We start from the raw sequence: 57,154 nt of genomic DNA, 5'->3' as shown, positions 1-57,154 counted from the left end.
AAGCGTTCGGCGACGCCGTGCGGTGCGACGACACCGGATACCGCGTGACGGCTGGGACCGGGCACGACACGGTCCGCCTCACGCTGCCGTTCCGCTCACGCGGCACCAGCATCGCCGCGATTCTCCGCGCGGTCGCTGGGGGCAGCCGCCTGGAGCTGGGCAACCCGAACCTCGCTCCGGAGACCATTGCCGTGCTCGCCGCACTGCGCGCCGCCGGGTGGGATGCCCACGCGAGCGAGGAGAAGATTGCGCTGACGCCGCCGCCCGGCATCCCCGCGGGCACCGTCTCCTTCAGGGTGCCCGGCGACAAGATCGAGGCGGGCACCCTGGCCTGCGCGATCGCGGCGACCGGCGGCGAGGGCCGCATCGAGGGCGTCCATGGACCCGACCTGAAGCCCTTCGTTGAACTGCTGGACTGGCTCGGCATCCCCGCCACCCTCACCCCCGACGCCCTCACCGTCCACCGGCCCGGCGAGACCAGCGGCCGGCCGCTGCGGGCGATCGCCTCCCTGGAGCCGGACGGCCTGGACGCCGACTTCGAGCCGCCGCTGATGGCCCTGGCCCTCACGCTGCCCGGCCTGCACCTGTTCGGCGACGACATCAACCCCGGCCGCCACGGCAACCTGCTGCCTCAACTCGCCCGCCTCGGCGCCGAGATCGAGGAGATCACCAGCACGCTGTGCCGCCTCAAGGGAGCACAGCGGCTCACCGGCGCCCCGGCGACGGCGACCGACATCCGTACCGGATCGGCCCTGCTGATCGCCGCGCTGAACGCCCGCGGCACCACCACCGTGTCCGGCCTGGACCAGCTGCGACGCGGACATGCCGACCTGCCCGCCAAGCTCCGCCACCTCGGCGCCGACATCACCGAGGCACCGTGATGGCCACCCGGACACTGCAGCGGATCATCGCGACGACCGACGTCCACTCCGCCCTCGACACCGCCACCACCGGCATGCTCGCCCACCTGCACTCCCTCAAGGCCACCTCGCTCATCGCGGACTGCGGCGACTTCTTCGAGGGCACCGGCTACTACCACCTCGGCAAGGGCCAGCTGGAGCGCGAGGTCCTGCGCGACCTGTACGACGTCCTCGCCCCGGACAACCACGGCTGGCTCCACTACTTCGAGCCCGCGCTGCACGCGATGACCGTGTGCGCGAACACCGTGCACGAAGCCGACGGCAGCCCGCTGTTCAACAGGCTCCGCATCGTGCGCATCAAGGGTCGCCGGGTCGCCGTCACCGCCGTTATCGGCCCCCAGGCGTTCAACAGCATCCCCGCCCACCAGCGGGCCGGCCACCGGGTCACCGACCCGGCCCGCGCGCTGCGCGAGCTGATGCTCGAACACCACCACCGCACAGACGCCTGGATCGTGCTCTCACACTCCGGGTTCACCGAGGACCTGAAACTGGCCGCCGCCTGCCCGTTCACTGACGTCATCTTCGCCGGGCACTGCCACAGCGACATCTACGGCCCCATCAACGTCGGCGACACCCTCGTCCTCAAGGGCGCCGAGCTGGGCGCCGGATACGCGACGGCCGAGGCGATCCCCGGCGGCTGGGGCGCCCGCACCACGCGCTTCCCCCGCACCAACCACATGCCCGAGCACCTCGCCGTCCTGGCGGAGAAGATCGCCTTCACCGGCCGGACCCTCTCGGCGGTCCTCGGCACGGTCAACGAGCCCTACCGGGGCACCCTCCTGGACCGGGGCCTCCTCCTACGTGAGATCACCCAGCGGCTGAACACCGGACTCGGCGCGGATGCCGTCCTGCTCAACGAGACGGTCCTTCGCCCCATCCAGCTCGGCGACCGCCTCACCCTCGCCGACCTGCTGGCCATCGAGCCCTTCGACAACCAGCTCGTCCACGCCCACCTGCCCGACCGGCACCGCGGCCACCTCGACGGGCTGCTGGCTAAACTCACCGAACAAGCCGGGCCTTTGGTGCTCGCCCCAAGGCCGTTGCCGGACAGTACCAAGACGGTGCTGACCACCGACTACCTCGCCAACACCTTCTTGGGCGGCCGAACCCACCAGGCCGGGCTCCGTCTCGGCCAGGCCGTCCGCCGCGTCATCGCCACTCCACTGCCCCAGACCCCGCAGGAGGCTGAACGATGATCCTCACCGGTCCCGAAATCAGCACGGCCGCCCACGACGGGCGCTTACGGATCACGCCCTTCTCGCTGGACCAGGTCAACCCCAACAGCTACAACGTCCGCCTCGGGCCCACCCCTCCGACACCTTCGTCCCGCTGCTGTTCGGACGCTCCTCGGTCGGTCGGCTCGGCCTGTTCGTCGAGATCACCGCCCCGATCGGCGACATCGGATTCCACGGCCAGTGGACCCTGATGCTCTCGCCGATCCGCCCCTTGCGGGTGTACGCCGGAATGAAGATCGGGCAGATCATGTTCTTCGTCTCCAGCGGAGACATTGACCTCTACGCGGGCAAATACCAGGCAGCGCGTGGCCCGCAGCCCTCCGCCTACTGGCGCGACGCCGCCCGGATCCGGGCAGTGGCCTCGTGATCCTCACCGGCCCCGCGATCGCCGCGGCCGTCGCCGCGGGCGACATCACGATAGACCCCTTCGACCCGGACCGTCTCTCCCCGAACGCCTACGACTGGCGGCTCGGCCACACCCTGCGCATCTGCGGCGGCGACCTGGACGCCGCCACCCCCACCGACTTCACCGAACGCGCCCTGACCGCCGACGGGTTCGTGCTGATACCCGGTGTCCTGTATCTCGGCGTCACCCTGGAGAGGACCGGCTCGGAACGGTTCGCACAAATGCTAAACGGCGACCGCACCACCGGCTCGATGGGCATCTGGGTGCACGTATCGGCGCCACTCGGCCACCAGGGCCACGCGATTCGCTGGACCCTGGAGATCCGCGCCGCCCGGCCAGTGCGGATCTATCCCGGCATGACCTTCGGAAAGCTCGTCTTCCTCACCGCCTTCGGCGCCGCCGACAGCTACCAGCACCAGAGGGCGAAGTACGCGGCCACGGACGGCATCGACATCTCCCGCCTCTACGAGGAGATCCGCGGAGGCAGTCTGTGAGCCCCCTCGCGAGCCCCCCGCCCGGGCTGCTCACTGCCACGGTTCTCGACCTGCCCGCCGGCAGCCCCGGCGGCAGCGTCGAACTCTTCCTCGACCTCTACACCAGCGAGGCACCCCTCATCCCCGCGCGGGCCTTCATGCTCACCCCCACCGCAGCGCCGCCCCGGCTGCCTACCGGGCTGGAGCTGCTGCCCGTCGCCGGGAAGTGCCTCGAGGGACCCGGCTTCGGCCGGTACGTTGCCGCCCTGCGCCAGGCCCTCGTTGCCGCGATCGACGCCTCCCGCATCGACGTCCTGCACCTGCAGCACCTCGCCTTCGGCGCCACCCCCGCCCTGATCAGAGCCCTGCCCCATCACCCTCGCATCGCCCTGGTCCACGGCACCGACCTCCTGTTCGCCGAGGCCCACCGCGACCAGCTCCAGATCCTGCGCGAGAGCGCGCGGGCCGCCGACACGATCGTCGTCCCCACCGGCGCGATGGCCGACCACCTCTTGCGCCTCGCCCCGCAGCTGGACCGCCGAAAGATCACCCACATCCCCTGGGGCATCCCCGACCAGCTGCTCGCCACCCCGCCCCCGCGGCCACCGCGCACGTCGGCGAGCCATCTGCGACTGCTGTACGCAGGCCGCCTCACCGCCGAGAAGGGCGCCGAGACCCTGATCAAGGCCCTTGCCCCCATCCAGGGCGTGGAACTGTCCATCGCCGCTCCCCGAGCCCAGTTCCACGCCCTCGCGCCCCTGCTGCAGCGAGCCGGGGTACGCGCCCGCTACCTCGGCTGGCTCCGCCGCCCCCAGCTGTGGAAGACGTTCACCGAGCACGACGTCCTCGTCATGCCCTCCACCACCCTGGAGGCCATGGGCCTGGTCGCCCTCGAAGCCCAAGCCTGCGGCCTCCCGGTCCTCTACCAGCCGGTTCCCGGCCTGAACGAAGCCCTCGCCGCATCGGGCCTGGCCACCGACTTCACCCACCCCGCGGCCCTGGCCCGCGACCTCGACCGGCTGCGGACCACCCCCGGCCTGCTGTCGAGCCTGCGGCAGGCGGGGTACGCGAACGCCGCCAGATACCCCCTCTCAGTGACTGCGGCGGACCTCGCCGAACTCGGCCGCCAGCTCACCTTGAACCCGCCCTCACCGGCCCCACAAGGACACCGCTAGACCGCTAGATGCCTGGTCACAGCGTTGGACCTAGCGACGCCCAGGGCCGCTAGGTCCAGCACCTCCGCCAGCGGCCGTGCCGCGGCACGAACGCCGTCGTACGACGCGCCACTGCACGGACCGCACCTCCCGTGTCACTACGCTGACCGGCGGGAGCTGGACGGCGAACAGGTATGGAGACCATGACGTACGCGATCGACCGCATCGAAGCCCTGCTCGACGAAGGGGTCCGCAACAAGGTCTACCCCGGCACTGTGTGGGCCGTCGGCGACAGCGCCGCCGTCGCGCCTCGGGCACCACCGGAGTCCTCGATCCCGACGAGCCAGGCGTGAAGATGCGGCCGGCCACCATCGTCGACGCCGCCAGCCTCACCAAGATCCTCGCTGTCTGGTCGTCCATCGGCGCGCTCTGGGAGGACAGCGTCCTCGACCTCGACGCGCCACTCGGCACCTTCTGGGACGAGGTCGCAGGCCGGCCGCTCGGCGCGGTGACCGCCCGCCAGCTGCTCACCCACACCGCCGGCGTCCCGCTGCGCGCCCAGCTGAAGAACCTGTACGGCACGAGCGAGGATGCTATCCGCCGCGGCGTCCTGCACGAAACCCTGCACCGCCCGCCCGCCCGGCGAGGCCGTGGAGTACACCGACCGGGCCGCCCTGATCCTCGGTTTCCTCGCCGAATTCCTCTCGGGCCAGCCCCTGGACCAGCTGGCCGGTGCCCGCACCTGGAATCCGCTGGGCATGAGTTCCACCCAGTTCGGACCGCTGTCGACTGACCTCGCGGCCCGATGCGCACCGACCGAGCTCGACCAGGACACCGACACCCACCTCAAAGGCATCGCCCACGACTTCTCCGCCCGTCTGCTCGGCGGGGTGTGCGGCATCGCCGGCGTCTTCACCGTCCTCGACGACCTCACCGCGTTCCTGCGCTACATGCTCGACCCCGCCACGGCCGCAGCCCCAGCTGGCTTCGGTGCCGACTGGACCGCCACCTCGCTGACGATCCAGACCGGCGAACTCCAGCCGGAGCGCGGCCTGTTCTGGCACCCGGCCCCCGGCACCACCGACGAGCAGGATGTGTGGGTGCACTACGGGTTCACCGGCACCGGCATGTGGATCTCCCCCGACCAAGGGCGGTGGGCGGTACTGCTGACCAACAAGCTCTACTACACGCGCGACCGCCAGCCCCTCACCGACGTCCGCAACGCCTTCCGCCAACTCGCCTTTTCGTAGCAACGGTCAGGGATCCACGCGGGACACGGGTGGCGGTTCATCCGCCACCTCTTTGATCGAGCCCGGACGCTGGGGTCTTCGGCTTGTGCCGCGGCCCGTGGAGATCACCGAGCTGGTCGGCGTACGGCTGCGCGGCGGCCACGACCTTCTTGCCCAGGTCGGTGAGTTGCATCGCATATTTGACTCCGCCGCGGACCAGGAGCTGGCCGTCCAGGTCCCGTTCCAGCTTGCGGATCTGCAGGGTCACCGTGCCCGGATCAAGGTCCGCGTCGCGGGCGAACCCCGTCAGTGTGGGGTAGCGGGCGGCTTCGAGGAGGCGGCGCAGACGCCGCTGTCCGCCCTTGGTTCCTGCCGCCGGCCGCAGCAAAGCAGGGAGGCCAGCCAGCTCGCCGCCGCAGCGGGGGTTGTCCGGGGCCTTCGCCGGCGATTCGTCTGCACGGGAGGTTGCGCAGCTTGAGCCGTAATGGCGGGCAGTCCGAGTTGTCAGGGCCAGGGGCAGGGCGGCGGCAAGGACCTTGTGGCCGAGCTCGGTGGGCTCCATCGGCCGGTTCTTCGTGGGCCGCACCAGTAGCGGGCCGCCGATCTCCTCCTCCAGACGCAGCAGATGGTTGGTGACGCTCTGCGTGGGAAGACCGCGTGCCGCGCACGCCTCGGACTGGGAGCCGAATCCGGCGACCTGGAGGAACGTATGGAGCCGGCGCAGCTGGTAGTTGTTGCCGAGCACCGGGCGCAAGAGCGCAGGGATCGTCTCGACGTCGAGGTCGGGGCGGCTGAGGTGCCGGTTGTTCTGCCGGGGGATGTTGTGGTGCTTGGCCCAGCGCGACACGGTGGCCGCCGTGACGCCCGGCTCTTTGCCGATGTCCTTGAAGGACCGGTTCTGCTCGACGTACTGCTCGTGAAGCCAGGTGCGGTCGAGCAGTTCTGCAGGTGAAGGCGGCGAAGCCCTCGGTTCGCCCCGTGGGTAAGAGGGTTCAGCCAAAGCGGAAGCCAAAGCGGAAGCGCTGATCAGGTCGGGGCAGGCGGGTGCGGGCAGGTTGCGCGACCGGTGGGTCCGTGTCGACGTGGCCGTCCTGCACAGGGCCCGCCGCCGCCGCCGACGCGGTCGCGGCGGCGCTGACCGGCCAGGTAGAAGTGGACGGTGAGGTGATCGCGGTAGAGCCAGCTGGGCGGCTGTCCACGCTGCGCACCGTGCTCACCAGCCCGGTCCCCGATACGGCACGCTCCAGGGGGCTGGCCGGTGGATCGGAAGTTGGCGGCGGATTCTGGCACACCGCAGCGAGGCAGCGTGGGAGCGGCCCCTTCCCGAAATCCTGTCCCGGCTTCCCGCAGCGGAGCGGGAGCTGATCATCGCGACGGAGTACTTCACCTTCCTTGGCGTGAGGCCGACGGCGGGCGGGGCGGTCCTCCGGCTATCGCGGTGAGCTGCTGCCGAGGAGCTTAGTCATGGCCCGGTTGACTCGGGGGTCGCGTCCGGCAACGTAGGAGGCGCAGGGCAGGTAGCCGGTGCGGTGGTAGAGGGCCAGGGCGGCGGTGTTGCGCCGTCCGGTCTCCAGCATGATCCGCGTCGCACCGCGGCTGGCAGCATGCCGTTCGAGACGTAGGAGGAGGTACCGGCCGATTCCGTGGCCGCGAGCTTCACCGGAGACGTACATGCGTTTGATCTCTGCGGTGTGCTCGTCGAGGAGGCGTACGCCTCCGCACCCGACCGCCTCGTCGCCGACGTGGGTGATGAGGAACAGGCCGGCGGGCGGGTCGAAGTCCGTCTCGGGGGTGGTGTCCGGGTCATCGGCGAAGCCGTACAGGCCGAGCTGTTCGGCGCGGAGGGCTTGGGTCAGGCGGCGGGCGTCCGGGTGGTCGTAGGGCGCGGCGGTCACGGTGGGCGTCAGGCGTATCGCGGCCGGGGCGTCGGAGGCGGTGGGCACGGAGGTCATGTAGCCGATAGTGCCCTGTCGACGGCGGTGAGCGCACGGGCGCCGTCCGGTGCGCGCATGCGGGCGCCTGCGGAGCGGCGGATCCGGCGCAGGAGGTTGCGGCAGCGGATGGACTGCACGTCGGGTACCCGGTCGGCGAGTTGCAGGAGGGTGGCTGCGGTGGCGTCGGGGTCGCGGGCGAGGAGGTGGGCGTGCGCGAGGTGGATGCCGTGCAGGAGGGCGGAGCGGGGGAATCCGCTGGTGGGGCCGTGGTCGGTGAGGGGGGACAGGAGCGTGGTCGCCTCGGCGAGCAGGCGCCTGGTGTGGGCGGGGTTGGTGGCGGCGAGTTCGACGAGGGCGTGGCCGGCCTCGGCGGAGACCTGTTCGGGGGTGAAGTAGTACAGGGAGGGAGGGTCGTCATCGCGGCGGTGTTCCAGGAGGGTCCGGCAGCGGTCGGTGGCGTCCCGGAAGGCACTGATGTCGCCGGCCGCGGCGTGGGCGGTGGCCATACGGCCCCAGGCGCGGGCGCGGACGACGGGGCTGCTGCGGGCGGTGTGGTCGACGGCGGCTTCGGCGTAGCGCAGGGCGGCGGCGGGCTTGCCGGTCGCGGCGTGCTGGTAGGCCAGCATGCCTAAGACGTTGGCGACCGTGGTGGTGTCGCCGGCGGCTCGGGCGAGGCGGATCGCGAGGAGCTGGTAGCGCTGGGCGGCGGCGTGAAGGTAGGCGTCGAAGGCGATCCATCCGCTGAGCTGGGCCATGCCGCTGGCGGTGGCTTGGGTCAGCCGAACGGCAGCTGCTCGTCCACGATGCTGGCGGTGTGCACGAGGTCCGGAGCCGCGGCCTGAGCCTGCAGCGCCAGACTCTGTAACGAGATCATGGGAGACATGGGAAAGATTCCTGTTGGTGGGTGCGCCTGCTAGGGCGCGCAGGTTCCAGGAATCCTGGCCGCGTAAGAGCGCGAACCCGTACGTAGTTCCTGAGCTATCCGTCCAGGGTGTGCAGGTTCACTGGTCCTCAGTCTGCACTTTGGGCAGCCCGTCGGCGGCAACTGAAGGCGTTGGGTCGACAGAGGGTCGCCCATGATGCCGTCGCAGACCTCTCGAGTCGTGCCGAAGCAAGGCCGAGCTCATCAGCTTGGGGCGTCGGCAGCTCGCTGCCGACGCCCCATTGATATCAGAGTTGTTGCCCCAGCAGGACCCTTGCCACTGCTTCGGCATATGGGCTGATCACGCCCTCGTCGTCTCCTTCCGCGGCGTCCTCAAGCCACTCCGCCAGAGGCCCCCGAAGGGCGATGTCCACCATGCGGTTCCTCTGACGTAGCGACTCAATTGCCAGGTCCAGCGTCTCGGAACCTTCAGAACCGCCCGTCATGTCGTTCCCCGATCAAGAAGCGGACCAGGCGTCGATGCCCATGTCTCGCGGATTTCGATGACTTCCAGTTGCTTGTCACCGGGAAGCTCATTGAAGAACCTGGCATCCCCATAGGCGCACTGCTTGGCGATCAATGCCTGATCTTCGGAGGCTGCTGTGAAGGGCACCCAAGCGGCCGTACACCACGGGTCGTCCTGAGCGAGAAAGCGGTGAAGCGTCCCGTGGTCGAAACACCAGGCGTACATCATGCGTCCTCCAGCCGGACAGCAGTCAGGATCTTGTCAGCGATCTCATCGGCCATTGCGAAGCCTGTGGCTCCCGGCATGAGGCCGGCGAGGAGCTTGCGTGCGGTTTCCCTCGCCAGTACGACAGCCTCTTCACTCCAGACGTCAAGCGTCTCCACCGACACGTGCGGTAGCGAGACGAGCGTAGGCAGCAGGTACCTCATTCTAGATGACCTCCACAAGGCGCTCGCGAAGCGCACCCGAGGGTTCCGGGCACGTAGGCGTCAGTCCGTCGTCGGATCTCGGCTGCCCGCGCGGCATGCTGATCCCGGATACCGAGTTTGGCCGAGTCCGTAGGCGTCGGCAGATCCTGCCGTTCCAGCTCGACTACCGAGCTCCAGACTCGCCAGAGCTCGAACATCCTCTCCTGCGCGACGCAGGCTTGTAGGTGCTCGTATCGGCGAACCGAGCCACAACTGCGTTCCGTACCGGGTGATGTCCCCTGGGCCGTGGATGGCTCTGGGTCGTTGAGTCACGGACCCTTGAGCCGGGGCACCTTCCCCGGCTTGCCCCATCGCGTGCAGCCGATGACTGCAGACGGCGGGACGAGTGGTGGAGAGCAGGCACACCCCCCGTCTGACGCTGTCGCCCCTTGTCATGCTCGCGCGACGTGACCTCTTGTCCCCCGAGAACCCGAAGAAGTGATCTCTGTCAAAGACACCCCCGAGTCGCCTCTGCCGACTCGGGCTTTTATCCGCAGTGCGACGTGAACAGCTTCGAGGATGCTGTTCCCCTTCAGCTGCAAGCCAGCTCTGTGGCCCTGGACCAACTGCCCAGCCGAAAGCGGATGGTGTTGGCCGGCGGGGCATCGGACTTCAGATCAGCCGGTTCCGTGCGCCAGGCCTCGTAGGCCGCCAGCGTCGTGGATCCCGTCGCCTGCAGGCACCGCTGTATTGCGTCGATGAGCTGCCCCTGGGTCCACTTCGTCGTCGCATCCTGCAGCTGTTCGGGCTGCGCGACCGCGTCAAGGCCCGCGAGTTCCAGCGCGCTGTTCCAGCTGCCGAAGCGGCGTTCGTAGAGCGGAGCCGACGGGTCGGTGTTCCTGCGGCGCCGCTTGAACGTGCGACGTCCGAGGGTGCTCTCCCCCTGCGCCAGGCGGATGAGCACGCTTAGGAGTTGCCGGTCGGTGTAGACGACCGGACCTGGCTTCAGGGGCGCGGGAACGTGCGTCGTGAGCGTAGCCATGACCACTCCTCTCGTTCTGGTCGTGGGGGCTCAGGTCCAGGCGTAGGCGCCGTAGCCACGGTTGGCGGCTGGCATTGCGTTGAAGGTCCTGCGGAACTGGCCGTAACAGGTCAAGTCGTTGATCTCGACGGCGAGGTACGGCCGCCCCTTGAGCCAGGCTGAACCTTCTTTGTCGACGTAAGCCGGGCTCACGCCCTTGAAGCCGACCGGGGACCAGGTCTTCTGGTCATCGCTCACGTGCATCGTGGAAATGGCCAGATCGGCGTCGGTAGCGGCCGGGCAGAAGCCAGAGCAGTCATGGCGAGCAGTCCTTCATGGAATGGGATGAAAACCACGAGCAGCCGCCCACAGGGGTGGCACCCGCAGTCGACACGCGCGTGACGTGTCACAGAGCACCCCGGATCAACTCCGTTGATCCCCGAGCGCAAGACAGACCCGTAGGCACTCTGCGCGCCCGGGCCCCGTTCGGCAGCTCTCTGGAACATCTATCAGCGGCATCCTGACTCATCACAGACAACTATTCAATAGGCATTCAGATAGGATGCCGTCGAAGATCAGTCGATCCAATCGAACTGGACGGCGACAGGAGAGGCGAGGTGAGAAGCGATGAAGACCTGGAGACCGAGGAGGATTGGGCCATCCGCCGTGACGCTGGCCGTGGCCGCAGGTGCTGTGCTCGCTGGATGCTCCAACGGCAGCGGAGGTACAACCCTTGAGACGCCATCTGCGCCAAGTCCGACCGCGAGCATCGCCAAGGTCACCGACAAGGCTCTCGGCGAGGTGCTGGACAAGCTCGCCTTCCAGGGCACCGGGAGTTTCAGTAAGGACGGTGGGGCTTGCCTGGCCGCGGCCGTACGGAAGACCGGCATGTCAGAGGCGGCACTGGCCTACATCATCAAGGCCGACGACGACGACACGGGTGCAGCCATCCTCGGGCTGAGCAAGGTGAGTAAGAACGACGCTGCACTCCTGGCCTCACGCTCGCTGCGTGAAGACTTCGACGCGTGTATCGATAAGGCTGTGTTGCCCACTGGTGCCAGCCCCAAGGCTCAGAACTACGCGCCGCCAAAGGTGGTGTCGAAGCCCGTGACTCGCAAGCCGAACTTGAAGCCGATCCATCCGGCCCGTGCGGATCAACCGGTTAACTCGTCTATCGAGCTCACCATGGGCCTGGTCTCGATGCTCTCCTCCTATGCCCAGGACAAGGGCCAGAGAAAAACCTACACAGCGGCCGGCCAGTGCTTGTCGACTCTGGTGTACAACGCTGGTTTCAGCCAGACGGCGCTGCACTTCTTCGCTGGCGGTGCACCCCTCGGTACTGGGTCGATCGCTGAGCATCTGCCCAGCGCCAAGGACAAGGCGACCTGGCAGTCACCGAGGTTCACCCAGGGGCTTATCGACTGCACGACGAACGTGGTACCGACGCCTACTCCCACCCCTTGAACGGAAGCTCGCCACGATCACGGTGGGTGAGGAGTGAGCCAGATACCGGTGGCTCCCGGGAGTTGCAGGGCCTTTTCGTTGCGTTGGGTTTACATCACCCAAACTCGGCCGCTAAGTTTAAGATACCTAAACCTGGAGTCAAGAATGATGTCGTACATCCCATACGAAGGTGAGCACCCTAAGTCTGGCGGTGTGTTCGACCCCGATACGGCAACTCGGTTCCGTGGCAACCTGCCCGGAGATGACCACGCATGGGAAGACGTGTACCGGACCGAGGATGGCTCCTGGGTCAAGAACCGGGCCGTCTTCACGAACAAGATTGCCATCAAGGGACGGATCCTCCTGGGCAAACCAGACGTCAGCATCTACACAGCCATGACAGAAGAAGACGCCCGCACCTGGCTGACAGATAACGATTACGCGGAGGCAGTGAAGCGGCACTTCGAGCGACCCAAAGGTGGACGACCCAGCATCGGGGAAAAGTTGATCACCAGAGTTCCTGCGCGCATGCACAACGAGATCTGCGACCTAGCGGAGATGTACGCCGAGGACATGCCCGAGACCGTCCGCCGCCTGCTGAGTGAAGCTCTCGAACACCGGCGGACCATCGGCGCCCCCAGCAGCCGCCAGGAGGGCTGACAACGACCGCCGACGAGGTTGTCGGCGCTCTGCTACTGCTGACCGGCTACCAGACGTCGGCCGCGATCCGCCGGCGAGGGCGGGTCCGGCTTACGGCCTGGCTGTGCGACTGGAGCATGCGCGGCCCCGACGACGTTCCGCAGCCACCCGCAGGCCGAGATCATCGAGTCTCTGCCCGGCATGGGTCCGATACTCGACGCCGAGTTCGTCGACGCGGGTGACCTGGCCGGCTACGCGGACGCCGACAATCTGGCCTCGGCGGCGGCGCTGGTGCCCGTCCCGCGTGACTTCGGACGCCGCACCGGCAACCTGCACCGTCCCAAGCGCTACAGCCGCCGTCTGCGCGGGTGTTCTACATGTCCGCGCAGACCAGCATCATCCGCGAAGGACCGAACCGGAACTTCTACCTCAAGAAGCGCGGCGAGGGCTGCAAGCATGCCCAAGTCGTCATCACCCTGGCCCGCCGACGAGCCGGCGTTCTGTGGGCACTGCTGCGTGACGGACGAGCCTTCCCCGCTCCGCCGGTCACGCAAGCGGCTTGACGTCATTAAGACTCCTTTGGGCGGGGTCATCCAGTTGGCGGGTCAGCTCCGTTACGTGCCCAGCACGGGCGGACAACGGCAGAGAGCCTGACGCAATGCCGCACCAGGCTCTCTCTGCTCGCCACCCCGCGAAGATTGATGTAACCCGCGGCAGGTAGCCCGTTCGAGGGGAAGGGAACCGAGCAGGGTCGCCCACTGCGGCCATGCGCGGCCAGAGGACCGACTGGGCGCAGCTGCGACTCCATTGACATTCGAGCAAAACCACAAAGAGCGAAGATGACTTGTCTAGCATCATTGGTAAGATGACCCCATAGATCAATCGAATAAGGCAAGGGGTAGCCGCGCATGACCGTCATACATGTGTTGGAGAAGACCAAACAGTCTGCGCGCGGCACGAAGGAGGGTTCAGGCGCGACGCAGAGCAACAGCCGCAGTAGCGGTGGCCGCCAGGGCATGTTCGTCCGGCTGAGCTCGGACGACAAGCAGCGCGCGAAGTACTGGGCTGACAAGCGCGGGTTTTCTTCGGTGACCGAATACGTGGCCGAGGCTGTAGTCGAGAAGATTCGGCGCGAGAACCTCGACTACGATCTGCCAACCCTGGAGATTGCGCGACTCAACGAGCTCGTCGACCAGGTCGCAGCATTGGCGAAGAACTCGGCGAACCTCGAACGTGTCGTCACCACGGGCTTCGACTCGCTGATCGGGCTCACCCGTGGCGACAGTAACTATCTGCGCGACGAGGATGGTGAGCTGTCGTGAGCAGGGAGTTCGCAGAGATGCTGGAAGCGACCGCGTCTACTGACGAGGCGATGGAGGTGGACACGTCCTTCCTGGATGCCTACCGGCGCGGCGGGAGCGAGGAGCTGAACCGTGTTCAGGCTCAAGCTGCTCCGCCTGAGCCTGAGGTGGCAGCACCCGAACAGGAGGCGCAGCTCAACGAGGCTGGCGGCGTCGAGTCCCAAGCTGAGGCTAAAGGCCTTCAGGCCCAGCACGACGCGGACACCGAAGCAAAAGCAGACAGCCTGGACCTGGAGCCGGATCACGAGCCCGGCGCTGGCGATGCTGAGCGTGCTGGCCGGCACCACCACCGCGGTGGTGGTGCCGGCGGACAGGAAGGAACTGCCGGAATACTCCCGGGCAGTGCGGCTGGTGCCGTTCCGGCTCCCGGGTCGCAGCCAGATGTCGAGGACGCTGCCACGGCTCATGACGCCGTCGCCGCACCGGATGAACCCGAGCACCTAACACCCGGCTCGCTCCAGCTCACTGACCATCAAGACTCCGTGCAGAGTGCGACCTCGAAGGGAGGTTCGGGTAGCGAGACTGACGGAACTGCCACGCTCCCCCAGTCGGGCTTCCGGCTCGTCAGCGTGCAGAGTCAGCCGCACATCAAAGCACTGCCCGAGAGCATCATGAACGCACTGCGGGAGCAGATGCGTGCAGCCGCTGTTCGCGAGCTAGGCGTCAGTGACAGCGCTGCTCGGGAATTCAGCCAGCGGCTGAGCCAAGGCGCGCTGGTGACGGCCTTCCTGCTGGCGCAGCTCGATCTGTATCTTGACGCAGATTCTGCTACCGAGCGCGCCGTCAAGTTGTTCCGCTCCGGCGATCCGCTGCTGGGCAGCGTGATGGCCAGGCTGATGAGTATTGACGCCGCCGAGCGTGAGCGGGATGGGCTGTTGCGCAAGCTGCGTGACGAGCTAGGCGAGGTGCGCCAGACCAGCGCGGTGATCGAGCAGGCGCTGGCATATTCCATTGCCGACCGCACAGAGAACTTCTTGCGTGGCTCGCACAACCTCCACGACGCACCGATCGTGCACAAGGAAGCGGTCTGCTTCCGGGACATGGCCCGGGAGGCGACCAAGAAGCAGCAGAAGCTCGACCGTGAGCGGGAAGGACGGCCGATCCGATGATCACGGTGAGCAAGGAGAAGCACTCGTCGCTGTTCTCGTCGCATGGTGCAGCACACCGTCGCTCTTGAACATCGGGCTCAGAGAAATCTTCTTCATCGGACTGCTGGCAACTTATGGCCGCTCCACCTATCGCCCCCTATTAGGTACCGGAATGGAAATAGGGCATTTCTCCATAACTAGCAGGGGGAGGTAAGGGGTGTCAGGGGCAGGTACATCGATTCCCGCCCCCTGACACCTCTCTGCTGCCGTTAAGGGGACCATGATCTACGGCGGTTGCGCGACGTGCCGGCGTTGGTGCTCTTGGTGCGGCCCTCGCGCCAATCGAATTCCTTTCATGCGCCTATCGACTCCCGTTTGACTGATCTCACAGAGTAGACTCGCACTCGTTTATAGATGAATCACGAGAAGGAGTCGACATGGTCGCGATCGTGGTCGCAGAGAAGCCGAGCGCAGCGAGGAACATGGCGAGCGCCCTCGGCGGGACCAAGGGCAGCCACAAGGGAACGGCCTACGAGGTGGCGAGTCTGCGAGGCCATCTCTATGAGTTCGCCCAGCCGCACGCGATGGTGGACCCTTCGCTCGCGGACGCCTATCAGAAGTGGGATCTGGGGAACCTGCCGTGGAGTCCGGAGGACCTGACGTGGAAGCGCGAACCGCAGAAGAACGTCGCGGACGTCATCAAGACTCTGCGCAGCGCGCTGAGCCGCGGCGACGAAATCGTCATCGCCACGGATCTGGACCCGTCCGGCGAGGGCGACCTGCTTTTCTGGGAGGCGATCGATGAACTCGGCTTCCATAACAAGAAGTTCAGCCGCATGGAGTTCACCGATGAGTCGAAGGCCTCGATCCTGAAGGCGTTTGAGCACCGTCGGCCGGTGAAGTCCATGCAGGCCGAGGGCGACTACCGCAAGGCGATGTACCGCTCCCAGTGGGACTTCCTTTCAATGCAGTTCACGCGAATCGCCACGGCGATGGGTCGCCAGTCCGGACAAGATCTCGTGCTGCGCCAGGGCCGGCTGAAGTCGGCGATGATCTCTCTTGTCGGGGACCAGCAGAAGGCCTATGACAAGTACGTCAAGAAGCCCTTCTTCCAGAACCGTTTCCACGATGAGAACGACGTGATGTACACGAACCCGGACGAGTCGCGGTTCGACCAGAAGGGTCAGGTGCCACAGCAGTACGGCCACTCCCCCGTCGTCCTGGACGGCAAGACGGACAAGAAGACTGCGCCGCCGAAGCTCCTGGATCTGGCGTCGCTGTCCTCGCTGCTCGTGGGTAAGGGCGTGAAGGCGAACCTCACGCTCTCGACGTATCAGAAGATGTACGAGGACCAGGTCGTCTCGTACCCGCGTACCGAAGACAAGACGATCACGCCCGAGCAGTTCAAGGACCTTGCGCCGCTGGTCGACAAGATCGCTGGCGTGGTCGGCGTCAACACTGCGCTTCTGACGCATCGTTCGCCTCGCCCCACGCACGTGAAGCCCCAGGGCGCTCACGGCGCGAACCGTCCGGGCCCGAAGGTGCCCTCCTCGCTGGAAGAGGTCGAGCACAAGTACGGCAAGGCCGGACGGCTCATCTACGAGATGCTCGCGACGAACTACCTGGCCATGCTCGCCGAGGACTATCTCTATGAGCAGCAGAAGGGCCACGTCGAGAAGTACCCGGACTTCGTCGGCATCACAAACGTGCCCAAGAACCCCGGCTGGCGGGCCGTGTTCGATCCGGACGCTGGCGACGACACGGCCGAGGGCGACGAGAACGAGTCCGGCAAGGGCCTGGGGCGAAACGCTGAGCCGTTCATCTTCGAGGGCGCGAACAAGCGCCCCGAGCATCCGACGATGAAGTGGCTCATGAAACAGCTGGATAAACGCGACGTGGGCACTGGCGCGACCCGCACTTCGACGTACTCGGAGGTCATCAATGACCGGGCGAAGTATCCGCTGCTGACGGAGAAAGGACGCAAGCTCAGGCTTGCCCGTGCCGGCGAGATGAGCTGGAGGCTCCTGCCAGGCACGCACATCGGCGACCTTGGGCTCACCGAGAAGGTCTACGTCGACATGCGGGACATCGCCGCCGGGACGGCGACTGCAGAAGAGCGTCTGGCCGTCGTTGCCGACTGGGTGCGCGAGGACATCGCAACCATGACAAAGAACGCCACTTCTATGCGCGCCGAGCTGGGTCTGAAGGAGCAGGTGCTCTCTGCGCGCGCCGAGGGTGTGTGGCAGGCCGCTCCAGGTGGGCCGAAGAAGGTTGCATTCAAGACCGTCTGGTCGGGCTACGAGTTCAGTGATGATGAGGTGGCCAAGCTGCTCGCGGGCGAGACGATCTCGTTCGAGGCGAGGTCGAAGGCGGACAAGCCCTACACGGCCACCGGCGGTCTCGGCGTCGGCGACTACAGGGGCCGCAAGTTCGTCGGGTTCCAGCTGCAGGTTCCGGACAAGCCGACGAAGTGGTCCGGCCGGACGTTTACGCCGGCGGAGGTCGCTGGGCTTTTGACGGGCCAGGCACTGGAGATCGACGACTTCGTCAGCGCGAGGACCGGCAAGACCTTCGGCTGTTCGGTCACCTGGGACGCGAAGGCGAAGAAGATCGTCCCGAACTTCGGATCCGGCGACGAGCCGCCGCGGTCCTGGTGCCAGGTGACCTTCACTGACGCACAGCGCAAGGATCTGGCAGCCGGCAAGACCGTTCAGGGCAGGGGCTTCGTCTCCGCCCAGGGCAAAACCTTCGATGCGAATGTCACCTGGAAGGAAGAGGGCGGCAAGAAGAAGATCGTGCCGTCGTTCAGCTGACACCCGAACAGGCGCTGCAGAGCAGTAGCGGGTCCCGGACCTCGGGGCCCGCTGCTGTCTTTTCACGACAGCGACAACAGAAGGGTGTGATGGAGACAATGAACGACATCGTGCAGCTGGACGATCGGCCGGGCCTGATCTGCGACGCCCATGGCGACGCCAGGTTCCTGCGTGACACGGTGGTGATGCTGGCGTCGCGAGGCCGCACGTCGTTGGTGCAGCTACGCGACTTCGGGATGAACTGGCACGGCACGCGCAACGAGATCCAAGTCGTGGAAGCTTTGAACGAGCAGCTTTCTCTTCTAGGCGTGCTGTCGCATGAGTTTGGTGCCAGAACCGCCATCACTGCCCTGCAGAACTCGCAGGCAGAACCACCACGCAGATGAAGGAGCACCATGACCATCTATATTGCCCAACGCGAGGGCACCGGCGGCCCTATCGCGGATGCCGCCGCCACCTACACGTCCACCAGTACCGGCCGGACCGCCGCCGCCCTTGTCGACGGCATGGGGCACGACGCGGACATCGTCCGCCTGGCGCCGATGCTCGCGGAGACGGCTGCCCGGGTCGGCGCGGTGCGTGGGGCCCTCGCCGGACTGTTATCGGCCGGACTAGTGGTGACCGACCCGGGCCCCGACGCGGTCGGGGTCCTCGCGGTGACGCGGGAGGACGGCCGCGCCGAGCTGGTATGGGCGGGTGACTGCCGGGCCTACCGCTGGGACGGCACCGCGTTGGAGGTGCTGACGACTGACCACACCCTCGCGGCGTACCTGTCGAGGGCCGCGAAGGATGCGGGGGACGTACCGGTGACAGCTCTGGCTGACTTTGTCGGCGTCACGCTCGGCCTGGCGGTGCCGGCGACCGTGCCCTACGTCTCGGTGCCAGCCGGAGGGGTGCTGATCCTCACCACCGACGGTGTCCACGACCAGGAGTCTCGCGACGTGATCGAGGCCCTCGTGCACAAACACGACAGCGATCCGCAGGCCCTGGCCAACGCGCTCGTCGCTGCCGCTGCGCCGAACGCCGAGGGCTACCGCGACGATGCGACGGCCGTAGTGATCAGCTGACGTTCAAGAGCCCCGTGGGACCAACCTCCTGGGACAGCACAGACGTGGTGTCTCAGGAGGTTGGTCCCATCAGCTGAGCGCTGCCGAGCCAGCGACTTGAGCCCCGGCGGGCGCCGCGCCGACCGCCACCTACTCCAGCGCCTCGTAGAACGCGTGGGCCCGATGGCTGGAGCGGGCCGCCCAAAACCTCCCGGTCCGTGGTGAGCAGCAGGATCCAGTGTGCGCCGGTCATCTGCATCCGGCCGGCCGCCCGTACCGCGGCCAGCAGGCGCCGGTTCCCCTTCTCCTTCAGCCGCCCCTGCACGGGCGTCACCAGCTGGTGCGCCAGCCCCTGCAGCCGCTGGCGCAGATGAAGCGGCACCGCCTCCCACATCGGGTCGTCCGCTGCCGGCAGCCGTCGGCACCGGGCGGGCCCTGTCCGACAGCCAACTAGCTAGGTGTGCATCAGCACGTCGTACTGCGCAATCACGAGAACTACGACGTGATCGACAGGCTGTCGCGCAACGGCTCAGGGATCTCCTGGGTGGGATCGCACCTGGCGCGTGCTCTCGATGCTCGACCCGGACAAGGAGATGCTTTGCGTGGCCGAGCACTATCGCTTCCGCTACTCGGAGCAGGAGTTGCTCGATGGGATGCCGGTGCGTCACGAAACCCTCGACCGCGACAGCTCGGCTGGCGTGTTGGCGGTGTTCGGCCTGAGCGACAGCGCCCCGTGCTTCGAGGCGGTAGCGATGGGTTGACCAGCTCTGCTTCCTCGGTATGGCAGATCTGTCAGCCGCTGATGACGTCGCTCGATCACTCGGACTGGTGAGTCCGAGTGATCGAGCGACGTCATCTAATCCCCTTTCGATACTGATTTGAATAGCCTATCTACGATAGGATGCAATACGCACTCCTCATACATGAGGACTTTTCGATAGGCGAGGCAATGACCTCTGGGGTTGCAGGGGGGATGAGGGATTCATGGCGAAACTGTCGTACAAGGTGCCTTCAGCGCTGAACAGGAGCTTTCTCGATCACGAGATCACGCTGAGCAAGGGTGGTTGGGCGGCCAAGCCCTCGCCGATCAAGCAGTTGCTTTTCTTCGGCGGCGGCCTCCTGGCTGTGCTGTGGTTCAGCACGTCGACGTTCGTCGCGAGCTCGGGACCGGTGGCCATCACGTTCTTCGTTCTCTGGAGCCTGGCGGCGATCACCTACTTCGGCGGGCTGATGAAAACGAAGGAGCTGCGCATCCAGCGCGTGCCGGCCTTCCTGGCCTATCTGCCGGCGAAGGCCCGCCACGTCTTCACGCGCCGCAGCTCGAATCCCACGGCCTTCTACTCGATCGTTGGTATCGACGACATCGACGAAGACGGATTGATCCACTTCTCCGACGGCGGCAAAGGCCAGGCCTACCTGGTCGTCGGCTCGGCGAGCTACCTGCTCTTCGACAAGGATCGGATCGGGATCCTCGACCGGGTCGACTCCTTCTGGCGCAAGGTCGAGACGACCTGCGAGCACACCATCATCACCACGAAGGAGCCGCAGCGGATCTACCACCAGGTGGCGAACCTGGAGCGGCGCAACCGGACCCTGCAGGTTCGCGATCCCGATCTGATCGAGCTGCAGAACGAGCAGTACGACATCCTCACCAAGCACGTGGGCGCAAAGTTCACCTCGATCCACCAGTACCTGTTGCTCAAGGGCAAGAACGCCGGCGCCCTGCGCAAGGGGCACCAGATCCTTCAGGCCGAGGTCGGCGGCTCAACTCTGATGATCAAGGAAGCCACGATGCTCGATTGCGAGGAGGTCCAGCCGATGCTGCGGGTCTTCTACCAGGGCATCGACGACGACCTGCGCAACCTCAAGGCGTCGCTGAACTGACCAGCGCCAGGCCGACCACCATGACGAAGAACGGATGAAGGACACCATGGCGCTGATGACGAAAGTCCGGACACAGCTTGGTATCCCGGGAAAGAAGCCTGACGAGGCGAATGAGACCCCGGAGCTTGTGGTCAATGATCCGCGCGTGGACGGTGTTGTTCAGGTTGAGGGGGTGCAGGACAGTGTCCCGGCGAACAGTGCAGCAGATGAGGCTGCCGAACCGGAGAAGAACTGGTGGCGGCGCCGCCAGGAGGTGAAGCACCTCCAGGGCACGTTCGACGCCTATCCTCACCTGCTGGCGCTGAAGCCGAAGGAGAAGTACCTCTTCCGCAGCGACTACTTCGAGGTCGACGGCTCGGTCGCCTGCATCCTGGCGTACTTCCACGACGACGTCGCGCACGACAACTTCGCCGCCTTCTGGGGCATCGACCGGATCCCGGACGGCTTGGACGAGGGGGTCACCGCAGTGGTCCTGGAGCAGGTCAAGCGGATGGACGAGAAGTGGATCGACTCGTACACCAAGCAGTCGGAAAAGCTGGAACGGCTCGACGCGAACGAGCAGGAGGAGACGGGCACGGCCTCCTCCAAGCGCAAGGCCGCGAAGATCTCCGGTGACCTCGGGGTCACGATCGGGGAGATTCAGGACGGCGCGAGCTACCTCTCGGTGCACAATCGGCTCTTCCTCAAGGCGATCGATCTGGCGACCCTGGACGACACGATCGACCGGGTCACACGCCTGTACATCGACCGATTCGGCACGCTGAAGGCTGCGCCCTACGGTGGCGAGCAGCGCCAGGAGCTCTCGGGCCTGTGGAAGAACAACGAGAAGAAGAAGGGCAGGGGCTTCCACTTCACCTCGACCGAGTTGGCCGGCTCGTACTCACTGGTGACCAATGGCCTCAACGACAAGGGCGGCGAGTACGTCGGCTACATGGTCGGCGACGTAAACAACAGTGCCGTACTCATGGACGTCAACACCTACGATCACCACGCGATCGTTGCCGATGCCACGCTCAGCGAGTACCTCGACCGCCAGCGGGTGGCCAACATGTGGTGCTCGAAGATCTCGCAGGCGGCGCTGCTGAACAACGGACAGGTCATCCACCTTGTCCTCGACGGAGCAGACCTCGACAAGCTCGGCCCGAAGTTTGAACGGCTCACCTCGCGCGTGGACCTGAACCAGGGCGACGTGAACATGTTCGAGATGTTCGGCGAGGAGGAGGCCGAGCTGACGGTCTTCTCCGCCCAGATGGAGAAGCTCAAGCTGATGTTCGAGCAGCTCTACGAGACCAGCGACGGAGCGATCGGCTCGATCATCCGCAGCGCCCTCGAAGACACTGCCACGGACTTCTACATCGAGCAGGGCATGTGGCGGCACAACGCCAAGGAGCAGAGGCACCGCCTGCGCGTGGTGAACATCCCGCATACCCAGGTGCCTCGTTTGCAGATGTTCGTCTCCTACCTGGCCACGGCCCACAAGGCGCTTCTGCACTCCAACAAGACCGACCCGGACCAGCTACGCGCGTACAACGTGCTCAGGGGCATCGCCAACGCGATGCTGAGCACCAACGGCGACCTGTTCAACAACCACACCGCGTCGACCGTGGACGGTGTCCGGGACGCCAAACGCGTGATCTACGACTTCTCGCAGCTCATGCGCCGCGGCAAGGGCGTGGCGATGGCGCAACTGGTGAACATCGTTGGCTTCGCCGTCGGCAAGCTGGGGCTCGGTGACACGGTGATCATCCATGGCACCGAACACATCGACGACCGGGTGAAAAACTACATCACGGACCAGTTTGACCAGATGCACGAGCGCGGTGGCCGGGTCATCTACAGCTACAACGACGTCGACAGGATGCTGGCCGACAGCGACTTCAACAAGTTCGACGCCGCGGACTACACGCTCTTCGGCCCGATGCGCGACGGCACGGTGGCGGAGTACCAGAAGCAACTGCACCAGCGGATTCCGCCGGATCTCGCTCAGCTCATCACGACCAAGGGCGAGAACCTCACGTACCTGCGCCGGGGCGTTTCCAATGTGGTCTTCCACCTGGACCTGGCACTGGGGATCAATCCCTATCGCGAGGCCCAGCGCAGGCAGGTCCGCCTGGAGGCGGCCCGGGCCGAAGAGGCGGCGCGGATGGACGCGATCATGCACGACAATCCGGCGCCGGGTGCGAACCTCACCAGCGTCCGGAAACACAGCGAAGGGGGCGACGGCGAGACCGGTTCTCACGCGGACCAGAACAGCGCTGACGGCAGAGAGAGCGTGCAGCAGCCCGAGAACGGTACGAAGCGACCGGCGCGGAAGCCCCGGCCCAAGAAGCTGGTCAAGGCATGAGCGAGGTCAGCACTGACACGAGGGCGAGGAGCAGAGGAGAGACGATGAACGGGACGATCACTGCGGCGGTGCGGCTGCGCGCCTGGGCCAGCCACGGCGCCGGCGGCGGAGCCCGCCACGGCAGGATCGCACGAGGGCTCGCCCTCGTACTCCTGGCTGTTTTGCTCGTGCCGGTCTTCATGATGGCGACCTCTTCGCCGGCGTCCGCGGACGACAAGAAGGAGCGCGACAACTACAGCCTCTACCAGCTGGCCTCGAATGCGAGCTCGTACTTCAGCGAAAAGAACTCGCCGAGCAGCGACAAGGGTATGCATCAGAACTGGAAGCCGGTCGTGGGCAGCCCTGCCTCGGGCGGCTCCATGCTGGGTTACGCCGATCCGGAGTTCAGCCTGGGCAATATCGTGGGCTGGTTCTTCGCTGAAGTCTCCGGATCCTCGCAGACGGTCACCTACGAGACCCTGGCGGCGAAGGACGACAAGGGCAACGCGAAGTACTCGGGCATGCTCGACTACGCGCATTTCGGAGCAGCGAACAACGACCTGGGCCTGGACACGATGTCCTCGGGCATCGGTGGTCAGATTGTGAACGTGATCGGCGGCTCCATCATCTGGGTCCTCTACGCTCTGGCACTGGCGGTCGGCACACTGTTCTACGTCGTCCTTCAGTTCTTGAAGCTCATCAACCCCTTCTTGTGGTTCTACCAGGCGGTCAAGGCGGTCAACCCGAGCTTCGCCGATGGGATGACAGGAGGTGACACCGGAGGCGGCGCACTCGCGGGGCTCCAACAATGGATCAGCGGCTGGTACGGCCTGCTCGTCGATATCTCATGGCAGGCGCTCGTGCCCCTCTTCGTCGGTATCCTGCTCATCGGCCTGGTCATGTTCAAGAAGATGGACCGGGGCTCGGCGATCAAGAAGCTCATCGTGCGCGTCGTCTTCATCGGCGTCGGCCTGCCGCTCATCGGCTCGATGTACACCAGTGTGCTCGACAAGTTCGACAGCTCGGTCCTCGGTCAGCACGCGGGTCCGACGCGTGTCGTGCTGAGCACCTACGTCGACTTCGAGGCGTGGATGATGAACGACCGTCTCGGGATTCCGGACCAGGCCACGGTCTCCTGGAACAAGGACCAGGCTAGTTCCGAGGCGATGATGTCGGTGCGCACGAGCGCGCTGGCGATCAACAAGCAGTCCCACGGGGCGGCGTTCAACGGCATCAGCATCGGGACGAAGGTCAACGACGCCGAGTCAGCTTGGAAGGACGGCACGGTCTCCGTCGGCACCGGGGCGTCGGATGACCTCAAGGCGGTCTTCTCGACCTTCGGGATCATCGGCAAGTACATCGGCAGCAGCGAGATCGCAGCCTCCGATTTCGAGTCGGGGATCAAGAGCTCGACCACGCAGCTGGACGAGAGCGCGGACGTGAAGAAGAGCTGGTTCGTCGACAAGAACAGCTACGGCGATGTGGAAGGGTTCGGCGAGGAGAAGGGGCCCAAGCCGGTGGATCACCCGGTGATCTCGACCGACGGCACGGGTCTGCGCTCTTCCAGCCCTGGCAAGGACTCGACGGTCTTTACCACGACCGGGACCAGGAGCGGCTGTGGCTTCACGGTGGACAAGACGCCTTCATCGTGCAATCTGTCCCCGCTTGCGGCATACAACTACCTCAATACAGGATTTAGCCCCAGCTCGCTGGCCATGTACAGCTCGAACAACGCCACGTCCGGCTTCACCCGTGAGAATCACATGGCGGTCTCGCAGGTGGGCACCGGTCCGGCGAAGTTCATGTACTGGAGCAATGCAGCCACGGTCCTGGGCTCCATCGTCCTGCTCGGCTTCTGGTACGCCATCGGCATGCTGGCCGGCGCGATCAAGCGGACCTTCGGCCTCGTGGCGGCTGTTCCGTTCGCGACGCTGGGGGCGATGGCCGCAATCGCCAAGGTGATCATCTACTCCATGGCGCTGATCCTCGAGGTCCTTGTCACGCTGTTCATCTACCAGTTCGTCTCGGAGTTCCTGATCTCGGTCCCGGACATCATGGCTGGACCCGTGTCGAGCTTCATGAGCCCGGACGGCCTGTGGGGCAACGCTGCGCTCGGCGGCACCATCGTGGTGATCCTGACGCTCATTTCGTCGCTGCTGATTATCGGTATCACCTTCGCTCTGCTGCGGATCCGCAAGACGGTGCTGCAGGCATTGGACGAAGTGGTCACCAAGCTCGTGGACAAATTCCTGGAGACGAACACGGCGCCCAAGCCGGACAAGGGCGGGCTGATACCCGCTCTGGCCACTGGTGCAGGCGCCGGTGCGGGCATGGCCATGGGCAACAAGCTCGCCAACGGGTTCAACAACAAGACCCGCGGCCCGGCGTCTCCGAGCACAGGCAAGCCCTCGGCCAAAACGGCGTCGACGAACGCAGGCGGCACAAACGGCAACGCCACGGCTCTGTCCTCTGGCAAACAGGCGCTGGCCCTGGAGAGCGGCGACGAAGGCGGTCCGAACAGCCCGGAACTGGACAGTGGTCCTGGTGACGGTGGGTCCGGTGGTGGCGGGCCTGCTGGCGCTCTGAGTGCCGGCCAGGGCGCCGGACCCTACGACAAGGGCGGTCCGCTGCAGTCGACCAGCGGCGGAGCGGGCGGACTGCACTCGGACAAGCAGACAGCGCAGAACCTGAGCAACCAGGGCGGCCTGTCCAACCTCGGGTACACCTCTGGCGACGGCAGCAAGGTCATCCCCGGTGAGGTCCTGGCCTCATCCACGGAGCCGTCGGGCTCTCGCGGTGGCGCTCTGGGTCAGGGCGGCCCAGGCAGCCCCGGCTCCGTTCCGACCAGGGGAAGCCGAAAGGCCTCCGGTCAGACGGCTCCGACGCAGTTCGGCAGCACGGGAGCCCCGAGTCAGCAGAACAGCAGCCAGCAGGCTGCACCGCAGCGCTTCAGCGGCGACGCTGCCGCTGGTTCCGCGCCTGCCCCGGCTTCGGGGCAGCCGGTCGCCCCGAGAACCCGTCCGACAAGTTCGGCTCAGGGCACCCCAACCCCGAGGCAGCTCAGCGCTGGCGCTTCGGCCCCTGGCCCCGTGGCCGCTCCGACTCGGGAACAGACTCCGGCTCGGACGCAGGTAGCACGTCAGCCGGATTCGATCCAGGCGTCGGCGGCCCCCGCACCAGCTCCTTCACCGCGGCAGGTTCCAGCCCCCCGTCCCCGCCACCGCACGACTGCCGATCCAGCCCCTCAGAGCGTCGAGACCCCCGAGCCGCAGCACCGGCCGGCCGGTGGCCTTCGCCGAGGCCGGCGCGGGAAGCCGCAGGACTGATCGGGCGAGCGCAGAAGACGAAAGGAGAGGAGGAAGAGTATGAGGCCCGGATCGAGGCTTCGCGGCGAGTTCCCGCGCGGGTGGTGGCGCTCGGCGCGATGGTGGATCGCCGGGCTCCGCGAGTTGGCTCTGAGCACCGTGACGGCCGTGGTCAACGTGTTGTTCGTCGGTGAGATGGTGCACGCAGCGCAGCACCGCGACGAGCCACGGGCTCTGGCGCACCTGTCCGGCACCTTCGAAGGGTATGTGGGCAGTCTCCTGATCAACGGCGCAGGTTTGGTCGTTCTGGCCGTCATGGCGATCAAGGACAGACTGCCCGTCGTGCTGACGGCTCTACTGGCAGGGTGGTGCCCGCTCAACTTCGGGGTCAGTGCCGTGGTGTTCGTCATGGTGGCCCGGTCGAGGATCCGGCAGTCGGCGACGTGGGCCAAGCTGGATTTCATCGAGGAGCACGCGCCGAAATACGGCCGTCCGCCGGAAACGATCGAGGAGTACCGGGCGCAGCAGCTCCAGGAGTAAGCGTCATAGAGAAAGCAGAACCCCGTGGACGTGATGACGTCCACGGGGTTCCGTGCTGCCTCGGTGGTGCGGCGTTCAGCTGTGCTGACCGCAGTCCTTGGCGACGAGAGCCTTTGCTTGGTCGCTGGCGGCGGGGATGAGCTGGACCTGGTCGATCGAGTAGGCGAAGGTGTACCCGAGCGTGATCGAGCCGCTCGACATCGAGATCGAGCCGGATCCGGGCTCGGTGCCAGTCTGATCAGAGCCGTTGAGGTCGCCCCAGAGCACGCTGCTCCAGCTGTCGTTGATCGTGCCGGTCGAGAGGACCTGGTACTGACTCTTGCCGGTCTTGCCATCCTTGACGATCGAGCCGTGTTTGATGTCCTCGAGGGCCTTCGTGGTCAGTTGGCACTGCTGGTTGCCGGCCGTGACGCTGATGTACGTGATCTTGTGACCGTCGATGGCGGCGACGCCGCCGCGTGCCCCGTCGGTGATGGAGATGTAGGCACCGTCGAAGCTGGAGGCCTGGCTGCTGCTGGGATTTTGCGAAGAAGTGGTATCGCTGCTCCCGCCGCAGGCGGTGAGCATGAGCGCGCCCGCGGCCAGGACCGCGGCGGACACGGCGATCCTGGTCCGCCTCGCACGTGCGGTCCTAGTCGAGTTCATGGTGTTCCTCCTTCATTCGTTACATCAGCACCTGCGAACGCATTCACAAGCACACTATTGGTGTCACAGATCGCTGTACCGGATGTACCACTTAATAACAGAAGGCCGGTCAAGGCGCCTACAGATAGGTGACTTTGGACTTTTGGCTGGCTCTGATTCGACCGTCAGATGCCTTCTCAGAGGTTCCCAAGCCGATGCTCCGTCAGCGCCAGCGCAACCTCGGACTGGTTGAGCGCGTGCTCGCCGTCCTGGATGCGCCACTGCAGGCGCTGCACGGGCGGAGCGTCTGCTTCCTGGTGCGCCAAGTCGCCGAGTTCACACAGTTCTGCGTACGCACCCTGCAGCTGTTCTTCGTGATGCGCCGCCCGGACACGAAGACGGGCGACCCGTTCCTTCCACCAGCTGACCCGTGACTGGCGATCGAACGTGGTCCGTCCCTCGAGCCAGGCACGGAGCTCGGTCTGGTCGACATCGCTCGGCAGCCCGGTGGCGAGGGGCCCCTCGGGTTCATGCATGTCAATGGGGATGTGCGACAGCAGTACCGCGGGAGTCGTTTCGAGCACATAGGCGATCGCGACGAGGTCGTCGACCGTCACGAGCCGAGTGCATCGCTCCATCTCCGCAAGGGCGTCGACCGAGATCGGGTGATCGACCATCAGGAGCGCATAGGCCAGCTCGTCGATGGTCAACTCGCACAGTTGACGATAGTGAGTGATCGCGTCGGACACCGCGAGCGAGGTAGGAAGGGGCGACGGCATGCACCGATCGTAAACGAGCGCGAAACGGCTCCTCCCACAAAGTGCCGATCTGGCATCTCGACCGTGCCGCTGCAGCCGCGATGAACCGGGCCAGGCGATGGGGTGACCTCTCCTGCGAGTCAAAACACGCTCGGGTTGGGCGCGCCGTGACCGCGAAGTGCAAGAAGATCGGCTCCAGCACTGCCAGACCTCTGGCGGTGCCCCCTCCGCTCCGGCGGAGGGGGCACGCTTTCGCGTATCTGGACACGACCGGTGCGTCCGATGTATCGACGACCTGGTCCAGGTTTCCTCTTCGAACGTGCTCCTCAGCCGTACGGCTGCCATCCCTGCGGGGGTGCGAGTAACGAGACCCTGGGCCTGTAGGCGGCGCAGCTGGTGGTTCACGGATGAGGTGCTGGACAGGCCAACGGCGTCGCCCATCTCGCGCATGGCCGGGCAGCACCCGTGCTCTGCTACCGAGTCCCGCAGGGCCCGGAGAATCCTGGCCCTGCCGGTCGGTGATGTCCATCATGAATTGCTGGACTATCCCCGGAGGCCGTGAGGTCTCCTGAGACAAGGGATCGCTGTCCGCCCGCTCCGGTGATGCAGGAGCGGGCGGAGCTGCGCTGGTGTGCGAACGCTACGCTCTGGCCATGACTGACTTCGTGCAAGTTTCCACCGCGACGGAAACGCGGGACCAGGCGCTCGCCCTGGCGCAGTCCGTGGTGAAGGAGCGACTGGCGGCAGGCGCACAGATCATCGGCCCGGTGACCTCTGTGTTCTGGCACCTCGGGGAGTTCGGAACCGGTGAGGAGTGGCAGCTGCTCCTCAAAACGGTCGCGGAGCGATATCCGGACTTGGAAGCACACCTGCTTGAAAGCCACCCTTGGCAGAGCCCGGAAATCTGTGCGGTTCCGATCGTGGCCGGTGCTGCGGCCTGCCTGAATTGGGTGAAGGTCAACTCCACTCCTAGTGTGGACGAGTGATGGTCAGCAGGCTGCCTTCTCCAGTGCTTCGTCCACGCAGGCAAGTCCGCGGTATGAGCTAAGTCGGTTCAGGACTGGCCGAAGACGACGGCGTGGACGTACGGATGCCACGCCGCTGGCTAGGTCCAGGGCTCGGCTCGTGACGGTGGCTGCTTGTTCTACCTCGCCTGCAGTCAAGTATGAGTCCGCCAGCCACGACAGGTAGAGCGACTTGTCCCGGGCGTGTTCATCGTCGTAACGAGCAAGTGCCTGTTCGAGGACGGGTACTGCCCGCAGGGGCCTGCGAAGCTCCGTCCAGCAGCGGCCGCTCATGATCTGAAGTTCGTTGTGGTCGACCCACTTCACCCAGTCGGGCTGGTCTTGACCACCCGCTTGTGCGAGCGCTTCGCCGGCAGCGTGCAGGGCGCCTTCCGTTTCGGAGGGGAGGCCGGCCACTGCGAAGGCCCATGCTGCTCGTTCGTGCAGGAGAGCGCGCACCCCGGCAGGGGCGTCGGGCCCCGCTGTGTGGCAGGAGCGCCGAGCGATGTCCACGCGGCTCTTCGGGTTGCCGTTGGTGGGTTGGTAGGCGAGGAACGCCAACGCGTTGCCTGCCAAGTCCCCGTCCCCTGCTTCCGTCGCCGCTTCGTAGCTGGCCTGGTAAAGGCTGGCAGCGTCTGCTTCGCGCCCACCATCGAACGCTGCCCAACCGGCCTGCTGCGCCTGCTCGGACAGGACGGACAGTATTTCCTTGCGAGTTTTCTCCATGCACGTCGAATCGCGCAGCATCGCCTTGGTGGATTGGTATTCGCCCAGGTAGACGCGATAGGTGTCACCCCCGCCGAGGATGTCGTCCAAGCGGCGCAGGCGTGCTGTGCGCTTTCGCAGCTGCTCCGGGAAAGCCTCACCGATGCGCTTTCCGACACGAGGGCGTTGGAGAGCTGGCAGGCTGGAGGCGAGTCCTGCCCCGGTCGTCGCTTGTAGGAAGTGCCTGCGTTTCAAGTCGTCTCCATGTGCCGTGGCGCTGATAGATGCAGACACCTTGGAGGAGATGCGCGACTCCGTGGCTTTCTCCCACGGCCGGGCGGCGAGTCCCAGTAGCTCACCTGGGATGCGCAGCGCATCGGCGATGCGGGTGATCTTCTCGAAGCTGGTCACGGAGCCTTTGCCGCGCGCCAGGGTCCCGACCCGTTCCGGCTTTATGTCGCACTCGGCAGCGATCTTCGAGTAGCTGATCCCGGCGTGAATGCGTGCCAACCGGAAGACAGTGCCGAAGTCGTGAGTTTCGAGCGCTGCTTGCATGTCAGGGTGCTCGATAAGCCTGATCGGCAATGCCGTTGACGGGATGAACTCGGCCATGGCTGCTCCATTGCGCCTGCTTGCCAGAGTGTGCAGTACCGCCCTCATATCGGGCCTACCCATCATGGGTATACCCCACTGCGGGACGCAAGTAGGCAGCGGCTACAGAAGAGTTGGTTGCACGGACCCCGGCGACCGCTGACACGGCCCCGGGGCATGGCCGACCTGACGAAAGCAGGCTGACATGATCCAAGCTACTGGCGCCGGCGCACCACTGGAAGACGACCTCCGGCCCCTGGACTTCGAAACGATGCGGGCCATAGCGAACCGGCTTCTCGCACAGGGACAGGCGCTTTCTGCGGATGACCTCCTCACCGAGATCATGATGTTGCGCGGTCAGCTCGCGGTACTCGTACCTGCGGTCAGCGAGCTGGCAGGCACGCGGCCTGTGGACGACGTTTGGCGGGACGCCGCACAGGAATGTGTCGGTACGGCACGCCGCCGCATCACGCACACGACCGGCTACACCGTGCCCGTGCTGCTCACTGAGATTCAGGGTCTTGCCCGGTCCGTGCTCGCTCTGGGCACGCACCTGCGGAACCTGGCGGCGGATGATGCCTGAGGCCATTGCCCCTTGGACGCCGAGGGAAAGCGACACGGTCGAACTGGTTCCCACGGGCACGGCATGGGACGCCGTGCGCTCCACAGACCGGTTCGGCCGGGCTGTCATCGACCGCCTCGGGTCCCGGTGCGGCGCCGTGATCGTGGATGGTTCCGGGGCGGTTCTGTACTGGCTCGTGAAGCCCGGTTCCGCCGACAAATGGATGCTGCCGCAGTATGCCGTCAGCATCATCGGGGCCAACGCCTACGTCGCCGTGCCGTCTGTGAGGTTCGTCAGCGGGCCCGGCCTGCACTGGGGGATCGCGCCGACGCCCCTGCGCTGCCTGACCGACACTGAGCTGCTGTTTGCCGCAATCGAAGCAGAGACCGAACGGGCGTACGGGCCCCGCTCATGACCAACTCGCCATCCACGACGCAGCAAGTCCCGGGTACTGAGAGCGAGCCGAACCAGGTCCAGGAGGCGTACCGCCGCTACCTTCTTCACCTCGAACAGCGCTCCGGTTGCCGGGCCGCTGGACGTTGCTGTCCGGACGGGCGCGTCCTCCAGCAGGCACACCCACGCTCGATGCCAGCGCAGGGGGTAGCACCTTGACCTGCGCGAGCTGTGACCGTCCCGTTCGGCCGGGCGAGCCCTTGAAGGAGTACGAGATCGGTAGCGGTACCGGTGTCGTCGCAGTGTGGCTGCGCCTCGTGTGCCCGGACCGGGGCGAGTACGTGCGCCGGTACGTCCAGTGAATCCCCCTTCGCGGCCGGCTGGTTCACAGGGCAGCGAGCTGGGTTCACTCCCGCCGGTGGCCGCCAACCGTGAAGCCCGGGGGTGCTTGACCGTGCTGAGCCACCCGAGTTGCTTCGGGTTCCTCGCCTTCGTCGGCCTGTGGCTCGCGGCCACTGCCTGGCACGACCTCACCATATGAACACAGTGCACTCCACCGTGCGGTCGAGGCCCTGTGGCCCGGACAGGCGATCCGGCTCAGTCACGACGTCCCGGTCAGCTTCGCCTTGCTGGCCAAGATCGCCAATGCGGTCTGAATACCGCTGAGCTGTCCAAGAGATATGGAGCTGTCCGCTCCGAGGGAGATTTTCCGGTGAGTGAGCGCACGCATCAAGTTCTCTTCGTGGTGACTCTCGCCGGGTTGCTGGTCTCCTTGGCCCTCGGCAGTCGGTAGATGCCGTGAAGAGGACTTGGTTCACGGGCCAATGCTGGCGATGCGAGGCGTGCGAAGTGCCGGTCCTGTGGCTCGGCCCCGTGCAGAGCTTGGAGCAGGGGGAAGGCCCGTTCTACTGCTGTCGCCCGTGCATCGTCCGGCTCGAAGCCCTGATCAACGCGCACAACCGCCGTGGTCCGGCGCTGGCCTGACAGCCCCCTGGCCGGACAGCGCTGGTGCCCGCCGTAAGTCCTGCGACCCGAACACGTGATCAACACCTACAGGCGAAGCGATCCCATAAGGAGGCGAGTCGGTGACCCTCATGACAACCGAGACCGCAGCGGAAAGCACGACAGCGCTGCACACCGTGACCCAGCGGGTTATCACCCAAGCGGTCATAGGCCTGTGGCCAGACAAGCAAGTCATCCTCGGCCCGCAGTGCCCGAGCGTCACGTCCTACGTCTGCCGAGTCACAGTGGACGGCGACTGCGTGAACTTGGGCGTCCCCGAGTGTGTGAGACGGCCGGGCTCCACCGCGGTGTCCTGCTCACGCGGGCAGTGCCGGAGACTGCGCTGGCCGAAGAGATGACGGCCCGCCCCGGGGAGACGGGCGCTCTCCTCAACTCGGCACTCGCCGCCCCCGAGGGCCTCCACGGCCCCCGGGGCGCGCAGCTCTTGGGTGCGTCGAAGCCGATCGATGAGCGTTCCGTAGCCGTTGTGTTTCGCAGGAAGTTCAACGGCCTGAGTGCCGACACCTATCTGGGAAGGCTCGGCCAGGACTGCGGGCTCCCGGAAGCTATGAGGCTGGAGGTCGTGGAGTTGGTCCGGCACACGGTGTGGCGGCTGCTGCGGATGAGCGGCGGGCTCTCGTCCCGTCGGGACACGGCGGTCTACGGGGACCTCAAACCCGAGCACGTCTTCTTCGACGGCCCCCGATTGCACTTCATCGACCCGGCCCTCCAGTGGACTGCCGGACCGGAGCCCGACACCGCGAAGCTCGCCAGCCGGTCGCTGTTCCTCGCGCTCGGGCACCCGGACCCGCGTGCCATACAGCAGATGGTGCAGGGCATCGCCTCGTTCCTCGCCCTCAACACGGCACCATCGGCCGGGCGGCAACGAGCTGAACGACTGCGCGACGTGCTGGTGCTGTGGCTCATGGACACCGTGAACATCCTGACCACCTGCCTCAGCGCACCCGCGGGGCTGCCCCTGGCCCCGCATCAGCAGACGCTCGCCCACCAGGTGTACACGGTGGCGGTCCTGGTGGACCGGGTGAGCGCCCTGCTCGTCGGTTCGATGGCCGGGCCCCGGCTCCTGGACGTCGTGCTCTGCGAGGTCGAGCACAGAACGGGGAGCTACCTGTGAACGGGCCGATGGTGGGGATCGTCGGCGCGGGTGCCGTGGCGGGCAGATGCTGGCCGCCGGTCTCGTTGCTGCTGCATTCCCCGCACGGCTGCTGGTCGTGTCCCGGCAGCCGGACCAGACCCGCGCCCTGACCACCGACCTCCAGGACCTGGCGCTCGCTTCCCGCTCTCGTACGCAGGCCGGCGCCGGTGAGGTCGCTCATCTCCACGCCTGGGACGCAGTGGTCGTCGCTCTGCGCACCGACTTCAAGAACACCGCCGAGCAGGACATCCGGCGCCAGGGCGCCACCGCGAACGCTCCCGCCTGCGGCTACGACGGCACTGTCATCATCGTCACGAACCCGGTGGACCTCATGGCCCGCCGCTTCGCCGAAGTACCAGGCTGCGCCCGGGCTTTCGGGATCGGGGCGAATCTCGACTCCGCCCGGTGCCGGTTCCTGCTGGCCCGGTACGCCCAGGTTTCCCCGGATCGCGTGCTCGGTCACGTGATCGGCGAGCACGGAGACCGCGCCGTCATCTGCGTGTCTACGACCACCGTCGACCGCCGCCCGGTCGCTGTACCGGTACGCGCCGTCGTGGCTGACCTCCAGCGGCGGCCAGCCTTGATCCGTCACGGCATCGGCCGGACTCGCTGCGGGCCTGATGGTGCTGTGCTGTCTACGCTCCGCATGGCCGGCCCGCCGGCCTTCTGCACGACCTCGAGGGCGCCCTGGTACTCCGGCGGGAGCGCCGCCTCCTCCATGCCCGGCTCGCGCTCCGGGATCATCCACACCGTCCGGCCGCCCACCTGCGCAGATACCGGGACGGCCGCAGCATGTGCCTCGGTGATCTGCTCGTTCATCCGCTGCAAAACCCGCTCGGCGACGGCGAGTTCATCGCGCTCGGTCCGTACCTCCTCCAGCTGCTTGGCCAGCTATTCGTCGAGTCCGTCCAGCTCTGCGCGACGCGCGGCGATCCGTTCCAGCACCTCGGGGTCCGTCATGCCCGGATCGTAGGAGCCGTACCGGCAGTGATGGGCAGAAAACGGCGAAACCGCCCCGACAGACGGTCTACAGCGCAGACTGCCGCCCACGACCAGCACGAGCACCCCGTCTGAACGTACGCCAGCACCGCTGACCAGCGACTTGCAGGATGGCGCACGCTCATAGATGTTGCTCGTCAACGTGCTTACTCACCGGTCGTGCGGTACTGGACGGGTCGGTCCTGGGTCTTGGCGAGGGAGCCGGCGGTGGCGAGGTCACGAAAGAGCTGACGGGCCCGCTTCTCGTCGACCTGATGCCCGGCGTCACCGAGGGTGGTGATGACGCGCTGCGTGTCGCAGACGCTGCCGAGGCCAAGCAAGTGCTCCAGGGCTTCTTTCTGCGTGGCTTCTGCCCGCTTCACCTTGGTGAGGTGGTTACGGATGCTGGCTGGGGCGCCATAACGGCTTGCTGAAGTACGGATCCGTCCCGGGTTGAGCGGTACCCCGCGAGAGAGTGACAGCACGCCCGCCCCATACCCGGGACAGTCCAGCATGGGAGAGACCATTTCCACCCGGATGAGCCCCGGGCCGACGTCCGGGCGGACGAGGACTCCCGCGTCGAGCTTCACAATGGGGAGAGCCGCGGGCGATGGACGTGGAGATTCTCCCGTCCTGCTCCGATCAGCCACAGAAGCCGTCGCTCACCGCCTGCTCGCACTCCTCGTCGATGCCCTACGGGCCGAGCGGGTTGACGAACTCGAAGCCGAGCCCCCCCATCCGGGAGTGGCTCGAAGTCCACGGTGAACCATGCGAACCCGCCCATACAACTTGGACGGGTGCAACGAACTTGGACGTCACGGCGGGCCTCAGCGGGGAATCGCAGGCCGCAAGCGTGCCCGTTCGACGGACCCCAGCCAACGGGATTCGGGGCGCCTGGTTGTCGTAGTGCTCGGTGACAGCTGCTGCTGCCCCGAGGTTGAGCTGCCCAGCTGTTCTGTCAGGTCAGGCGCCGGCTCTCGACACGTTCAACAGCCAAGGGATCCGATAGGCCACTCATAAAGCTTGACTAGAGGATCGAGCAACAACACAGATCAGGGCGCAAAAGAAGTGATTGACCAATTGAGACATGAGTCGATAGGCTTTCCGAGTCAGTCTTTACAGGAGAAGTGAACTCGGACGGTGCCACTTGTGAAGGCTTGCCCTGCGCCTACTCGCTGCATCGGAAGCTGGAGCTGCGGAAGGTCCGGCTCCACGACGCGCGCCATCGTGTCTCACGTTCCTTGCCGCCAACGGCGTGCCGGACGTCGTCGCCCTCACCTCATGAGCCGAGCACGCCATCACCTTCACCAACCGGGCGCACGTCCAGGGACGACGCGCCGCCCTCGTACTCGCTTCGCACGACCGTCGGCTCCTCGTTCTGAATGGGACTCGGCAAGGAGAGGAGAGAGATGTCAGCCCCCAGGAAGTTGGAACCCATCCTCGAAGCGCACTACAACATCAAGGCCGCGACGGTCCGCCTCGGACTGGCCACCGAGGACGCAGAGGACAAGCGCGGTCAGAAGTGGTTGCGCGATGGGGTCAACCGGAAGGTCGACCCCTTCCCTCACGCCCGCATGGCGGGCCAACTGGTGTTCACCGAATCCCACCTTGCCGAAATCTCGGTGCGCCACGAGAGCCGGGTCCACGGCAACACCGGCAAGCGCAACAGGCCCATAGCGAGACGCCGAGCCGCCAACAGTGCCGCGCCCGCTGCCACCTAGAGGCTGTCCCGTAAATGATCTACGGCGTACTGGATGAGCTGCTGATTCTTCAGCATCCGGGGAGGGTGAGGTTGCACAGACGGTCAGATGCCGAGCATGGAGTGATGCATGCCGTCGTCCTTGAGGCGGCAGTCGCGGAGGATCTCCCAGCCCTTCATGTGGCGAAGGCGTGATCGATGCGAGCCCAACACCGTGCGATGCAAGGTGTTGCACTCCTCATTTCCAAACCCTGAGCTCGGCCCGCCGCGCTCACGTCGGTGCGAGAAGACGACCGGTACCCCAGTAGCCGCCATCTGAGATCACGGTCGTCCTACTACCGGTAGTGGGTTCAGGGAGCCGTCCACGATCAGCATGGTGTTCTTGCGGGCTGGAGTGACAGCAACGGATGGTCGACGATGCGGTCGGCGGCCGACTTCGACACCCCGAATAGCGGCGCGAGCTGCCGCAGTGCGGTGACAGCCCCGCCGAACTACCGCCGGCTCAGCCCAGTGAACGGGGATATTCAGGACGGCTCCGACGCCGTGATCACACCAGCCACAGCAAGATCATCCAACCCGTGACCAGCAGTTGCCTGATAGCCATTAGATTGCAATCAGACCGCTCGGCACGACCAAGCCTGGAGCGACCTCCAAGACCCACCCACCAGCAGAGCAATACGACAACAAGGGATGTAACGCATGCCATGGATCGAGTGGCGAGGAAATAGCTGCCGAGTTCGATGGGAGACTGGGAAGCTCCATCCCGACACCGGCAAGAAGCTCTTCGACTCGAAGTCGAGTGTCAAGTGGACCGAGGAAGAGGCGTACAACTACGGCCTTGACCGAGAGTCAGACATCCGCAACGACCGGTACATCTCGCGCCGCGACGGCTCCGTCTTCATGAAGGAATACTGCCGCACCTGGCCCGACACCCTCGATGTTGGGCACCTGCGGGAGAAGGCCATTCGCTCCATGATACGGCTGTACATTGTGCCGCGCTGGGGTGATACGGCTGTCGGCGACATCAAGGCGTCCGCCTACCGGGCATGGAAGAAGCAGCTCAAGGCCCTGCCGAACGTGGGCGAGAAGTATGGGGAGGAGATCCTCACGGTCTTCTCGATGCTGATGGACGACGCCGTGGATGATGAGCTGCGGAAGTCCTCGCCCATTCCGAAAGGGAAGCGACGCCGCGGTAAATACAAGAAGAAGCCGCGCGAGAAGAAGCTCGAGATGCGCATCGATGACATCCACCGACTCGCCTGCAACGCGCTGGTGTTCTGGGGATTCCCTGGCTACGTCTTCATCTGGACCATGGCCTGCACAGGCATGCGGCCTGCAGAACTCTACGGACTCAGACGCGAGTTTACCCATCCGCTGTGGCCGGCATCTGATCCGGACAAGGAGCGACGCCTGGAGAGTCTAGAGCGGTACTTCGGCGAGAAGCCGATGCCCGCGATCCGCGTTGAGTATCAGCTGCAGCGTGAGGGCGGGCTGTCGACACCCAAGCTGTTCCCCCCGAAATATGAGAGCGTACGCACTCTGGTTATTCCGCCGTTTCTGGCCGAACTGCTGGAAAGGTTGCTCGACTCACACGACTCAGAGTGGGTTTTCCCGTCCATCAAGGGCAGTTCACTGGCTACCGCTAACTTCACCTACCACTACTGGCGGAAGATCGCGGACGGGAAGGCTGCGTCAACGCCTCGACCGAAGGGGAGCGGGCCAGGCGGCACGCGGCGGCCGCTCCCGGCGATTCCGGCCGTGTCCGCCTACAAGGGGAAGCGTTTGTACCTGCTGCGGCATGGCCATAAGGAATGGATAGACGAAGACGGGCACAGCCGGATCGCGACAGAGACCCGAATGGGGCATGAGGTCGTCGGGGTCGAGGGTCTGTACGCGAACGTGACCCCGACGATGGAGCGTCGCATCATGGAGACGTTGCAGGCGCGTTGGCAGCGGTTCGTGGTGACGCTGGATCCAGGTTGGGCACCCCCTTCTCCCACTTCTCTCCCATTCGACTTGGCCGAGTGGATGAAGCACCAGGTCAGGGACGCAGAATCCACCAAGTATTGAACTGGTTCATGACGTTCGTCTCGTCGAAGAGCTTCATGCCGTTCGTGGTCTATCGGATCCTGCTGGGTGCCGCCCTGTTCTTCCTGGTCGGCACGGGCGTCCTCAGCCCGGACGCAGGTCCCGCCGGGGGCTGAGGGAAGCGTACGTACCTGCCGTCACTTCCCCGGTCCGGGCTCCGTGTCCGGACCGCCGGGCCGCTGCCCGGGTGAACCGTCATCCGGCACGGGCGGATCGTCCTCCGGCACGGGCAGTTCGTCCTCCGCGGCCGGGCCGGGTTCCGCCGGCCTGGACCGCTCCAGCGCCTCAAGACCTGGCAGCGGTATTCCGATGTTGGACAGGTCCAGCTTCGCCGCCTCGATCTCTTCCGCCGACAGCCCGGGTACGGCGGCCTCCACCGCGTCGGCCACCGGGCCGGAGGTCTTCGCCGCGGAGGTGTCCGCGGTGCCGTCCTCCGCCATGACGGCCCCCCCTTCGCGCTCCGCCCCCGGCATCTGCGGGTAGCGCTGGGCCCGCTCCAGGAACCGGAGCAGCTCCACGGGGAACGGCAGGACCAGCGTGGAGTTCTTCTCGGACGCGACCTCGGCCACCGTCTGCAGCAGACGGAGCTGGAGTGCGGCCGGGTGCTCGGACATGACTTCGGCGGCCTGGGCGAGTTTCTTCGAAGCCTGGAGCTCGGCATCCGCGTTGATGACGCGGGCCCGCCGCTCCCTGGCCGCCTCGGCCTGCCGTGCCATCGACCGTTTCATCGTCTCGGGCAGCGACACGTCCTTGATCTCCACCCGGTCGATCTGAACACCCCAGCCGATCGCCGGACTGTCGATCATCAGCTCCAGGCCCTGGTTCAGCTTCTCGCGGTTGGACAGCAGGTCGTCCAGATCGCTCTTGCCGATGATCGACCTCAGCGAGGTCTGCGCCATCTGCGAGACCGCGAACTGGTAGTCCTCGACCGCGATGACCGCGTCCGCCGCGTTGACCACCTTGAAGTAGACGACGGCGTCGACCCGCACCGTCACGTTGTCCCGGGTGATGCCCTCCTGCGCGGGGACCGGCATCGTCACGATCTGCAGATTCACCTTGCGCAGCTTGTCCACGCCCGGGATCACCGTGGTGAATCCCGGCAACCGCTCTGCCTCGCGCAGCCGGCCGAACCGGAAGACCACACCGCGTTCGTACTGTTTGACCACGCGGGCCGCGGAGAGTCCGTACACCGCGGCGAGGCAAAGGATCACCACGACCGCTGTCAGCAGTGCTGCCACCATCACGACCACCTAGTGCCAGATTTATTTCTCTTTCCTACGATATGCCCCGAATGCCGTAACCGACGATCGGCGCAGAGACCTCGTAGCTCTCCAGAGGAACGCGCAGGTGAAGAGGGTCGCGGTGATGAACAGCCAGCGGATCAGGAACACCCCGCCGGGCAGCGCCGTGGCCCGCCCGTAGCGCTCCGGCGGGCCGAGGATCAGCGGGAACCAGACGAGCAGCAGCAGTCCGGACAGCGCCGCGGGCACCCTGAGCGTGTTGATCCACTCCCCGCGGACCACGCCGGGCAGCGCCCGCAGGGCCCGGTCGGCCAGCGAGTAGAGCGGGATCAGCACCAGGTCCTGCACCAGTGCCGCACCGGCGAACCAGACGACGATGCCGAGCCGGTCGCCCGCCAGCAGCCGCATCCCCGCGTATCCCGCCACCGCGAAGGAGACGAGCAGCACCACGAGCTGCAGCGGACCTGCCCCGTACCAGCGCTCGAACCGCCGCATCACAGCTCCCCGAAGGTCAGCGAGGCCACCCACTTGGTGTTGAGCACCCCCGGGGCGGCCGGGACGATGATCCGTGCCGGGTAGCCGTGGTCGGGCGAGAGATCGGCGCCGTTGACGCGCAGTGCCAGCAGCGAGCGCGGATCGCGGACCTGGTTGTCCCGCAGCGCCGCCGCCCGGAAGGAACCGTGCCGCTGGAAGGACCGTACGAGCACTCCCGGCGGCCGGTCAGCCGCGCCGACCAGGGCGGCCAGGTCCCGCAGCCGCACCCCTTGCCAGTCCTGGTCCGGTGTCGACCAGCCCTCCACACAGGCGATGGGAAGGTGCGCGCCGTGCTGCGGGAGGCGCAGCAGCTCCTCCCGCGTCAGGCGCACCGAGCCGCCGGGGCCCCGCACCTCCAGCCGCCAGCCGTCCCCGGTGTCCCGGGAGCTGATGCCCGCCAGCGCCGCGGTCTTGTTGATCTGGAAGCCGTTCGGGCCGTGCCCGGGTTCCCCGCCGCCGTGCGGTGCGAGCAGCGCCACCCGGCGCAGCGGTCCGCCGATGCTCTGGCCGGCCGTCACGGCGAGCAGCAGGAGGGAGCCGCCGCCGACCAGCCCGAGGAGACCGCGCCGGGAGAGCGTCGCGGCAGCCGGGCGGGGCGTGACCAGGCCGGAGCCGTCGGGCGGCTCCTGCCGCCCGGCCGCGGGCTCCCGCAGCGGCGCCCGCAGCCCCCGCTCGCGCAGCACCCGCACCGCCATGGGCAGGCGGAGGGCCACATGCGCGGCGAAGGCGCCGGTGAACACCCACGCCCCGTAGAAGTGCAGCGCGTAGAACGACCCGGGAAAGAGGTAGTCGAGCTGGACGTTGAGAAGACCGGTCGCGAACTCGAACAGCACCCCGCCGACCAGCAGCAGCAGCGAGATCCGCTCCAGTGCGTGGGCCACCGACCGGGCGGGCGGCAGCGCGAAGAGCTTCGGGACGACGGACCAGAGTTTGGCCAGCAGCACCGGGACGAGCGCGACGCCGAGCGTCACGTGCACGCCCTGGGTGAGGCGGTAGAGCCAGTGCGGGTCGGTGGGCCACGCGAAGAGGTAGAAGCCGAGCAGCCCCTTGCCCGGTGTCTTGTCGTTGACCGGGGCGAGATCCGGGTTGTAGGCGGCGTAGGACAGCAGGCCCGTCACGACCAGCACGGTGATACCGCCCAGCAGGACGAGGCCGAGCAGCGCCGTCAGCCACGGCCCGCGCAGCGGACTGCGCCAGAACCCGGGTGCGGCGGGCGAGAGGATCTGCGGGGGATTCTGCTTGGCGCGCATGGCACTTCCCGGACTGTTCCGGCGGTGGTCGTCCACAGCCGCGCCCCGACGTTAAGCCGGTACAGCGGCCTTGCGGGGCCCGGAACCGATGACGAAACTCTGACGTCGGGCGGCCCCGGCGAGAAGATCTGACGGTTCGGTGACGGGCGGCGTCGCTTCGGTGCTTCGCGCCTGCCGGCGGCCTAGCGTGGGCCTGTGACAGCCCCCGCCCCCCTCGCCGAGAAATCCGCCGACCCCGTGTCCCGGGCGCGCCGGGGACGGCGCCCCGACGTCATCGCCGCGATCGCCGGAGCGCTGCTCGTCGCCGCTGCCGCCGTCGTCGGCACCGTCATTCAGAACGCCGACGGGACCCTGCACGTGGCGTGGCCGCCGCTGCTGGCCGACTGGCTCCCGCATCTGGGACCGGGCACGCCTGCGGCCATCGCCGCCGCGGCCGGAGTGATCGGCTACGGCCCGGTGCTCGCGGACCGGCTGTCCTGGCGGGCGCTGACGCCCGTGGCCTTCGCCGCGTCGATGGCCTGGATCTGGTCACTGGCCCTGGTCGACGGCTGGCAGCGGGGCGTCGCGAACCGGCTCACGAACAGGAACGAGTACCTCAGCGTCATCGACCGGTTCACGCACATCGGACCGACGCTGCGGGGTTTCGACCAGCACATCCTGATCGGCCACCCGCACAACTGGCCCGCGCACGTGGCGGGGCACCCGCCGGGCGCCACCCTGACCTTCGTCTGGCTCGACAGGATCGGCCTGGGCGGTGGTGGATGGGCCGGCGTCTGGTGCATCACGGTCGGCGGATCGGCGGCGGTCGCCGTGCTCGTGGCCCTGCGGGCGCTGACCGGCGAGCGGACCGCGCGCCGGGCGGCGCCCTTCCTCGTCCTGGCCCCCGCCGCGGTCTGGATCGGGACATCGGCCGACGGCTACTTCGCGGCGGTCGCCGCCTGGGCGGTCGCGCTGCTCGCCCTGGCTGCCACCCGTACGGTGCGCGCCCCCGCACTCGTCGCGCTGGCGGCGGGACTGCTCTTCGGCTGGGCCCTCTATCTCTCGTACGGGCTGACCCTGTTCGCGGTGCCCGCCGTCATGGTGCTCCTCCTCGCCCGCAACGCACGGCCGCTGGCACCCGCGCTCGCCGGAGTCGCTCTCGTCGCGCTCACGTTCACGCTCGCGGGCTTCAACTGGTGGGAGGCGTACGGCCTGCTGGTGGAGCGCTACTACCAGGGCGTGGGAGGGGACCGGCCGCAGAGTTACTGGGTGTGGGGCAACCTCGCCTGCACCGTGGTCATCACCGGTCTGGCGTCCGTGGCCGGGCTGCGGAGGGCAGGGGCCTCGGTCCCGGATGCGGTCCGGCGCTGGCGCGGGGCGCGGGACGGCGCTGCCGACCGGCTCGGGATGCTGGTCCTGGCCGTCCTTCTCGCGCTGCTCATCGCTGATCTGTCGGGCATGAGCAAGGCGGAGACGGAGCGCATCTGGATTCCCTTCGCGCTGTGGATGCTGCCCGCGGCGGCTCTGCTCCCGGCCGCGGACCGGCGCCGCTGGCTGACGGCCCAGGCGGTGCTCGCCCTGCTGGTCAACCACCTGCTGCTCACCATGTGGTGAGCAGCGGCGGCAGCACCACAGCAACCGCCTCTCAGCCCGGTGCCGTCCCCCGGAACGCGCCGAGGATCCGCTCGGCGGCGAGGGTCGGCGTCAAGGTGCCGCCGCGCAGCTCCTGTTCGAGCAGCGGGGCGAGCCGCCTGACGTCGGGGTGGTCGTGCAGCTCCTTCAGCAGCCCCTCGCGCACCATCGTCCAGGCCCAGTCGACCTGCTGGTCACGCCGTTTGGCGGCCAGCCCGCCGGACGCGTCCAGGACCTTGCGGTGCTGTTCGAGCCGTTCCCACACGGTGTCGAGACCGAGCGACTCCCGGGCGCTGCAGCTGAGCACCGGCGGCGTCCACGCGGCGTCGGCCGGGTGCATCAGCCGCAGCGCGCCGGCCAGTTCGCGGGCGGCCGAGCGCGCGTCGCGTTCGTGGGGGCCGTCCGCCTTGTTGACGGCGATGACGTCGGCCAGCTCCAGGACGCCCTTCTTGATGCCCTGCAGCTGGTCGCCGGTGCGGGCCAGGGTGAGCAGCAGAAAGGAGTCCACCATGTCCGACACCGCGGTCTCGGACTGGCCGACGCCTACGGTCTCCACCAGGACGACGTCGTAGCCGGCCGCCTCCACCACGACCATGGCCTCCCGGGTGGCACGGGCCACCCCGCCGAGGGTGCCCGCGGTCGGTGAGGGCCTGACGAAGGCCGCCGGGTCCACGGCCAGCCGCTCCATCCGGGTCTTGTCGCCCAGGATGGAGCCGCCGGTCCTGCTGGACGAGGGGTCGACGGCGAGCACCGCCACCCGGTGGCCCAGGCCCGTGAGCATGGTGCCGAAGGCGTCGATGAAGGTGGACTTCCCGACGCCGGGCACCCCGCTGATCCCGATCCGGCGTGCTGTCCCGGAGTGCGGGAGCAGCGCGGTCAGGAGCTGCTGGGCGAGGGCCCGGTGGTCCGCCCGGGAGGACTCCACGAGCGTGATGGCCCGTGCGACGGTGGCCCGTGACCCGTCCAGGACGCCCTGGGCGTAACGGTCGGGATCGATGTGGAGTGCCATCCGCTACAGCTCGTGGCCGAGTGCGGAGGCGAGCCGGACCACCAGGTCGTACGCGGCGTCCGGGATCACGGTTCCCGGTGGGAAGACAGCGGCGGCGCCGGCCTCGTGCAGGGCCGGGATGTCCTGGGGCGGGATGACCCCGCCGACGACGATCATGATGTCCTCCCGGCCCTCGGCCGCCAGTTCCTCCCGCAGGGCGGGGACCAGCGTGAGGTGCCCCGCGGCGAGCGAGGAGACCCCGACGATGTGCACGTCCGCTTCGACCGCCTGCCGTGCCACCTCGCCCGGCGTCTGGAAGAGCGGGCCGACGTCCACGTCGAAGCCCAGGTCCGCGAAGGCGGTGGCGATCACCTTCTGGCCGCGGTCGTGGCCGTCCTGGCCCATCTTGGCGACGAGGATGCGCGGACGGCGCCCCTCGGCCTCCTCGAAGGAGTCCACCAGCCGGCGCGTCCGCTCCACGGAGGGCGACTCCCCTGCCTCGGTCCGGTACACACCGGAGATGGTACGGATCTGTCCCGCGTGCCGCCCGTAGACCTTCTCCAGGGCGTCGGAGATCTCACCGACGGTGGCCATCGCCCGCGCGGCGTCGACCGCGAGCGCCAGCAGGTTGCCGTCGAGGTCCGGGCCCGGGTCGCGGCCGGCGGCGGCGGTCAGCGCCCGCAGCGCGTCCTGGCAGGCCGCTTCGTCGCGCTCCTCGCGCAGCCGCTTCAGCTTCGCGACCTGCTGGGTGCGCACCGAGGAGTTGTCGACCTTGAGTACGTCGATCTCCTCGTCCGTCTCCACCCGGTACTTGTTGACGCCGACGACGGGCTGCCGTCCGGAGTCGATACGCGCCTGGGTGCGGGCGGCCGCCTCCTCCACCCGGAGTTTGGGGATGCCCGCGTCGATGGCCTGCGCCATGCCGCCGGCCGCCTCGACCTCCTCGATGTGCTGCCAGGCGCGCTGCGCCAGATCGTGGGTGAGCTTCTCGACGTACGCGCTGCCGCCCCACGGATCGATGACCCGGCAGGTGCCCGACTCCTGCTGGAGCAGCAGCTGGGTGTTGCGGGCGATCCGGGCGGAGAAGTCGGTCGGCAGGGCCAGCGCCTCGTCGAGTGCGTTCGTGTGCAGCGACTGGGTGTGGCCCTGGGTGGCTGCCATCGCCTCGACGCAGGTGCGGGTCACGTTGTTGAAGACGTCCTGCGCGGTGAGGGACCAGCCGGAGGTCTGTGAATGGGTGCGCAGCGAGAGGGACTTGGCGTTCTTCGGGTCGAACTCCTTGACCAGTCTGGCCCAGAGCAGCCGGGCCGCGCGCAGCTTCGCGATCTCCATGAAGAAGTTCATGCCGATCGCCCAGAAGAAGGAGAGCCTCGGCGCGAAGGAGTCGACGTCCATACCGGCGGCGATACCGGCCCGCAGGTACTCCACTCCGTCGGCCAGCGTGTAGGCGAGCTCCAGGTCGGCCGTCGCGCCCGCTTCCTGGATGTGGTAGCCGGAGATGGAGATGGAGTTGTAGCGCGGCATCTTCTGCGAGGTGTACGCGAAGATGTCGGAGATGATCCGCATCGAGGGCTTCGGCGGATAGATGTAGGTGTTGCGGACCATGAACTCCTTGAGGATGTCGTTCTGGATGGTCCCGGCGAGCTTCTCCGGCGGTACGCCCTGCTCCTCGGCGGCGACGATGTACAGCGCCAGGACGGGCAGCACCGCACCGTTCATGGTCATGGAGACCGACATGCGGTCCAGCGGGATGCCGTCGAAGAGCTGCCGCATGTCGTAGATCGAGTCGATCGCGACGCCCGCCATGCCGACGTCGCCGGTGACGCGCGGGTGGTCGCTGTCGTAGCCGCGGTGCGTCGGCAGGTCGAAGGCGACCGAGAGGCCCTTCTGACCGGCCGCCAGATTACGGCGGTAGAAGGCGTTCGACTCCTCGGCGGTGGAGAATCCGGCGTACTGACGGATCGTCCAGGGCTGGTTGACGTACATCGTCGGGTACGGCCCGCGGAGGTAGGGCGCGATCCCCGGGTAGGTGGCGAGGAAGTCGAGTCCCTCGGTGTCCTGGCCGGTGTAGAGCGGTTTGACGGGGATGCCCTCGGGGGTCTGCCACACCAGCTCGTCGACGCTGTGGCCGGTGGACTCCTTCACGGCCGCCCGCCACTGCTCCTCGGTGGCCCCGGCGGAGGCACCCGGCCCCAGTTCGGTCTCTGTGAAGTCCGGGATCTGCATTACGCCACTCCCATACGGTCGAGGACGGAGGTCAGTACGGCCACCACGTCTCCTCCGGCGAAGACGAACTCGTCCACGCCGGCGGCCAGATATTCGTCCCGCCGGTCTCCGGGGCGGCCGGCGAGGAACACCTGCCGTGCTCCGGCTGCCTTCAGTGCGGTGGCGGTCTCCGGCGCCTGTTCGGCGTAGACCGCGTCGCTCGAACAGACGCAGGCGAGGGTGGTACCCGCCCCGGCGAACGCCGCGGCGGCCGTGCCCGGGGCTCCCGGCACCGGGCCGTGGACCGGTTCGATGCCGCCTGCCTGGAAGAGGTTGGCGGCGAAGGTGGCCCGCGCGGTGTGCGCGGCGGCGGGACCGAGTGCGGCGAGGAACACCCGCGGGCGGGCGCCGGTCGCCGCCAGATGGGCGTCCGAGCGGGCCCGCAGCGCTTCGAAGGCGTCGTCGCGGTGGACCACGGGGAGGCCGCCGCCGGGGGCGGCGGGCGCGGGGTCCCTGACGACGGCGCGCTCGACGAGCTGGGGGAACTCGCTGACGCCGGTGACCGGTTCGCTCCGCCGGGCCAGCTTCTCGCTGCGCCGCTCCCAGGTGGCCGCGAGGCGTCCGGCGATCAGCCCGGACCGCAGGGCCTGCTCCTGGCCACCGGCGCGTTCGATCTCCTGGAACCACTTCCAGGCCGCCTGCGCCAGTTCGTCGGTGAGCCGTTCCACGTACCAGGAGCCGCCCGCGGGGTCGGCCACCCGCGCCAGATGGGACTCCTCGACCAGGATGGTCGACGTGTTGCGGGCGACACGGCGGGCGAAGTCGTCCGGCAGGCCCAGCGTGTGGTCGAACGGCAGCACCGTCACCGCGTCCGCGCCGCCGGTACCGGCCGCCAGGCAGGCGACCGTCGTACGGAGCATGTTCACCCACGGGTCGCGCCGCGCCATCATCACCGGGGAGGTCACGGCGTGCTGGCGCTGCGCCCCGGCCCCGGGGGCGCCGCTCGCCTCGGCCACCCGGGCCCAGAGGCGGCGCGCCGCGCGCAGCTTCGCGATCGTCAGGAACTGGTCGGCGGTGGCCGCGTAGCGGAATTCCAGCTGTCCGCAGGCTGCCGCCACATCGAGTCCGGCGCCGGTGAGTCCGCGGAGGTACGCCACCGCGGTGGCGAGCGAGCACCCCAGTTCCTGCGCCGCCGATCCGCCCGCCGCGTGGTACGGCAGCGCGTCCACGACGAGCGCCCGCACCTGCGGGTACCGCTGGTGGCACAGCTCGGCGAGCGCGACGGCCTGCGCGGTGTGCCCGGCCACGGCGTCGTAGGCGCCGGTACGGGCCGCGTGGCCCAGCGGGTCCGCGCCGAGGGTGCCCAGCGCCTCGTCGGGGGTGACGCCGCGCTCTTCGAAGAGCCGCAGCAATTCCCGCGCGGCGGCGTCGAATTCGGCGCCCGCGTCGAGGACGACCGGTGCCAGGTCGAGGTGGACGCCTTCGAGAGCCGTCCCGATCCCGGCCACCGGGACGCCCGATTCGCCCACGGTGAGCCAGAGGGAGGAGACGCCGTTCTCCAGGTCCGCGAGCACCGCCCCGTTGGTGCGCGAGGCATCGGGCCGGCTGTGCAGCTGGCGTACGTCCCAGCCGCCGGCCACGCGGCCGGCCGGAGTACTGCCACGGGTGAACGGGGCGAACCCCGGGAGCCCCGTTGCCCCGGGGAGTCCGCCGCCGTCCGGCGCGGTGTAGAGCGGCTGGACGACCAGACCGTCGTCAAGTTCGGTGGAGAGCGCTGCTTCCGCCGCCGTACCCGGGACATCCTTACCCGATTTGCGCAGCACACCTTCCACAAGGCGCTGCCACTGCTCATGGGTCGCATGCGGGAATCCGGCGGCCAGGGGGAACCCGTTGTCGGGCAGGACCGTCATGCTCAGATGCTAGGCGAGGGGGCCAGGTGTGCAGTTGAGGGAACCACTGTGACCTTGGACTCTCTCGTCCGTGCGGGAGCCCGGGACGGCCTGCGCCGTACCGGGCTCCCGGTCCGGGCCGATGGCCCGGAGATGTGCTGTCCGGCTGCTTCACCCCCCCTCGTCGCTCCGCTCCCCCTTTTCGCCGCGCTCCCCCTGCTACTTCACTCCCACCGCCCGGGTGATCTCCTGCTTCACCGAACCCCCCTTGTTGTCGGTGGCGGAGGCGCGCAGCGAGATGTACCCGGCGTCCCTGGGCACCCGGAGTGAACCCTTCCAGGCGGCGGAACCGCCGTGGACCGGGCTGAGCCCGACGGACTTCCAGGTCTTGCCGTCGTCGTAGGAGACCTCCAGCGTCCCCGACGTGATCTTCCCGGTGTCCGGGGCACCCTTGACGTACTCGGCGCTGATGCCGATCGGCAGGGTCCGCCCGGCACGGACGTCACCAGCGAGGTCGGTGTCGACGTCGAAGCCCAGGTTGAGCAGCGGCAGATAGGTGGCGCGGTCCGCCGGGGTCTCCGCCGACCTGAAGGTCCACTCGGAGTGGCCCTTCGTGGACAGCACCCAGGTGGCCGGGGAGCGCGTGGTGTCGGTGACCACCTTGTACGTGGTCTCGGCCGGGTCGGCGTCCCAGGCGTACGCTCCCGAGCTGGTCGCGTGGTCGACCTGGACCCCGTTGGCGTACACATCGGTGGTCTGGGTCATGGAGTCGTCGCTCCAGACGTCGCCGAACCCGGTGTGGTCGGGCCCGGAGTCGCCCCAGCCCGGGGTGTTGAACTGGAGGTCGTTCCCGGTGCGCTGCTGGCCCCAGCCGAGTCCGGTACCGAGCCAGGGGTGCAGCACGGGCTTGAACCAGTCCAGTCCACTGCGGCTGCCGCCCTTGTAGGCGACCAGACCGCTGCGCTCCTCAAGCGAGGTCGGGCCCGCGGTGACGGACTGCATCCAGGTCTGACCGGTGCCGGTGCTGACGTAGTCGGTGCGCTCGGCCGGGTAGTGCGTGCTCTCCGCGAATCCGTAGCCGATCGGGAAGGTACCGGTGATCGAGTAGCGGAACTCCCCGCCGTCCACGGGCTTGGCGGCGTGGAAGGCCGTGTTCAGGGTGGCGAGGTCCTTCCTGCCCGGCTTGTACGTCAGGTCCTTCGGGACCGCCCCCGGATGGCCGTCGGAGAGGTCGTAGACGTACGGCGTGTAGCGGGTGCCGGTGAGCTCCACGGTGCCGTGGCGGCGTGCGGTCGCGGCCAGCAGGGCACCGTCCGCGGCGTTCACGGACGCCACCTGGAGCGGGATGTCCGACCCGTCGTCCGCACCGAACCAGGTGCTCAGCCGCCCGGGGGTGTCGTCAGTGACGAGGAGCGAGACCGCGCCGGCCTGCTGTGCGGCCGCGGCGAGCTGTTGCGGGGTGACGCCGGCCGTGGCGCGGACCAGGACGGCCTTGCCGCGTACGTTCTTTCCCTGGTACTCGGCCGCGGTCCCGGTCCCGAGGTCGGCGACGCCGGCCCGGTGGCGGCCTTCGAGGAGGGTGGAGCCGCCCTGTACGACGGTGTCGCCGAGCCGCTTGCCGCCCGCGACCGCTTCGAGCAGGGGCTTGCCGAGGCGCCAGACGGTGCGGTACTCGAAGGTTCCGTAGGTGACCTTCCTGGTGGGGGCGGCGAAAATACTGTCGTAGGTGAGCGGCACCTGCACCGCTCCGCCGAAGTCGGCGCCGTTCGCCTTGCGGTCGAACTCCATCAGCAGCTGACGGGTTTCGGTGCGCTTGGGCACCTGCGCCTTGATCTGGTGCAACTGGCGTCCGTCGAGGGTGATCTCACGGTCACGGTCGACGACGATCTGCGGGTCGGCGAGGAAGCCGAGACCGAGCGAGTCCTTGCCCTTGGCGCCGCGTACGTCGAGGAAGGACGCCACCGAGTAGGTACCGGGCTTCAGCCGCAGGGTGAGGGTGCCGGAGTCACCGACGGCCGCGTTGTACGGGTCGGTTCCCCGGGCCAGTTCCTGTACGGCGAGGTCGGCTGCGGTCGGCGCGCCGTCCCGGTCCTTCACGTGGACGGTGAGGGTGTACCGCTCCTCCTCCTTGACGAGGCCGAAGGCGGTGTGCCCGACAACGTTGCCGCCGACGCTCGCGGTGATCCGGCCGGACGTGTCGCCGACGGGCGCCCCGGCTCCGTCACCGGTGACGGTGGTCCGCGCGGTGGAGTGCGCGGGCACGGTCAGGCTCGTGTCGGCGAGCTTCACGACGCCGTCGGCGGCTCCCTCGGCGGCGAGGGCCAGAGTCACCGGTGCGTCGGACGAGTTGGCGTAGGTCACCGTGCGGGTGACCGGCTTGTCGTCCTCGTACGGCCAGGAGTAGAAGCCCAGGTCCGCGCTGCCGGTGGCGGTGATGCTCGCGGTGGTGGCCGCGGGGACGTCGACCCGGCCGGCGCCCAGCGTGTACACCGGGTCGGGCAGCGTCTTCGATGTCGACATCAGCGCGTCCTTGAGCTGCTGCCCGGTCCAGTCGGGATGCTTCTGCGCGAGCAGGGCGGCGACGCCCGCCACATGCGGGGTGGCCATCGACGTACCGCTCATGGTCTGGTACGAGCCGCTGCCCTCGGCGTACTGCGACCGGGCTGCGAGGATGTCGACACCGGGCGCGGACAGGTCGGGCTTGAGGGCGTTGTCGCCGAGCCGCGGGCCCTGGCTGGTGAAGTCCGCGGGCTGGTCGGCGGAGTCCACCGCGCCGATGGTGAGCGCCGAGTCGGCCGCGCCGGGCGAGCCGATGGAGGTCGGGGCGCCGGTGTTGCCGGCGGCGACCACGAACAGGGCGCCGGTGTCCTTGGAGAGGGTGTTGACCGCGGCGGCCATGGGGTCGGTGCCGTCGCTGGCCTCCTGGGAGCCCAGGCTCATGCTGATGATCTTGGCGTGGATGTCCTTGGCGGCCCACTCCATGCCCGCGATGATCTCGGAGTCGGTGCCGGAGCCCTCGTCCGAGAGCACCTTGCCGACAGCCAGGTCGGCGTCCGGGGCGACGCCCTTCTCCTTGCCGTCGGACGCGGCCCCGCTGCCACCCACGGTCGATGTGGTGTGCGTGCCGTGGCCGTTGCGGTCGGTGGTGTCCTCACCGGCGATGAACGACTTGGACGCGCTGATCCGGCCCTTGAGGTCGGGGTGGTCCGCGTCCACGCCGGTGTCGAGCACCGCGACCTTGACGCCCTTGCCGGTGAGCCCTGCCTGCCAGGCGGCGGGGGTGCCGATCTGCGCGTTGCTCTCGGCCATGTCGGCCTTGACCCGGCCGTCGAGCCAGACCTTCCCGACCCCGTCGGCGAACGAACCGGCCTGCCGGGTGCGGGAACCGGTGAGCGACTTCCAGAAGGTGCCGGACGAGGCGGCCCGCACCGCGGCGCCGCCCACGCTCGGCAGGGACCGGACGGTCGTGGCGCCACGCGGTGCGGCGCTGCGGACCCCCTTGCCGTACGTCACGATCAGCGGCAGTCCGTCGGCCTTGCCCGCGCCGAGTCCCTGCTCGATGAGTCCCGTGACGTCGAAGAGCCGTTTGTCGAGGACGCCCGAGCGGAGATAGGGCAGGGCCTCGTCGGGCAGCACGGTGACCCGCCCGTCGGACGTCTGGCTGCGGACGGCTCCGGTCGCGCCTTCCGGGCGCTCGACGGCGACCGTGCTGCGCCCGCCGCCGAGATCGGTGACGGTCACCCGGTCACCGGTGATCAGCGTGACGGTGTGCGTCGCGTGAGCGGTGGCGGACGGCGCGGTGCGGGACGGCGCCGGGGCCTTGCCCGCTCCTGTCGCCGCGAGCGCCTGGCCTGCCGGGAGCAGTACGAGCGCGAGTCCGGCGGAGAGCCATCTGGCTCTCCGCCACGCAGGTGCTCTGGTCATGGTGCCCCTCTCTCCGTGAGCCCGGGCAGAAGGGGGTGGTCCCGGGCACTGCGAAGAGTCTCGGGGCGCCCGCGGCGGCCGTGGGGCGAATGCGCTGGCGGATAGGCGCCATGGCGGCTAACTGCCAGCCGGAGGCGTGCGGGCAGGTCAGCGGCTGGTCACCGGCCGGCCGGCGGACCGAACGATCCGTGCCTCCCCGCCCCGGCGGCGAACTCGTCCGCTCCGCGCTGCGCCTGCGTGAGCGAGATCAGGCCGTGCCGCAGTTCGCCGTCCAGTGCGTCGTCCTCGGACAGACCGCTCTGCTCCAGGAGCGCGAGGCGGTCCTCGCGCAGACAGGTCTGCGGGAACGCGGCGATGGAGGCGGCGAGTTCCTCGGCGGCCGCCCGCGCGGTGCCGGCGGGGACCACCCGGTTGGCCAGTCCGATCGCGTGCGCCTCGGCCGCGCCGACCGGGCGGCCGGTCAGTACGAGGTCCATCGCCCGGCTCTCACCGATCAGGCGGGGCAGCCGTACGGTTCCGCCGTCGATCAGCGGTACGCCCCAGCGTCGGCAGAACACCCCGAACACGGCGTCCTCGTCGGCCACCCGCAGATCGCACCAGAGCGCGAGTTCGAGTCCGCCGGCCACCGCGTGACCGGAGACAGCGGCGATCACCGGCTTGCCGAGCCGCATCCGGGTCGGCCCCATCGGCCCGTCCCCTTCGCCTGCGGTGGCGGTGACGGTGTTGCAGCGCGGGGTGCCGACGGCTTTGAGGTCCGCCCCCGCGCAGAAGGTGCCCCCTTCGCCCCAGAGCACGGCCACCGCCGCGTCCGGGTCGGCGTCGAAGGCGCGGAAGGCGTCGGCCAGCGCGAGAGCGGTGGGACCGTCGACGGCGTTGCGCGCCTCGGGCCGTGCGAGCACCACGGTGGTGACGGGTCCGTTGCGTTCGATGCGTACGGTCATCCGGGCAACACTCCTTGGTTTGGGCCGGGTTCCATCCGGGCGAGCAGCCCAGTGCCCCGGCATTAGCACGGCGACCGGTGGGTCCACAAGCACGGTCACGGCCGTCCGGTGCGGACCTGCAGACCCCTTGGCCCGGGGCACCGGGTGCCGGAGACTGACCCGATGACTCAGCGCGTGGAACTCGCTACCGTGATGGACCGGCTGGACATCGACGAACTGATCACCGGATACGCGGTGGCCGTGGACGACGGTCAATGGGACGACTACCGGGCCCTGTTCGCACCGGAAGGCCGGGCCGACTACCGCGCGGCGGGCGGGGTGGAGGGGCCCGCGGCGGAGGTCGCCGACTGGCTCGCGGAGACGATGCGGCTCTTTCCGGTACGCCAGCACCTGATCGTCAACAGGCGGCTGCGGCTCCAGGATCTGGGCGGTTACCCGGGAGACCGGGCGGAACTCCAGGCCGATTACCTCAACCCGATGCGGCTGAAGTCCCGGCCGTCCGGCGGGGCAGGTGACGGTGAGGGTCCCGACGGTGCTTCCGGAGACGCCGCCGGACCGACCGCGCCGGACTTCGTCTCCGGCGGCCGCTACGCCTTCAGCCTGGTGCGGACGGACGGCGGGTGGCGGCTGCTCGGGGTCGTCGTGCAGGAGAAGTGGCGGCGCACGCCCGGCGCACCGGGCGGGATCTGACACGCCGTACGAGTACGGGCGCACTGTCGGCAGCCGTCCCGCTCCCCCACACTGTGGGAAGCGACAACCCGGCGGAGAATGTCCGCACGAGGCTGCTCACCGTGCGGGAGCGAGGAGACGCTGGATGCAGATTCCGCTGGAGCGACTGCGCAGGGCCGGCCTCTCGCCCTGGTGGCGCGGCGCCGCCGCGCTGCTGGCCGGGGCGCTGCCGGCGCTCGCCTTCCCGGCGCCGTCCCTCTGGTGGTTCGCCTATGTGGCCCTGGTGCCCTGGATGCTGCTGGTGCGCGCGGCGCCCACGGGACGGCGGGCCGCCCTGGACGGCTGGCTCGGCGGTACCGGGTTCATGATCTCCGTGCACCACTGGCTGATTCCCAGCCTGAATGTCTTCATCGTGGTCCTGGCCGCGCTGCTCGGACTGCTCTGGGCGCCGTGGGGGTGGCTGGTCCGCTGGATGCTGGGCGGGGCGGCGAGCGCCGCGCGGGTCGCGGCCGCTCTGGTCGTGGTCCCCTCCGGATGGCTGATGGTGGAGCTGGTGAGGTCCTGGCAGGGGCTCGGCGGCCCCTGGGGGCTGCTCGGCTCCAGCCAGTGGCAGGTCGCACCGGCCCTGCGGCTCGCCTCGGTCGGCGGCGTCTGGCTGGTGAGCCTCTTCGTGGTGGCGCTCAACACCGGAGCCGTGGCACTGCTGGTGATCGAGTCGGCCCGTACGACGGCGGTGGCCGGGGTGCTGGCCTGCGCCGTCCTCACCGGGGCCGTCTGGGTGTGGGCGCCGCGCCCCGAGACGTCCGGCGGGACCCGGGTGGCGGTCGTCCAGCCGGGAGTCACCCGGGAGATCAGAGACCGGTTCGACCGGAGTGAGGCCCTGACCAGGCAGCTGACCGGCCGCCACGTCGACCTGGTGGTGTGGGGCGAGAGCAGCGTCGTTCATGATCTGGCCGACCGCCCGGACATGACGGCGCGGATCGCCCGGCTCTCCCGCGAGACCGGCGCGGACATCCTGGTCAATGTGGATGCCAGACGGTCCGACGCACCGGGCATCTACAAGAGTTCCGTCCTCGTCGGTCCCGCCGGGCTGACCGGCGACCGCTACGACAAGATGCGGCTGGTTCCGTTCGGCGAGTACATCCCGGCGCGTTCGCTGCTCGGCTGGGCGACCTCGGTGGGCCGGGCGGCGGGCGAGGACCGCAGGCACGGCACGCACCAGGTCGTCATGAAGCTGCCCGGCGGGCTCCGGGTGGGGCCGCTGATCTGCTTCGAGACGGCGTTCCCCGACATGAGCAGGCAGCTGACGAAGGACGGCTCGCAGCTCCTGGTCGCCCAGTCGTCGACCTCGTCGTTCCAGCACAGCTGGGCGCCCGAGCAGCATGCCTCACTCGCCGCGCTGCGGGCGGCCGAGAGCGGCCGCCCGATGGTGCACGCCACGCTCACCGGGGTGAGCGCGGTCTATGGCCCCGGAGGCGACCGGGTCGGCCCCCGGCTGGGGACCGCGCAGAGCGCCGCGCAGGTGTACGACATCCCGCTGTCGCACGGCACGACGCTCTACGTCAGGTTCGGCGACTGGCCGGTCCAGGGCGCGCTGGCCGTGCTCGCCGTGCTGTGCGCGGTCGAGGGGCTGCGCTCGGTCAGGCGGCCTGCTCCTGAGCCCGCAGGACCACACGCTCGCAGAGTTCATGGGTCAGCAGGGCGTCCCTGGCGCTGAGCGGCTTGCCCGCCGCCACCGCTTCGAGGAAGCCGAGCACGGACTGCTCGATGCCGCGCTGGCGGGCCACCGGCACCCAGTCGCCGCGACGCCGGACCGTCGGCTGGCCCTTGTGGTCGATGGTCTCCGCGAGATTGACGACCTGTCGCTTGGTGCCGTGGCCGGAGACTTCGAGGATCTCCTCGGTGGAGCCGCTCATCCGGTTCATCGAACCGATCGCGGAGAAGCCGTCGCCGGAGAGGTGGAGCACCACGTGGTGCATCAGCCCGTCGCGGATCCGGGCCCGCACGTCGACGTGCTCGACCGGTCCGGGCGCCAGGAAGCGCAAGGTGTCGACGACATGGATGAAGTCGTCGAGCACCAGAGTGCGCGGGTCCTCCGCGAGGTCCGTCCGGTTCTTCTGCATCAGGATCAGGTCGCGGGGGTGGTCGGCGCACTGGGCGTAGCCGGGCGCCAGCCGCCGGTTGAAGCCGACGGCGAGGCTCACCCCGCGGTCCTCGGCAAGGTCCACCAGCCGCTCCGACTCGGCGAGTTCGTACGAAAGCGGCTTGTCGACGTACGTCGGCACGCCCGCATCCAGCAGCCGGCTCGCGATCTCGGGGTGCACAGCCGTCGGCGCGTGGACGAACGCGGCGTCAAGGTCCTGCGCGAGCAGGGAGTCCAGGCCGGTGTGGCACCGGTCCGCCGGGATGTGGAAGGTCCCCGCGGTACGGGTGAGGGTCGCCGGGGTCCGGGTCTGGAGGTGCAGTTCGATCCCGGGCAGGGCCGTCAGTACCGGCAGATATGCCTTCTGCGCGATGTCCCCGAGCCCGATGCAGCCGACCTTCACAGGGGTCTCCCTATCCGTCCGTCGATGTGTCGCTCTGTCGGCCGGCCTGGTGGCCGGCCTGCCGTGCCCCGGTGCCGTTCCCGGTGCTGTGTGCCTGGGCAGCATACGTGCGCTGCGGCGGCTGCCAGCCGGCGATGTCCTGGAAGGAGCGCAGCACCGGATTGGGCCCCACCAGGGAGAACGTACTGATCAGCGCGGTACGCACGGCCACCGCCGGGGGTGCCGGGGTCGGCCGGTTCCGCGGGCGTCGCGGCCCGTACGCACCCCTCGGGCAGCTGGGCGGCGAGACGGTCCACGAGGGTGGCGCCGTGGAGGAGGACGACGGCACCGCCGAACGCCTGCTGCGGCGCTTCGGCGCTCGTACGCGAGAGCCATCGGCCGCTCGGTGTGCGCAGCCCGTCGTCCCCCTGCCAGGCGCACAGACCGCGGATCTCGTCAGCGAGCCCGATGACCTCGAGGGCGCGCTGGGCGTTGGGGGCGAGGGGCTGACGTTCTCCTGTGCTGCCCGCTCGGACCACGACGCGGTGCCGAGCAAGGAGGAACTGAGCCGCGGTTTCGGCGAACTGCTCCGCGGAACGCTGGGCTGACCCATCGCAGGGCCGGGCGCGGATATCCGTGGCGCGGCCGCCGGCCCGTGGGTGATGATGCTCCGCATGACGACACAGGAACGCCAGGAACCCCCGCTCAGGGCCGACGAACGCACCATGCTCGAAGGGTGGCTGGACTACCACCGGGCCACTCTGGCCCAGAAATGCGCCGGCCTCGACGACAAACAGCTGCGGGAAGCAGCGGTGCCGCCCTCGGAGTTGTCGCTGCTCGGGCTCGTACGGCATCTGGTCGAGGTGGAACGTGGCTGGTTCCGCGAGGTGATGGCGGGCGAGGACACCCCGCCGCTCTACTACAGCGAGGAGGATCCGGACGGCGACTTCCACGTCACCGACGCGGACACCTGGGACGAGGCGTACACCACCTGGCAGCGGGAGATCGCCTACGCGCGCGAGGTGGCCGGCCGCTTCTCGCTGGACGACCTCTCCAAGGGACTCAGCCGGCGGGGCGAGCAGTTCAGCGTGCGGTGGATCTACACCCACATGATCGAGGAGTACGCCCGCCACAACGGTCACGCGGATCTGCTCCGGGAGCGCATCGACGGCGTCACCGGCGAGTAGCCACGCTCACCCGTGCGGGGC

49 protein-coding genes and 6 pseudogenes (1 of these 55 running past the window's edge) are annotated in these 57,154 nt (G+C 67.9%); 32 read left to right on the top strand and 23 right to left on the bottom strand.

Features of this window, described 5'->3' with window-relative positions; genetic code table 11:
* From OG285_RS31695 to OG285_RS31670, 6 genes and pseudogenes are all read left to right on the top strand, one after another.
* A protein-coding gene (locus tag OG285_RS31695; RefSeq protein ID WP_371792898.1) for a UDP-N-acetylglucosamine 1-carboxyvinyltransferase crosses the window boundary here: on the top strand, nt 1–881 show its 3' portion. It extends 430 nt beyond the left edge of the window; 881 of the gene's 1,311 nt are visible here — the last part of the coding sequence; its start codon lies off the left edge, out of view; it ends in the stop codon at nt 879–881.
* Complete coding sequence (locus tag OG285_RS31690; protein WP_371792897.1) at nt 881–2,116, top strand: bifunctional metallophosphatase/5'-nucleotidase; 1,236 nt, start codon at nt 881–883, stop codon at nt 2,114–2,116. The genes OG285_RS31695 and OG285_RS31690 overlap by 1 nt, the downstream gene beginning before the upstream one ends.
* A pseudogene (locus OG285_RS31685) lies at nt 2,113–2,522 on the top strand (dCTP deaminase). Before OG285_RS31690 ends, OG285_RS31685 begins: the two are co-directional and overlap by 4 nt.
* Nucleotides 2,519–3,055, top strand: coding sequence for a deoxycytidine triphosphate deaminase (locus tag OG285_RS31680; protein ID WP_371792896.1), 537 nt, complete (start codon nt 2,519–2,521; stop codon nt 3,053–3,055). The pseudogene OG285_RS31685 and the gene OG285_RS31680 overlap by 4 nt, the downstream one beginning before the upstream one ends.
* Nucleotides 3,052–4,209, top strand: a complete 1,158-nt coding sequence (locus OG285_RS31675; protein ID WP_371792895.1) for a glycosyltransferase family 4 protein — start codon at nt 3,052–3,054, stop codon at nt 4,207–4,209. Before OG285_RS31680 ends, OG285_RS31675 begins: the two co-directional genes overlap by 4 nt.
* A gap of 182 nt (nt 4,210–4,391) precedes the next feature.
* Nucleotides 4,392–5,438, top strand: a pseudogene (locus OG285_RS31670) (serine hydrolase domain-containing protein).
* 37 nt (nt 5,439–5,475) lie between these two features.
* Here OG285_RS31670 and OG285_RS31665 read toward each other — a convergent pair.
* The 7 genes from OG285_RS31665 to OG285_RS31635 all read right to left on the bottom strand — a co-directional run bounded on the left by OG285_RS31665 (nt 5,476) and on the right by OG285_RS31635 (nt 10,425).
* Complete coding sequence (locus tag OG285_RS31665) at nt 5,476–6,417, bottom strand: LysR family transcriptional regulator (protein ID WP_371792894.1); 942 nt, start codon at nt 6,415–6,417, stop codon at nt 5,476–5,478.
* A 430-nt stretch (nt 6,418–6,847) separates the two neighbouring features.
* Nucleotides 6,848–7,369 (bottom strand): GNAT family N-acetyltransferase, encoded by a 522-nt coding sequence (locus OG285_RS31660; RefSeq protein ID WP_371792893.1) that lies wholly within the window; start codon nt 7,367–7,369, stop codon nt 6,848–6,850.
* Entirely contained in the window at nt 7,366–8,106 is a 741-nt protein-coding gene (locus OG285_RS31655; protein WP_371792892.1) for a hypothetical protein, read from the bottom strand. Before OG285_RS31655 ends, OG285_RS31660 begins: the two co-directional genes overlap by 4 nt.
* Nucleotides 8,107–8,715: 609 nt before the next feature.
* Complete coding sequence (locus tag OG285_RS31650; protein ID WP_371792891.1) at nt 8,716–8,967, bottom strand: hypothetical protein; 252 nt, start codon at nt 8,965–8,967, stop codon at nt 8,716–8,718.
* Nucleotides 8,964–9,167: a hypothetical protein gene (locus OG285_RS31645; RefSeq protein ID WP_371792890.1), complete on the bottom strand. Its 204-nt coding sequence runs from the start codon at nt 9,165–9,167 to the stop codon at nt 8,964–8,966. Before OG285_RS31645 ends, OG285_RS31650 begins: the two co-directional genes overlap by 4 nt.
* A 571-nt stretch (nt 9,168–9,738) precedes the next feature.
* Nucleotides 9,739–10,188 (bottom strand): homing endonuclease associated repeat-containing protein, encoded by a 450-nt coding sequence (locus OG285_RS31640; RefSeq protein ID WP_371792889.1) that lies wholly within the window; start codon nt 10,186–10,188, stop codon nt 9,739–9,741.
* 30 nt (nt 10,189–10,218) lie between these two features.
* Nucleotides 10,219–10,425, bottom strand: coding sequence for a hypothetical protein (locus OG285_RS31635; protein WP_371792888.1), 207 nt, complete (start codon nt 10,423–10,425; stop codon nt 10,219–10,221).
* A 408-nt stretch (nt 10,426–10,833) separates the two neighbouring features.
* Between OG285_RS31635 and OG285_RS31630 the strand changes: the two genes are divergently transcribed.
* From OG285_RS31630 to OG285_RS31570, 13 genes and pseudogenes are all read left to right on the top strand, one after another.
* Nucleotides 10,834–11,631: a hypothetical protein gene (locus tag OG285_RS31630; RefSeq protein WP_371792887.1), complete on the top strand. Its 798-nt coding sequence runs from the start codon at nt 10,834–10,836 to the stop codon at nt 11,629–11,631.
* Nucleotides 11,632–11,775: 144 nt separating this feature from the next.
* Entirely contained in the window at nt 11,776–12,270 is a 495-nt protein-coding gene (locus tag OG285_RS31625) for a hypothetical protein (protein WP_371792886.1), read from the top strand.
* A gap of 23 nt (nt 12,271–12,293) precedes the next feature.
* Nucleotides 12,294–12,812 (top strand): annotated as a pseudogene (locus OG285_RS31620) (transposase); the annotation flags it as partial.
* A 345-nt stretch (nt 12,813–13,157) separates the two neighbouring features.
* The gene (locus OG285_RS31615; RefSeq protein WP_371792885.1) at nt 13,158–13,571 is read left to right on the top strand and encodes a hypothetical protein; all 414 of its coding nucleotides are present in this window, start codon (nt 13,158–13,160) and stop codon (nt 13,569–13,571) included.
* A gap of 17 nt (nt 13,572–13,588) precedes the next feature.
* A complete protein-coding gene (locus OG285_RS31610; RefSeq protein WP_371792884.1) occupies nt 13,589–14,719 on the top strand; it encodes a hypothetical protein in 1,131 nt (376 codons plus the stop codon).
* A gap of 416 nt (nt 14,720–15,135) precedes the next feature.
* Nucleotides 15,136–17,511, top strand: coding sequence for a DNA topoisomerase (locus OG285_RS31605; protein WP_371792883.1), 2,376 nt, complete (start codon nt 15,136–15,138; stop codon nt 17,509–17,511).
* Between the two features lie 98 nt (nt 17,512–17,609).
* Nucleotides 17,610–17,897: a hypothetical protein gene (locus tag OG285_RS31600; RefSeq protein ID WP_371792882.1), complete on the top strand. Its 288-nt coding sequence runs from the start codon at nt 17,610–17,612 to the stop codon at nt 17,895–17,897.
* Nucleotides 17,898–17,906: 9 nt separating this feature from the next.
* A complete protein-coding gene (locus OG285_RS31595) occupies nt 17,907–18,578 on the top strand; it encodes a SpoIIE family protein phosphatase (protein ID WP_371792881.1) in 672 nt (223 codons plus the stop codon).
* A 581-nt stretch (nt 18,579–19,159) separates the two neighbouring features.
* Nucleotides 19,160–19,318 carry a hypothetical protein gene (locus OG285_RS31590; RefSeq protein WP_371792880.1) on the top strand — a complete coding sequence of 53 codons (159 nt, stop codon included), beginning with the start codon at nt 19,160–19,162 and terminating at the stop codon, nt 19,316–19,318.
* Nucleotides 19,319–19,541: 223 nt separating this feature from the next.
* On the top strand, nt 19,542–20,441 hold the full coding sequence (locus OG285_RS31585) for a hypothetical protein (RefSeq protein ID WP_371792879.1): 900 nt from the start codon (nt 19,542–19,544) through the stop codon (nt 20,439–20,441).
* Nucleotides 20,442–20,586: 145 nt separating this feature from the next.
* Entirely contained in the window at nt 20,587–22,785 is a 2,199-nt protein-coding gene (locus OG285_RS31580; protein ID WP_371792878.1) for a hypothetical protein, read from the top strand.
* 44 nt (nt 22,786–22,829) lie between these two features.
* On the top strand, nt 22,830–26,090 hold the full coding sequence (locus OG285_RS31575) for a hypothetical protein (protein WP_371792877.1): 3,261 nt from the start codon (nt 22,830–22,832) through the stop codon (nt 26,088–26,090).
* A gap of 39 nt (nt 26,091–26,129) precedes the next feature.
* Nucleotides 26,130–26,609 (top strand): hypothetical protein, encoded by a 480-nt coding sequence (locus OG285_RS31570; RefSeq protein ID WP_371792876.1) that lies wholly within the window; start codon nt 26,130–26,132, stop codon nt 26,607–26,609.
* A gap of 75 nt (nt 26,610–26,684) precedes the next feature.
* Here OG285_RS31570 and OG285_RS31565 read toward each other — a convergent pair whose 3' ends face one another.
* The 3 genes and pseudogenes from OG285_RS31565 to OG285_RS31555 all read right to left on the bottom strand — a co-directional run.
* On the bottom strand, nt 26,685–27,254 hold the full coding sequence (locus tag OG285_RS31565; protein WP_371792875.1) for a hypothetical protein: 570 nt from the start codon (nt 27,252–27,254) through the stop codon (nt 26,685–26,687).
* A 176-nt stretch (nt 27,255–27,430) separates the two neighbouring features.
* Nucleotides 27,431–28,012, bottom strand: a complete 582-nt coding sequence (locus OG285_RS31560; protein WP_371792874.1) for a DNA-binding protein — start codon at nt 28,010–28,012, stop codon at nt 27,431–27,433.
* A 342-nt stretch (nt 28,013–28,354) separates the two neighbouring features.
* Nucleotides 28,355–28,492 (bottom strand): annotated as a pseudogene (locus OG285_RS31555) (hypothetical protein); the annotation flags it as partial.
* A gap of 152 nt (nt 28,493–28,644) precedes the next feature.
* On the opposite strand from OG285_RS31555, the gene cutA reads away from it, so the two are divergent.
* Nucleotides 28,645–28,977, top strand: a complete 333-nt coding sequence (cutA, locus tag OG285_RS31550; protein ID WP_371792873.1) for a divalent-cation tolerance protein CutA — start codon at nt 28,645–28,647, stop codon at nt 28,975–28,977.
* A gap of 3 nt (nt 28,978–28,980) precedes the next feature.
* Here the strand turns inward: cutA and OG285_RS31545 are convergent, their stop codons facing one another.
* Nucleotides 28,981–30,312, bottom strand: coding sequence for a helix-turn-helix domain-containing protein (locus OG285_RS31545; protein WP_371792872.1), 1,332 nt, complete (start codon nt 30,310–30,312; stop codon nt 28,981–28,983).
* Nucleotides 30,313–30,496: 184 nt separating this feature from the next.
* Between OG285_RS31545 and OG285_RS31540 the strand changes: the two genes are divergently transcribed.
* From OG285_RS31540 to OG285_RS31525, 4 genes are all read left to right on the top strand, one after another.
* Nucleotides 30,497–30,874 (top strand): DUF6415 family natural product biosynthesis protein, encoded by a 378-nt coding sequence (locus tag OG285_RS31540; protein WP_371792871.1) that lies wholly within the window; start codon nt 30,497–30,499, stop codon nt 30,872–30,874.
* Nucleotides 30,864–31,268, top strand: a complete 405-nt coding sequence (locus tag OG285_RS31535; RefSeq protein ID WP_371792870.1) for a hypothetical protein — start codon at nt 30,864–30,866, stop codon at nt 31,266–31,268. The genes OG285_RS31540 and OG285_RS31535 overlap by 11 nt, the downstream gene beginning before the upstream one ends.
* 1,308 nt (nt 31,269–32,576) lie before the next feature.
* Entirely contained in the window at nt 32,577–33,383 is an 807-nt protein-coding gene (locus tag OG285_RS31530) for a hypothetical protein (RefSeq protein ID WP_371792869.1), read from the top strand.
* A gap of 46 nt (nt 33,384–33,429) precedes the next feature.
* Entirely contained in the window at nt 33,430–34,377 is a 948-nt protein-coding gene (locus OG285_RS31525; RefSeq protein ID WP_371792868.1) for a lactate dehydrogenase, read from the top strand.
* 172 nt (nt 34,378–34,549) lie between these two features.
* On the opposite strand, the gene OG285_RS31520 is transcribed toward OG285_RS31525, so the two are convergent.
* Nucleotides 34,550–34,765 (bottom strand): hypothetical protein, encoded by a 216-nt coding sequence (locus tag OG285_RS31520; protein WP_371792867.1) that lies wholly within the window; start codon nt 34,763–34,765, stop codon nt 34,550–34,552.
* Nucleotides 34,766–35,791: 1,026 nt separating this feature from the next.
* Between OG285_RS31520 and OG285_RS31515 the strand changes: the two genes are divergently transcribed.
* Nucleotides 35,792–36,103, top strand: a complete 312-nt coding sequence (locus tag OG285_RS31515; protein ID WP_371792866.1) for a hypothetical protein — start codon at nt 35,792–35,794, stop codon at nt 36,101–36,103.
* Between the two features lie 49 nt (nt 36,104–36,152).
* Here the strand turns inward: OG285_RS31515 and OG285_RS31510 are convergent.
* Nucleotides 36,153–36,605: pseudogene (locus tag OG285_RS31510) on the bottom strand (hypothetical protein).
* A gap of 175 nt (nt 36,606–36,780) precedes the next feature.
* On the opposite strand from OG285_RS31510, the gene OG285_RS31505 reads away from it, so the two are divergent.
* Both OG285_RS31505 and OG285_RS31500 read left to right on the top strand, forming a co-directional pair.
* A complete protein-coding gene (locus OG285_RS31505) occupies nt 36,781–38,151 on the top strand; it encodes an integrase (RefSeq protein ID WP_371792865.1) in 1,371 nt (456 codons plus the stop codon).
* Nucleotides 38,139–38,285: pseudogene (locus OG285_RS31500) on the top strand (undecaprenyl-diphosphatase); the annotation flags it as partial. The gene OG285_RS31505 and the pseudogene OG285_RS31500, both read left to right, overlap by 13 nt.
* A gap of 21 nt (nt 38,286–38,306) precedes the next feature.
* Here OG285_RS31500 and OG285_RS31495 read toward each other — a convergent pair.
* From OG285_RS31495 to OG285_RS31485, 3 genes are read right to left on the bottom strand one after another with little or no spacing between them, the layout of a single operon-like run.
* The gene (locus OG285_RS31495) at nt 38,307–39,410 is read right to left on the bottom strand and encodes a slipin family protein (RefSeq protein WP_371792864.1); all 1,104 of its coding nucleotides are present in this window, start codon (nt 39,408–39,410) and stop codon (nt 38,307–38,309) included.
* 21 nt (nt 39,411–39,431) lie between these two features.
* On the bottom strand, nt 39,432–39,905 hold the full coding sequence (locus tag OG285_RS31490) for a hypothetical protein (RefSeq protein ID WP_371792863.1): 474 nt from the start codon (nt 39,903–39,905) through the stop codon (nt 39,432–39,434).
* Entirely contained in the window at nt 39,905–41,194 is a 1,290-nt protein-coding gene (locus OG285_RS31485; RefSeq protein ID WP_371792862.1) for a molybdopterin-dependent oxidoreductase, read from the bottom strand. The genes OG285_RS31490 and OG285_RS31485 overlap by 1 nt, the downstream gene beginning before the upstream one ends.
* Before the next feature lie 195 nt (nt 41,195–41,389).
* On the opposite strand from OG285_RS31485, the gene OG285_RS31480 reads away from it, so the two are divergent.
* Nucleotides 41,390–42,787: a hypothetical protein gene (locus tag OG285_RS31480; RefSeq protein WP_371792861.1), complete on the top strand. Its 1,398-nt coding sequence runs from the start codon at nt 41,390–41,392 to the stop codon at nt 42,785–42,787.
* Between the two features lie 31 nt (nt 42,788–42,818).
* Here OG285_RS31480 and meaB read toward each other — a convergent pair whose 3' ends face one another.
* The 5 genes from meaB to OG285_RS31455 all read right to left on the bottom strand — a co-directional run bounded on the left by meaB (nt 42,819) and on the right by OG285_RS31455 (nt 52,752).
* Entirely contained in the window at nt 42,819–43,814 is a 996-nt protein-coding gene (gene meaB / locus OG285_RS31475) for a methylmalonyl Co-A mutase-associated GTPase MeaB (RefSeq protein WP_356832385.1), read from the bottom strand.
* A 3-nt stretch (nt 43,815–43,817) separates the two neighbouring features.
* Nucleotides 43,818–46,019: a methylmalonyl-CoA mutase gene (scpA, locus tag OG285_RS31470; protein ID WP_371792860.1), complete on the bottom strand. Its 2,202-nt coding sequence runs from the start codon at nt 46,017–46,019 to the stop codon at nt 43,818–43,820.
* Nucleotides 46,019–47,908 (bottom strand): methylmalonyl-CoA mutase family protein, encoded by a 1,890-nt coding sequence (locus tag OG285_RS31465; RefSeq protein ID WP_371792859.1) that lies wholly within the window; start codon nt 47,906–47,908, stop codon nt 46,019–46,021. The genes scpA and OG285_RS31465 overlap by 1 nt, the downstream gene beginning before the upstream one ends.
* A gap of 198 nt (nt 47,909–48,106) precedes the next feature.
* A complete protein-coding gene (locus tag OG285_RS31460) occupies nt 48,107–51,811 on the bottom strand; it encodes a S8 family serine peptidase (RefSeq protein ID WP_371792858.1) in 3,705 nt (1,234 codons plus the stop codon).
* A 158-nt stretch (nt 51,812–51,969) separates the two neighbouring features.
* The gene (locus tag OG285_RS31455; RefSeq protein WP_371792857.1) at nt 51,970–52,752 is read right to left on the bottom strand and encodes a crotonase/enoyl-CoA hydratase family protein; all 783 of its coding nucleotides are present in this window, start codon (nt 52,750–52,752) and stop codon (nt 51,970–51,972) included.
* 162 nt (nt 52,753–52,914) lie between these two features.
* On the opposite strand from OG285_RS31455, the gene OG285_RS31450 reads away from it, so the two are divergent.
* On the top strand, nt 52,915–53,442 hold the full coding sequence (locus OG285_RS31450; RefSeq protein ID WP_356832394.1) for a nuclear transport factor 2 family protein: 528 nt from the start codon (nt 52,915–52,917) through the stop codon (nt 53,440–53,442).
* 124 nt (nt 53,443–53,566) lie between these two features.
* Nucleotides 53,567–55,138, top strand: coding sequence for an apolipoprotein N-acyltransferase (gene lnt / locus OG285_RS31445; protein WP_371792856.1), 1,572 nt, complete (start codon nt 53,567–53,569; stop codon nt 55,136–55,138).
* On the opposite strand, the gene OG285_RS31440 is transcribed toward lnt, so the two are convergent.
* Both OG285_RS31440 and OG285_RS31435 read right to left on the bottom strand, forming a co-directional pair.
* Entirely contained in the window at nt 55,062–55,967 is a 906-nt protein-coding gene (locus OG285_RS31440; protein ID WP_371792855.1) for a Gfo/Idh/MocA family protein, read from the bottom strand. The genes lnt and OG285_RS31440 overlap by 77 nt on opposite strands.
* A 10-nt stretch (nt 55,968–55,977) precedes the next feature.
* Nucleotides 55,978–56,139: a hypothetical protein gene (locus tag OG285_RS31435; protein WP_371792854.1), complete on the bottom strand. Its 162-nt coding sequence runs from the start codon at nt 56,137–56,139 to the stop codon at nt 55,978–55,980.
* On the opposite strand from OG285_RS31435, the gene OG285_RS31430 reads away from it, so the two are divergent.
* Entirely contained in the window at nt 56,129–56,554 is a 426-nt protein-coding gene (locus OG285_RS31430) for a hypothetical protein (RefSeq protein ID WP_371792853.1), read from the top strand. The genes OG285_RS31435 and OG285_RS31430 overlap by 11 nt on opposite strands.
* Before the next feature lie 66 nt (nt 56,555–56,620).
* Nucleotides 56,621–57,133 carry a DinB family protein gene (locus OG285_RS31425; protein ID WP_356832400.1) on the top strand — a complete coding sequence of 171 codons (513 nt, stop codon included), beginning with the start codon at nt 56,621–56,623 and terminating at the stop codon, nt 57,131–57,133.
* Nucleotides 57,134–57,154 lie beyond the last annotated feature (21 nt).

The sequence above is a fragment of the Streptomyces sp. NBC_01471 genome (genome assembly GCF_041438865.1).
Taxonomy (GTDB): domain Bacteria; phylum Actinomycetota; class Actinomycetes; order Streptomycetales; family Streptomycetaceae; genus Streptomyces.
This window is presented reverse-complemented; position numbering and strand designations above follow the sequence as displayed.

What these genes read in the sequence shown, in the direction of transcription:
- OG285_RS31650 (WP_371792891.1), bottom strand. Translation starts at nt 8,967, where the DNA reads ATGATGTACGCCTGGTGTTTCGACCACGGGACGCTTCACCGCTTTCTC.
- OG285_RS31455 (WP_371792857.1), bottom strand. Translation starts at nt 52,752, where the DNA reads ATGACCGTACGCATCGAACGCAACGGACCCGTCACCACCGTGGTGCTC.
- OG285_RS31490 (WP_371792863.1), bottom strand. Translation starts at nt 39,905, where the DNA reads ATGCGGCGGTTCGAGCGCTGGTACGGGGCAGGTCCGCTGCAGCTCGTG.
- OG285_RS31450 (WP_356832394.1), top strand. Translation starts at nt 52,915, where the DNA reads ATGACTCAGCGCGTGGAACTCGCTACCGTGATGGACCGGCTGGACATC.
- lnt (WP_371792856.1), top strand. Translation starts at nt 53,567, where the DNA reads ATGCAGATTCCGCTGGAGCGACTGCGCAGGGCCGGCCTCTCGCCCTGG.
- OG285_RS31605 (WP_371792883.1), top strand. Translation starts at nt 15,136, where the DNA reads ATGGTCGCGATCGTGGTCGCAGAGAAGCCGAGCGCAGCGAGGAACATG.
- OG285_RS31505 (WP_371792865.1), top strand. Translation starts at nt 36,781, where the DNA reads ATGCCATGGATCGAGTGGCGAGGAAATAGCTGCCGAGTTCGATGGGAG.
- OG285_RS31485 (WP_371792862.1), bottom strand. Translation starts at nt 41,194, where the DNA reads ATGCGCGCCAAGCAGAATCCCCCGCAGATCCTCTCGCCCGCCGCACCC.
- OG285_RS31465 (WP_371792859.1), bottom strand. Translation starts at nt 47,908, where the DNA reads ATGACGGTCCTGCCCGACAACGGGTTCCCCCTGGCCGCCGGATTCCCG.
- OG285_RS31460 (WP_371792858.1), bottom strand. Translation starts at nt 51,811, where the DNA reads ATGACCAGAGCACCTGCGTGGCGGAGAGCCAGATGGCTCTCCGCCGGA.
- OG285_RS31575 (WP_371792877.1), top strand. Translation starts at nt 22,830, where the DNA reads ATGAACGGGACGATCACTGCGGCGGTGCGGCTGCGCGCCTGGGCCAGC.
- OG285_RS31535 (WP_371792870.1), top strand. Translation starts at nt 30,864, where the DNA reads ATGATGCCTGAGGCCATTGCCCCTTGGACGCCGAGGGAAAGCGACACG.
- OG285_RS31640 (WP_371792889.1), bottom strand. Translation starts at nt 10,188, where the DNA reads ATGGCTACGCTCACGACGCACGTTCCCGCGCCCCTGAAGCCAGGTCCG.
- meaB (WP_356832385.1), bottom strand. Translation starts at nt 43,814, where the DNA reads ATGGCACTCCACATCGATCCCGACCGTTACGCCCAGGGCGTCCTGGAC.
- OG285_RS31425 (WP_356832400.1), top strand. Translation starts at nt 56,621, where the DNA reads ATGACGACACAGGAACGCCAGGAACCCCCGCTCAGGGCCGACGAACGC.
- cutA (WP_371792873.1), top strand. Translation starts at nt 28,645, where the DNA reads ATGACTGACTTCGTGCAAGTTTCCACCGCGACGGAAACGCGGGACCAG.
- scpA (WP_371792860.1), bottom strand. Translation starts at nt 46,019, where the DNA reads ATGCAGATCCCGGACTTCACAGAGACCGAACTGGGGCCGGGTGCCTCC.
- OG285_RS31655 (WP_371792892.1), bottom strand. Translation starts at nt 8,106, where the DNA reads ATGGCCCAGCTCAGCGGATGGATCGCCTTCGACGCCTACCTTCACGCC.
- OG285_RS31625 (WP_371792886.1), top strand. Translation starts at nt 11,776, where the DNA reads ATGATGTCGTACATCCCATACGAAGGTGAGCACCCTAAGTCTGGCGGT.
- OG285_RS31645 (WP_371792890.1), bottom strand. Translation starts at nt 9,167, where the DNA reads ATGAGGTACCTGCTGCCTACGCTCGTCTCGCTACCGCACGTGTCGGTG.
- OG285_RS31495 (WP_371792864.1), bottom strand. Translation starts at nt 39,410, where the DNA reads ATGGTGGCAGCACTGCTGACAGCGGTCGTGGTGATCCTTTGCCTCGCC.
- OG285_RS31570 (WP_371792876.1), top strand. Translation starts at nt 26,130, where the DNA reads ATGAGGCCCGGATCGAGGCTTCGCGGCGAGTTCCCGCGCGGGTGGTGG.
- OG285_RS31660 (WP_371792893.1), bottom strand. Translation starts at nt 7,369, where the DNA reads ATGACCTCCGTGCCCACCGCCTCCGACGCCCCGGCCGCGATACGCCTG.
- OG285_RS31565 (WP_371792875.1), bottom strand. Translation starts at nt 27,254, where the DNA reads ATGAACTCGACTAGGACCGCACGTGCGAGGCGGACCAGGATCGCCGTG.
- OG285_RS31540 (WP_371792871.1), top strand. Translation starts at nt 30,497, where the DNA reads ATGATCCAAGCTACTGGCGCCGGCGCACCACTGGAAGACGACCTCCGG.
- OG285_RS31595 (WP_371792881.1), top strand. Translation starts at nt 17,907, where the DNA reads ATGACCATCTATATTGCCCAACGCGAGGGCACCGGCGGCCCTATCGCG.
- OG285_RS31690 (WP_371792897.1), top strand. Translation starts at nt 881, where the DNA reads ATGGCCACCCGGACACTGCAGCGGATCATCGCGACGACCGACGTCCAC.
- OG285_RS31600 (WP_371792882.1), top strand. Translation starts at nt 17,610, where the DNA reads ATGAACGACATCGTGCAGCTGGACGATCGGCCGGGCCTGATCTGCGAC.
- OG285_RS31560 (WP_371792874.1), bottom strand. Translation starts at nt 28,012, where the DNA reads ATGCCGTCGCCCCTTCCTACCTCGCTCGCGGTGTCCGACGCGATCACT.
- OG285_RS31585 (WP_371792879.1), top strand. Translation starts at nt 19,542, where the DNA reads ATGGCGAAACTGTCGTACAAGGTGCCTTCAGCGCTGAACAGGAGCTTT.
- OG285_RS31515 (WP_371792866.1), top strand. Translation starts at nt 35,792, where the DNA reads ATGTCAGCCCCCAGGAAGTTGGAACCCATCCTCGAAGCGCACTACAAC.
- OG285_RS31610 (WP_371792884.1), top strand. Translation starts at nt 13,589, where the DNA reads ATGCTGGAAGCGACCGCGTCTACTGACGAGGCGATGGAGGTGGACACG.
- OG285_RS31545 (WP_371792872.1), bottom strand. Translation starts at nt 30,312, where the DNA reads ATGGCCGAGTTCATCCCGTCAACGGCATTGCCGATCAGGCTTATCGAG.
- OG285_RS31615 (WP_371792885.1), top strand. Translation starts at nt 13,158, where the DNA reads ATGACCGTCATACATGTGTTGGAGAAGACCAAACAGTCTGCGCGCGGC.
- OG285_RS31525 (WP_371792868.1), top strand. Translation starts at nt 33,430, where the DNA reads ATGCTGGCCGCCGGTCTCGTTGCTGCTGCATTCCCCGCACGGCTGCTG.